At 42.1% G+C, this 47,700-nt stretch carries 37 protein-coding genes and 2 pseudogenes; 26 read left to right on the top strand and 13 right to left on the bottom strand.

Annotation, left to right across the window (positions count from 1 at the left end):
* From MED222_RS10575 to MED222_RS10615, 9 genes are all read left to right on the top strand, one after another.
* On the top strand, window positions 1-266 hold a 266-nt coding region (locus tag MED222_RS10575; protein ID WP_009847139.1), incomplete at its 5' end, for a hypothetical protein.
* A gap of 639 nt (window positions 267-905) precedes the next feature.
* Window positions 906-2,000 carry a TRAP transporter substrate-binding protein gene (locus tag MED222_RS10580; protein ID WP_009847138.1) on the top strand — a complete coding sequence of 365 codons (1,095 nt, stop codon included), beginning with the start codon at window positions 906-908 and terminating at the stop codon, window positions 1,998-2,000.
* 217 nt (window positions 2,001-2,217) lie between these two features.
* Window positions 2,218-2,790, top strand: coding sequence for a TRAP transporter small permease subunit (locus MED222_RS10585; RefSeq protein WP_050395127.1), 573 nt, complete (start codon window positions 2,218-2,220; stop codon window positions 2,788-2,790).
* A gap of 9 nt (window positions 2,791-2,799) precedes the next feature.
* Window positions 2,800-4,083 carry a TRAP transporter large permease gene (locus MED222_RS10590; RefSeq protein ID WP_009847136.1) on the top strand — a complete coding sequence of 428 codons (1,284 nt, stop codon included), beginning with the start codon at window positions 2,800-2,802 and terminating at the stop codon, window positions 4,081-4,083.
* Window positions 4,084-4,187: 104 nt separating this feature from the next.
* On the top strand, window positions 4,188-5,543 hold the full coding sequence (locus MED222_RS10595) for a cache domain-containing protein (RefSeq protein ID WP_009847135.1): 1,356 nt from the start codon (window positions 4,188-4,190) through the stop codon (window positions 5,541-5,543).
* Window positions 5,536-6,174, top strand: a complete 639-nt coding sequence (locus MED222_RS10600; protein ID WP_009847134.1) for a response regulator transcription factor — start codon at window positions 5,536-5,538, stop codon at window positions 6,172-6,174. The genes MED222_RS10595 and MED222_RS10600 overlap by 8 nt, the downstream gene beginning before the upstream one ends.
* 169 nt (window positions 6,175-6,343) lie before the next feature.
* Window positions 6,344-7,942: a BCCT family transporter gene (locus tag MED222_RS10605; RefSeq protein ID WP_009847133.1), complete on the top strand. Its 1,599-nt coding sequence runs from the start codon at window positions 6,344-6,346 to the stop codon at window positions 7,940-7,942.
* 272 nt (window positions 7,943-8,214) lie between these two features.
* Entirely contained in the window at window positions 8,215-9,786 is a 1,572-nt protein-coding gene (locus MED222_RS10610) for a BCCT family transporter (protein ID WP_009847132.1), read from the top strand.
* A gap of 297 nt (window positions 9,787-10,083) precedes the next feature.
* The gene (locus MED222_RS10615; RefSeq protein ID WP_009847131.1) at window positions 10,084-11,967 is read left to right on the top strand and encodes a methyl-accepting chemotaxis protein; all 1,884 of its coding nucleotides are present in this window, start codon (window positions 10,084-10,086) and stop codon (window positions 11,965-11,967) included.
* A 120-nt stretch (window positions 11,968-12,087) separates the two neighbouring features.
* Here the strand turns inward: MED222_RS10615 and MED222_RS10620 are convergent, their stop codons facing one another.
* From MED222_RS10620 to MED222_RS10645, 6 genes are all read right to left on the bottom strand, one after another.
* Complete coding sequence (locus tag MED222_RS10620) at window positions 12,088-12,489, bottom strand: SufE family protein (RefSeq protein WP_009847130.1); 402 nt, start codon at window positions 12,487-12,489, stop codon at window positions 12,088-12,090.
* A 3-nt stretch (window positions 12,490-12,492) separates the two neighbouring features.
* Complete coding sequence (locus MED222_RS10625) at window positions 12,493-13,725, bottom strand: SufS family cysteine desulfurase (RefSeq protein ID WP_009847129.1); 1,233 nt, start codon at window positions 13,723-13,725, stop codon at window positions 12,493-12,495.
* Window positions 13,718-14,974 carry a Fe-S cluster assembly protein SufD gene (gene sufD / locus MED222_RS10630; RefSeq protein WP_232281809.1) on the bottom strand — a complete coding sequence of 419 codons (1,257 nt, stop codon included), beginning with the start codon at window positions 14,972-14,974 and terminating at the stop codon, window positions 13,718-13,720. The genes MED222_RS10625 and sufD overlap by 8 nt, the downstream gene beginning before the upstream one ends.
* The gene (gene sufC, locus MED222_RS10635; RefSeq protein ID WP_009847127.1) at window positions 14,964-15,710 is read right to left on the bottom strand and encodes a Fe-S cluster assembly ATPase SufC; all 747 of its coding nucleotides are present in this window, start codon (window positions 15,708-15,710) and stop codon (window positions 14,964-14,966) included. Before sufC ends, sufD begins: the two co-directional genes overlap by 11 nt.
* A gap of 1 nt (window position 15,711) precedes the next feature.
* Window positions 15,712-17,208, bottom strand: coding sequence for a Fe-S cluster assembly protein SufB (sufB, locus tag MED222_RS10640; RefSeq protein ID WP_032555249.1), 1,497 nt, complete (start codon window positions 17,206-17,208; stop codon window positions 15,712-15,714).
* A gap of 71 nt (window positions 17,209-17,279) precedes the next feature.
* Window positions 17,280-17,648 (bottom strand): iron-sulfur cluster assembly accessory protein, encoded by a 369-nt coding sequence (locus tag MED222_RS10645; protein WP_009847125.1) that lies wholly within the window; start codon window positions 17,646-17,648, stop codon window positions 17,280-17,282.
* A 185-nt stretch (window positions 17,649-17,833) separates the two neighbouring features.
* Between MED222_RS10645 and nrdH the strand changes: the two genes are divergently transcribed.
* The 4 genes from nrdH to nrdF are packed head-to-tail and all read left to right on the top strand — an operon-like array spanning window position 17,834 to window position 21,566.
* A complete protein-coding gene (gene nrdH, locus MED222_RS10650; RefSeq protein ID WP_009847124.1) occupies window positions 17,834-18,055 on the top strand; it encodes a glutaredoxin-like protein NrdH in 222 nt (73 codons plus the stop codon).
* Window positions 18,055-18,453, top strand: a complete 399-nt coding sequence (gene nrdI / locus MED222_RS10655; RefSeq protein ID WP_009847123.1) for a class Ib ribonucleoside-diphosphate reductase assembly flavoprotein NrdI — start codon at window positions 18,055-18,057, stop codon at window positions 18,451-18,453. Before nrdH ends, nrdI begins: the two co-directional genes overlap by 1 nt.
* Complete coding sequence (nrdE, locus tag MED222_RS10660) at window positions 18,446-20,578, top strand: class 1b ribonucleoside-diphosphate reductase subunit alpha (protein ID WP_032555226.1); 2,133 nt, start codon at window positions 18,446-18,448, stop codon at window positions 20,576-20,578. The genes nrdI and nrdE overlap by 8 nt, the downstream gene beginning before the upstream one ends.
* A 16-nt stretch (window positions 20,579-20,594) precedes the next feature.
* Window positions 20,595-21,566, top strand: a complete 972-nt coding sequence (gene nrdF, locus MED222_RS10665) for a class 1b ribonucleoside-diphosphate reductase subunit beta (RefSeq protein WP_032555225.1) — start codon at window positions 20,595-20,597, stop codon at window positions 21,564-21,566.
* Window positions 21,567-21,659: 93 nt separating this feature from the next.
* On the opposite strand, the gene MED222_RS10670 is transcribed toward nrdF, so the two are convergent.
* Both MED222_RS10670 and MED222_RS10675 read right to left on the bottom strand, forming a co-directional pair.
* Window positions 21,660-22,079, bottom strand: a complete 420-nt coding sequence (locus MED222_RS10670; protein WP_017097344.1) for a BLUF domain-containing protein — start codon at window positions 22,077-22,079, stop codon at window positions 21,660-21,662.
* 212 nt (window positions 22,080-22,291) lie between these two features.
* On the bottom strand, window positions 22,292-22,483 hold the full coding sequence (locus MED222_RS10675) for a hypothetical protein (protein WP_009847119.1): 192 nt from the start codon (window positions 22,481-22,483) through the stop codon (window positions 22,292-22,294).
* A 498-nt stretch (window positions 22,484-22,981) separates the two neighbouring features.
* Here MED222_RS10675 and MED222_RS10680 point away from each other — a divergent pair, with 498 nt between their 5' ends.
* The 3 genes from MED222_RS10680 (at window position 22,982) to MED222_RS10690 (ending at window position 24,115) form a co-directional block, all read left to right on the top strand.
* On the top strand, window positions 22,982-23,230 hold the full coding sequence (locus MED222_RS10680) for a TIGR03643 family protein (RefSeq protein ID WP_009847118.1): 249 nt from the start codon (window positions 22,982-22,984) through the stop codon (window positions 23,228-23,230).
* 67 nt (window positions 23,231-23,297) lie between these two features.
* Window positions 23,298-23,693 carry a DUF3465 domain-containing protein gene (locus MED222_RS10685; protein ID WP_029222999.1) on the top strand — a complete coding sequence of 132 codons (396 nt, stop codon included), beginning with the start codon at window positions 23,298-23,300 and terminating at the stop codon, window positions 23,691-23,693.
* A 131-nt stretch (window positions 23,694-23,824) separates the two neighbouring features.
* Window positions 23,825-24,115: a hypothetical protein gene (locus tag MED222_RS10690; protein WP_009847116.1), complete on the top strand. Its 291-nt coding sequence runs from the start codon at window positions 23,825-23,827 to the stop codon at window positions 24,113-24,115.
* A 57-nt stretch (window positions 24,116-24,172) separates the two neighbouring features.
* On the opposite strand, the gene MED222_RS10695 is transcribed toward MED222_RS10690, so the two are convergent.
* Window positions 24,173-25,546: a cytochrome P450 gene (locus MED222_RS10695; RefSeq protein ID WP_009847115.1), complete on the bottom strand. Its 1,374-nt coding sequence runs from the start codon at window positions 25,544-25,546 to the stop codon at window positions 24,173-24,175.
* Window positions 25,547-25,723: 177 nt separating this feature from the next.
* A pseudogene (locus tag MED222_RS21975) lies at window positions 25,724-25,897 on the bottom strand (tyrosine-type recombinase/integrase); the annotation flags it as partial.
* A gap of 226 nt (window positions 25,898-26,123) precedes the next feature.
* On the opposite strand from MED222_RS21975, the gene MED222_RS10700 reads away from it, so the two are divergent.
* The 4 genes from MED222_RS10700 to MED222_RS10715 are packed head-to-tail and all read left to right on the top strand — an operon-like array spanning window position 26,124 to window position 31,110.
* The gene (locus MED222_RS10700) at window positions 26,124-27,158 is read left to right on the top strand and encodes a tyrosine-type recombinase/integrase (protein ID WP_032555224.1); all 1,035 of its coding nucleotides are present in this window, start codon (window positions 26,124-26,126) and stop codon (window positions 27,156-27,158) included.
* 3 nt (window positions 27,159-27,161) lie between these two features.
* Complete coding sequence (locus MED222_RS10705; RefSeq protein WP_009847113.1) at window positions 27,162-28,826, top strand: hypothetical protein; 1,665 nt, start codon at window positions 27,162-27,164, stop codon at window positions 28,824-28,826.
* Complete coding sequence (locus MED222_RS10710) at window positions 28,826-30,769, top strand: tyrosine-type recombinase/integrase (RefSeq protein WP_009847112.1); 1,944 nt, start codon at window positions 28,826-28,828, stop codon at window positions 30,767-30,769. Before MED222_RS10705 ends, MED222_RS10710 begins: the two co-directional genes overlap by 1 nt.
* The gene (locus MED222_RS10715; RefSeq protein ID WP_009847111.1) at window positions 30,766-31,110 is read left to right on the top strand and encodes a hypothetical protein; all 345 of its coding nucleotides are present in this window, start codon (window positions 30,766-30,768) and stop codon (window positions 31,108-31,110) included. The genes MED222_RS10710 and MED222_RS10715 overlap by 4 nt, the downstream gene beginning before the upstream one ends.
* A gap of 275 nt (window positions 31,111-31,385) precedes the next feature.
* On the opposite strand, the gene MED222_RS10720 is transcribed toward MED222_RS10715, so the two are convergent.
* On the bottom strand, window positions 31,386-31,697 hold the full coding sequence (locus MED222_RS10720) for a helix-turn-helix domain-containing protein (RefSeq protein ID WP_009847110.1): 312 nt from the start codon (window positions 31,695-31,697) through the stop codon (window positions 31,386-31,388).
* Window positions 31,698-31,811: 114 nt separating this feature from the next.
* Here MED222_RS10720 and MED222_RS10725 point away from each other — a divergent pair, with 114 nt between their 5' ends.
* The 5 genes from MED222_RS10725 (at window position 31,812) to MED222_RS10745 (ending at window position 42,233) form a co-directional block, all read left to right on the top strand.
* Window positions 31,812-32,324: a hypothetical protein gene (locus MED222_RS10725; RefSeq protein WP_269667542.1), complete on the top strand. Its 513-nt coding sequence runs from the start codon at window positions 31,812-31,814 to the stop codon at window positions 32,322-32,324.
* Window positions 32,318-33,697, top strand: a complete 1,380-nt coding sequence (locus MED222_RS10730; protein WP_009847108.1) for a DEAD/DEAH box helicase — start codon at window positions 32,318-32,320, stop codon at window positions 33,695-33,697. The genes MED222_RS10725 and MED222_RS10730 overlap by 7 nt, the downstream gene beginning before the upstream one ends.
* Before the next feature lie 335 nt (window positions 33,698-34,032).
* Complete coding sequence (locus MED222_RS10735) at window positions 34,033-34,911, top strand: bacteriophage abortive infection AbiH family protein (RefSeq protein WP_009847107.1); 879 nt, start codon at window positions 34,033-34,035, stop codon at window positions 34,909-34,911.
* A gap of 219 nt (window positions 34,912-35,130) precedes the next feature.
* Window positions 35,131-36,006 carry a DUF5677 domain-containing protein gene (locus tag MED222_RS10740; RefSeq protein ID WP_009847106.1) on the top strand — a complete coding sequence of 292 codons (876 nt, stop codon included), beginning with the start codon at window positions 35,131-35,133 and terminating at the stop codon, window positions 36,004-36,006.
* Between the two features lie 86 nt (window positions 36,007-36,092).
* Window positions 36,093-42,233 carry a hypothetical protein gene (locus tag MED222_RS10745; RefSeq protein ID WP_009847105.1) on the top strand — a complete coding sequence of 2,047 codons (6,141 nt, stop codon included), beginning with the start codon at window positions 36,093-36,095 and terminating at the stop codon, window positions 42,231-42,233.
* Window positions 42,234-42,797: 564 nt separating this feature from the next.
* Here the strand turns inward: MED222_RS10745 and ppl are convergent.
* Together ppl and MED222_RS10755 are read right to left on the bottom strand one after the other, a co-directional pair.
* Window positions 42,798-45,491: an anti-phage protein Ppl gene (gene ppl, locus MED222_RS10750; RefSeq protein ID WP_157044856.1), complete on the bottom strand. Its 2,694-nt coding sequence runs from the start codon at window positions 45,489-45,491 to the stop codon at window positions 42,798-42,800.
* A gap of 501 nt (window positions 45,492-45,992) precedes the next feature.
* Window positions 45,993-46,799 (bottom strand): annotated as a pseudogene (locus MED222_RS10755) (integron integrase); the annotation flags it as partial.
* A 298-nt stretch (window positions 46,800-47,097) separates the two neighbouring features.
* Between MED222_RS10755 and MED222_RS10760 the strand changes: the two are divergent.
* The coding region (locus MED222_RS10760; protein ID WP_009847102.1) for a phage integrase N-terminal SAM-like domain-containing protein at window positions 47,098-47,700 on the top strand (603 nt) is incomplete at its 3' end.

Below are 47,700 nucleotides of genomic sequence, written 5' to 3'. Positions count from 1 at the left end.
CTGTAGCAGCAAAACCAGCGGTAGAGAAAGCAGTAGCAGCAACTAAAGAAGTTGCAGTAGCACTGACTCCTAAGCAACAACAAGTTCTAGACATCGTTGTTAGCAATGCTGAAGGCATTAACCCTAAAGGTATCGGCCTAGCAGCTGGTCAAGAAGACGCGAAAGCAGCTTCATGGGCAACAGGCGCATTGAAAAAACTTCTTGAAGAAAACCTAGTAGCGAAAGAGCAACTTGCAGGTAACAAGGTTATCTACAAAGCTATGTAATCCCGCGGGATTACATTCGCTTCGTTAAAGTTTTTAAGCCTCGATTATCGAGGCTTTTTTGTATCTGGCGGATCATGTTAATCCCAAAACCAAAACCAAAACCAAAACCAAAACCCTAAACCCAATCCCAACCCCCTAACCCCCTAAACCCATACTTATATTCAAACCTAGCATTCGAACCTAGCCCAAGAGGCCTTATTTCCAATCGGCTGATCTCTTCCGTTATTCATCTGTCTGTCGCGTGTCCCATGTTTCGAATCAGTAAGCACCAAAGTAGGGCGTCTGATTCTCTGAAATCTTGATTCTCATGGATTTAATTCATTTAGGTGCGTATTCGATGTGTGGCGAGAATAGAGCTTCCTCACGAAATGGAAATCAATTGTTAATGCAGTTTCACTATAACTACTTAGGTATTTATCAATACTAATTACCCTAATGAATCTCCCAGAGCCTTTAAAATCGACATCGCTAAATTATCTCCTACGTAGTTCTACGTAATCCTTTGGTCTAATACGCAGTTTGTGTGAGTCCGTCGTGCGTGCTCTCCCTGATATCTTGTTGCTACATCACGGTGCACTCTTATGTTGAATCATAAAAAATGCTCATAGAAAGAGTGTTAACCCAACAAAGGACGTGAATATGAGTCTCATTTCTAACTCCCTCACACGAGTTTTTAAAAACGTTGCAGTTACTGCAGCGGCTTGTTTAGCTTTGGTCGCTACTGGTGCAACTGCTGCTGATAAGGTTTATCGCTTGAAGCTTGCTGAAACATGGGGACCAAACTTCCCTGTATTCGGTGACGCGACGAAGAACATGGCTGCGATGGCTGAGAAAATGTCGAACGGTCGACTGCAAATCAGAATCGATTCTGCGAACAAACACAAAGCACCGCTTGGCGTTTTTGACATGGTTAAGTCTGGTCAATACGACATGGGGCACTCAGGCTCTTACTACTGGAAAGGTAAAGTTCCAAACACGCTTTACTTCACTTCTATGCCTTTCGGTATGACGCCAGCTGAACAATATGCGTGGTTCTATCACGGTGGTGGTATGGAGTTGATGGAGCAGGTTTACTCTCCACATAATTTGATGTCGTTCCCAGGTGGTAATACGGATATCCAGATGGGCGGTTGGTTTCAAAAAGAGATCAACAGTGTGGAAGACCTACAAGGTCTGAAAATGCGTATCCCTGGCTTTGCTGGTGAGATTCTAGCGGAGCTAGGCGCTAAACCTACCAATATTGCCCCAGGTGAGCTTTACACGTCTCTAGAGCGTCGCACAATCGATGCACTAGAGTGGGTAGGTCCATCACTTGATCTGCGTATGGGCTTCCACAAGATCGCACCTTACTACTACACAGGTTGGCATGAGCCGGGTTCAGAGCTTCAATTCCTAGTAAACAAGCGTACATGGAACAAGCTTCCTGAAGACCTACAAGAAATCTTGCGTGTTGCAATGCGTACAGCGGCTTACGACATGTACACACAAGCAACGCACGAAAGTGGCAAGAACTGGGTTTCAATGAAAACAGAATACCCAGACGTACAAGTTAAAGATTTCCCACCAGAGGTTATGTCTGCACTGAAAGAAGCGAACGATCGCCTACTTGCTAAGCACGCTGAGAAAGATGCATTGGCAAAAGAGATTCAAGCTTCACAAGCAAGCTACCTAGAGCAAGTACGTTCATGGACGGATATTTCACACAGAGCTTATTTAAATAGCCAAGCGAAATAATCGACAGTTTTTGAACTGAAGCTAAATGAACCCAAAGCTATTCTTGTTAGGTAACTAAGAGTGACTAAGCGGCGGGTTCATTTTAACCATAATAATTAAGCAGGATAAACCCTGTAATACGCCCAAGAACCCTTTCTACGTCGTGCCTATTGCTAGCTATAAACTGAATCGTTTTTAGTTTGGGTTAGTTGTGCTGCGCGATGTCTTTTCAAATTCCATGGAGTCGGGAATGCGAAGTCTAATTTATATTGAACGCCTGTTTAATCGTATCGGTGATGCACTGGGATGGCTTTCCAGTATGTTGTTTATTCTACTTATCGCTAACGTTGTGTATGACGTTGTCATGAGATATGCCTTCAATGATGTCTCAATCGCTTTCCAAGAGATGGAATGGCACCTTTTCTCAGCCGTTTTCCTATTAGGTGTCCCTTATGCCATAAAGGCAGGTGGCCACGTTCGAGTAGATGTGTTCTACGAACAATTGAGCTTTAAAGCGCAAGCCATTATTGACCTGCTCGGCACACTGATCTTTCTGATGCCTTTCTGTTTGCTGGTTGCTTGGTTTGGTATTGATGTTGCCAAAGAGAGTTATAACCTCGGCGAAACCTCAGGTGACCCGGGTGGCCTGCCATATCGATGGATCATCAAAGCCATGATTCCACTGTCATTTTTCTTGATGGCACTCAGCGGAGTCGGTTTGATCCTGCACTCGTTGAACAAAATTTTTAATCCCCATCTCATCCATGCAAATAACACGCATGCAAACAATACTCATACAAAGAATAAGTAGAGGCTGAACATGATTGGAATAGTAATGTTTTTCGTAGCCTTGTTTGCACTTTTACTAGGCTTCCCGGTGGCGTTTACCTTTGGTGGTATCGCGCTAATCTTTGGTGTTTGGGCGGAAGGCATCGAAATGTTTGCCTTCATGCCATATCGAATTCAATCAATCATGGAAAATACGGTGCTGATGGCCGTTCCATTGTTTGTTTTTATGGGACTTGTTCTACAAAAGACTAAGCTTGCTGAGCAGTTACTTGAGTCTATGGGACGACTGTTTGGTGGTGTACGAGGTGGTATCGCAATCTCGACAGTTCTCGTAGGTTCACTGCTTGCCGCTTCAACCGGTGTGGTAGGCGCTTCTGTGGTTGCAATGGGGCTTATCTCGTTGCCCGTCATGCTCAAGTACAACTACGACAAAGGCTTAGCCTGCGGCACCATCTGTGCGTCTGGTACGTTAGGGCAAATCATTCCGCCATCCATCGTCTTGATTCTATTGGGGGACGTATTGGGTGTTCCGGTAGGTGACTTGTTCCAAGCCGCGATTTGGCCGGGCGTGATGTTAGTGGGGGCTTATATCGTTTATATCTTAATATACGCGAAGCTTAACCCTGAAGCCGCTCAACCAATTGAGCGTGATGATTCCATCAGCCGTAAACAAGAAGTCATCAACGCATTGAAAGCAATCATACCGCCACTCGCGCTGATTATTGTCGTATTGGGCTCTATCTTTGCGGGTGTTGCTACGCCGACAGAGTCTGCTGCTCTGGGTGGTGCGGGTGCGATGGTACTCGCTTTGCTCTACGGTCAGTTTAGTTGGTCGATGGTGTATGACGCCTCTAAAGAGACGGTCAAAGTAACGGCAATGGTATTTGCTATCTTGTTGGGTGCAACGGCATTCTCAATGGCGTTTACTTATACTGGCGGTGATTATCTGGTTGAAGAGTGGATGCTGCAGTTGCCGGGTGAGAAGTGGGGTTTCTTGATCATTACCATGTTGGTGATTTTGATTCTGGGTTTTTTCATCGACTTCGTAGAAATCTGTTTCATCATTGTGCCGATTATTGCGCCTGTTGCTGAACTGATGGGAATCAACATGACTTGGTTCGCAATTCTTATCGCGATGAACCTTCAAACCTCATTCTTGACGCCACCGTTTGGCTTCAGTTTGTTCTATCTAAAAGGGGTGGCACCAAAAGGTGTGACTACCAAGGATATCTACCGAGGCGTGATGCCTTTCATTTTGATTCAAATCCTCGTACTTGGATCACTTCTCGCTTTCCCATCTTTCTATGGAATGTGAGTGAAGCCTAGAATGTGAATGATATGTTTCAACGACTATCCATAAATTGATAAAGTAAAACGGCTTATTGATGTTCAATAAGCCGTTTTTTGTGAGGAAAAGGAATGCCTCTAAAAGTTAAGCTGATTTTGCTGACGCTACTCCCGTTGCTGATTGTAACGGCGAGCATTAGTTGGATCTCGTTACACCAAACTAAGACGTTGGGTGAGAAAGAGGTCGAAATCTTCCGAGACAGCTTAATTAAGTCGCGTGAAAACGCCCTCAAAGACACTGTTGATCTCGCATTTGATGCCATCGAACATATCTACAACGATCCCGATATCCAAGAAGCACAAGCCAAAAGAGAAGTTCGAACCATATTGTCTAAACTAAGGTATGGCTCTGACGGTTACTTCTTTGCGTATGATCGCCACGGAACCAATTTGGTTCATCCAATCCAGCCAGAGTTGATAGGGCAAAACTTACTTCAACTGCAAGATGAAGATGGCGACTTTCTGATAGAAGCCTTGTTAAGAGAAGCACAAACAGGCGGAGGATTTCACCAATATTTGTGGCAAAAACCTTCGACAGGTGAGGTGGTCTCGAAGCTGAGTTACGCCGCTTGGTTAGAGCGCTGGGACTGGATGATTGGCACCGGCTTGTATATTGAGGATGTGCATCAAGAAGTGGCCTCGATGCAGGCCGCAATTAACAAGAATATTGAAACCACGTTCTTTTCGATTGTGGTGATTCTGAGTGTGACGGTCGCGGTCATCATTGTACTGACGTTGGCCATTAACATGCATGAACATCGGATAGCGGATAACAACTTGAAGGAACTAGCTCATAAGACGGTGATGTTTCAAGAGGACGAAAAGAAGCATCTAGCGCGTGAGTTGCATGATGGTATTAACCAGTTATTAGTGTCGAGTCGCTGTCACTTAGAACTGCTCGGTAATAAGCTACAAAGCGAAGACCTTAAAGCACATTTGAATAAGTCGCAGCATTCACTCATGCGAGCAATCGAAGAGGTGAGGCATATCTCGCATCAACTTCGTCCAAGTTCATTGGATGATATCGGCTTAGAAGCGGCGTTGTCTTCACTGTTATTAGACTTTCAGGCGCACTCGAGCATTGAAGTGGAAACCTTGTTTAATACGCAGCCGGGAAAGTTGAAATCAGAAGCTGCGACGACTTTATATCGAGTGGTGCAAGAGTCACTGAATAATATAGAGAAACACGCACAAGCGACCAAAGTAACGGTTATCGCACAGCAAATTGGCAATGTGTTGCAGTTGCTCATCCAAGACGATGGAGTCGGTTTCAATACCTATAAAGCAATGGAAAAGCGAGGTATTGGGTTACGTAACATGAGAGAACGGGTGGAGTTCATCGGTGGTGACTTTGAATTGATGAGTGAGGTTGGCTTTGGAACGGAAATTACAGTGTTACTGACACTAGAGGGATTAGTGAATGAGTGAAGTTATTCGAGTTGTGATTGCAGATGATCACCAAGTGGTACTGGATGGCTTTATGGCGAGATTAGAACTCGAGCCTGATATTAGCGTGATAGGTACCGCCAGCAATGGATTAGAAGCCGTTGAAATGGTTAAAGACCTGCGCCCTGATGTAGTGTTGATGGATATCAGCATGCCTATCATGAATGGTATTGATGCCACTCACCTGATTAAAGAGGAAGATCCTCAAGCTAAGGTGCTGATGCTGACCATGCATAACAACCGTGAATACATCATGAAGGTGATGCAATCGGGTGCTGTCGGCTATATGTTGAAAGAAATTTCGGCTGAAAAAATGGTGCAGGCAATCAAGACGGTCAATCAAGGCTCAACCTATTTCTGTGAAAAAGTGACTCAGAACTTGTTTACTCAGCCTATTACTCCCACACAATCTGTGAAGAACCCATTGAGTAGGCGTGAGGAAGCTGTGTTGAAATTAGTGGCTAAAGGGGAGAGCAGTAAAGAGATCGCGAAGGGATTAAATATCAGTTACCGAACGGTTGAAACCCATAGACAAAATATCAAGCATAAGCTCGACATTCACTCTACGGCAGAGCTTGCCAAGTATGCTGTTAGCTCTGGGCTTGTTGAGTGATGTTACGCTAAATTACAGTGAATGTGTAATTTAATTACCAAATGTGCCGTTTACACCCGTTTTTTGATGGTTTTTTTAGTATTTTTGCGACGAGTTGTTATTCTTCCTTTCGAAATTTAAGTGCCAAATGCAATGTTGCAAATTGTGCGCTACTAATTAGAGAGGATGCATGGAGCCTGTAAAGGATAGGTATAGTATTGAAAATACTGATTATACCGTAGGACAAGATAATGTTCAGAAATGGGGTTTTGATGTTCATAACCCTGTATTTGGAATCAGCGCTGGGGCGATAATTGCTTTCCTGATTGCGCTTTTGGTTGCAGAACCTGAAACAGCTAAAGCGGCACTTGATGGCGTTAAGTGGAAAGTCATCGGTAACTTCGATGGTTTCTTTATGTGGGCTGCGAACCTTTTCGTATTTTTCTGTTTTGTCCTCATTATCTCCCCGTACGGAAAGATACGTATAGGTGGCGATGATGCTAAAGCAGAGCACTCTAACCTATCTTGGATGTCGATGTTATTCGCCGCAGGAATGGGTATTGGTTTGATGTTCTGGGGTGTGGCAGAGCCAGTAGCTTACTTTACCGGTTGGTATGAAACACCGCTCGGTGTTGAAGCGTATTCTCCTGAAGCGGCTAAGTTGGCACTCAGTGCAACCATCTACAACTGGGGCTTGCACGGTTGGGCAATCTACGCCGTTGTTGCCTTGTCTCTTGCCTTCTTTACTTTCAATAAAGGCTTACCGCTTTCTATTCGCTCAATCTTTTACCCGCTACTCGGTGACAGAACTTGGGGGTGGTTTGGTCATATCGTTGACATTGTCGCAGTACTTGCAACATTGTTTGGCCTTGCAACATCACTTGGCCTAGGTGCACAGCAAGCCGCAAGCGGTATTAACCATGTATTTGGTACCGATGGCGGTATTGGTATGCAGCTTATTGTTATTGCAGTGGTAACACTATTGGCAACAATGTCGGTGATTCGCGGTATTAACGGTGGTGTTAAGGTTCTCAGCAACGTCAACATGGTTGTTGCATTAGGCTTGCTGATCTTCGTAACTATCGCGGGTGGCATGGCGGGTATTAAGGCGATACCAACCGCGCTAATGGGCTACATTGAGAACTTTATTCCTCTTAGCAACCCTCATGGTCGTGATGATGAAACATGGATGCAAGGTTGGACGGTATTTTACTGGGCTTGGTGGATTTCATGGTCACCATTCGTAGGCATGTTCATCGCTCGTATCTCTAAAGGTCGTACAATTCGTGAATTTATCGTTGCAGTCTTATTTATCCCGACGTCTGTCATTATCATTTGGATGGCTATTTTCGGTGGCATTGCGATTGACCAGGTGGCGAATAAAGTGGGTGAGATTGGTATAAATGGTCTGCAAGATATTACACTTTCTCTATTCCATACTTACGATGCGTTACCAATGAGCTCAGTGCTTTCAGTGGTATCGATTGGTTTGATTATGGTGTTCTTCATCACCTCATCAGACTCAGGTTCATTGGTTATTGATAGCATTACTTCTGGCGGTAAAGTCGATGCACCTGTTCCACAGCGTGTATTTTGGGCATTGATGGGCGGTGCGATTGCGGCGGTTCTACTGTGGGTTGGTGGTACTGAATCTATTCAGGCATTACAAGCTGGAACAGTCTCAATGGCACTACCATTTGCCTTCATATTATTGCTTATGTGCCTAAGTTTGTTTCTTGGTTTACGTACAGAGAATCAATTGGTTAAGCAGCAAAGTGCTTTGAGCTAAAAGTATTTTTTCAAATAGAGGCCGACTTAGTCGGCCTTTTTTTCGCCGCAAATATAAGTGATTACCTATATTTTGTTTGAAAATCCATCGAACTGATTCTAGTTTACTGAAAACAATAAGTTAACCTGCTAAACTTCAGACATCCAAGTATTTGAATTATCGTGACAACAGCTTGTACTACTTGGATCGTATGTTCGAGTTTGTGATTCAGTCACAGGAAAGTAAGGGATATGAGGTCAACAGACCTTATAAGTATTCCGTAGAGAGGAATAATGACTAAAGGTATAGATAAATACAGTATCGACAGTACGGATTACACTGTTGGTCAAGATAACGTCCAAAAATGGGGTTTTGACGTTCATAACCCAGTGTTTGGTATCAGTGCGGGACTCATCACTTTGTTCTTGATCGGTGTGCTGCTTACAGATACCGCTTCAGCGAAGTCAGCATTGGATGGTGTTAAATGGCAAATTATCAATTCATTTGATTGGTTGTTCATTTGGTCCGGTAATATTTTCGTTATTTTTTGCTTAGGCTTGATTGTTTCTCCGTTTGGTAAAATCCGCCTTGGTGGTGTTGATGCAACGGCAGATTACTCATTCATGTCTTGGTTATCGATGCTGTTTGCTGCAGGTATGGGTATTGGCTTGATGTTCTGGAGTGTTGCAGAACCTGCGGCTTACTACACAGGTTGGTATGAAACGCCACTTGGCGTAGAGGCAAATACACCAGAAGCTGCAAAACTAGCACTCGGTGCAACCATGTATCACTGGGGGCTTCACCCTTGGGCTATTTATGGTGTTGTGGCGCTTTCACTGGCTTTCTTCTCTTACAACAAGGGATTACCGCTTTCAATTCGTTCTATCTTCTACCCAATTTTAGGTGATAGAGCGTGGGGCTGGGCTGGTCACATCGTTGATATTCTTGCTGTACTTGCAACCCTGTTTGGTTTGGCGACATCGCTTGGCCTTGGTGCGCAACAAGCGGCAAGTGGTATTCAGCATGTATTCGGCATTGAGGCAGGCTTAGGGTTACAAGTCATTGTTATTACCGTAGTAACTTTGCTAGCGGTCGTATCCGTACTTCGTGGTATTGATGGTGGCGTTAAAGTTATCAGTAACATCAACATGTTGGTTGCTTTCCTACTGCTTATCCTAGTGGCTCTAATCGGCTACGCAGTGACTCTAGGTTCAATCCCTACAACATTGATGGCATACATCGAGAACATCATTCCGTTGAGCAACCCTCACGGTCGTGAAGATGAAGCTTGGTTACATGGTTGGACTGTATTCTACTGGGCCTGGTGGATCTCATGGTCTCCATTTGTCGGTATGTTTATCGCGCGTGTTTCTAAAGGTCGTACTGTTCGTGAGTTCATTACAGCGGTACTGATTGTTCCAACGACAGTGACTATCATTTGGATGTCAGTGTTCGGTGGTATGGCAATTGATCAAATCGTGAATAAGGTTGGTACCCTAGGTCAAAATGGCTTAACTGATGTATCACTGGCAATGTTCCAAATGTTTGATGTATTGCCGTTTGGTACTCTGCTTTCAATCATTGCGGTTGTATTGGTTCTCGTATTCTTTATTACATCGTCTGACTCGGGCTCTTTAGTTATCGACAGCATTACTGCTGGTGGTAAAGTTGATACGCCTGTACCTCAACGTGTGTTCTGGGCGTTCCTTGAAGGTGCGATTGCAGTAGCTCTATTGTGGGTTGGCGGTACTGAAGCCGTTCAAGCTCTGCAAGCGGGTGCAATCTCAACCGCGTTGCCATTCACCATCATTCTATTATTGATGTGTGTGAGCCTACTAATGGGTATGCGAACAGAGAAAAGATAGACTAGCTACTATTCGATTTTTCATTTTTTGATGTTGAATACAAAGTAAAACAAAAGGCAGAAGAGGAAACTCTCCTGCCTTTTTTTTATCCATTTTACAGCCTGTAACACTGTATATATCGTAGGAATCGTCGTTGAAATGGCGCCTTGAATTTGGCGAAAAGCCAAGTAATTGGCGAAAGATAAGTTTTTGGTTTTATTGCAAATATAATGTGATGTGAAACTGTGAAATAGCTCGAATCGTTTACTTAAATTGGGTAGTATTCGCTAGATTTTCCACCACTCGTGAAACTTACTAATGAAATTAACACTTAAGCAGAAGTTGATAGGTGCTAGCCTATCTGCTGTTATCGTCATGGCAACAGCCTTGACTTGGTTATCAGCAAACCAATTATTTGAAGAGACTCGTAATGGCGTATACCAACGAGCTGAAAGCGTATCTGAAGCAGCATCTGAAGGTATTAAAAACTGGATTGATATTCGCACGGATATCGCATCAGCGTTTAATGACTTTTCACGAGAGGATGATGTTGTTCCTTTCCTTAAGCAAGCTCGTGTAGCGGGTGGCTTTGACGATATCTTTTTAGGTACTCCAGAAGGCGGAATGTACCGTTCACATCCTGAACGTAATCGTGCAGATTACGACCCTCGTCAACGCCCTTGGTACCAAGAAGCAAACGCAGTCGGTAAGCAAATTATTACGACCGCTTATCAAGATGCGATTACCCAAGCGCTTCTAGTTACGATTGCTGAACCTGTTCGTCATAACGGTAAGCTTATTGGTGTTGTTGGTGCGGATGTACTTATTGATCAGCTAGTCAACGATGTTATCAGCTTAGATGTTGGTGACAACGCTTACGCAATGCTCATTGATGCCTCTGACGGCACATTCCTAGCACACCCAGACTCAGCACTGAGCCTTAAGCCTGTTAGCCAGCTTTCAAACGACATTTCTATGCCTATCATCGAAAACGCAGTGCGTACGGGTAGCATCGAGATCATCAAAGAGCGCGGTGCTGAGAAGCTGCTTTACTTCACTAATGTGCCTAACACGAACTGGATTTTCGCAGTTCAGATGGACAAAGCAACAGAAGAAGCGAATCACTCAATACTTCTTACGCAACTCATTACTACAGCGGTTGTAATTACTCTGATCGTTATCGTGTTGGTTTCTATGTTGGTTAGTTTCCTATTCCGCGACTTAAACCGCGTTTCAGCGGCACTTGAAGAAATTGCTTCAGGCGAGGGCGACTTGACTCAACGTCTTGAGCTTAAAAGTGATGACGAAATTGGTAAACTTGCGGCAAATTTCAACCATTTTGTGGGCAACATGCACACTATGGTACTCAAGCTAAGTGAAGTGTCTACTGCATTGGGTAACCAAGCACGTCAAACAGCTTCTCAAGCTGAAGAGCGTAGTGCTCGCATTCAGATGCAACAAGACGAAATCAATATGGTAGCAACAGCCGTGAACGAAATGGCTGCAGCAACACAAGAGATTGCGGGTAACGCTGATCAAACTGCACAGAATTCATCTGAGGCCGTTGGCGCGTGTGAGCACGGTACGGGTCAAGTTACACAGACTCAAAGCTCAATCCAAAACCTTGCACAAGAAGTTCAAGTTGCAACGAACGTGATTCTTGAGCTAGAAGAGCACGGCAATAGCATCAACGCTATCTTGTCTAACATTCAAGGCATTGCTGAACAAACTAACTTACTTGCACTTAACGCGGCGATTGAAGCTGCCCGTGCTGGCGAACAAGGTCGCGGTTTTGCGGTTGTTGCTGATGAAGTGAGAGTTTTGAGCCAACGTACACACGGTTCAACTCAAGAAATTCAACAAACGATTGAATTACTGCAAGGTACAACGGGCAAAGCGGTAAGTATCATGAACGATAGCCGAACGCTTGCTGAAACCAGTGTTGATGACTCAAACTCAGCGGCCGCTAGCTTAACGCAAATTCATGCTGCTGTTGAACGTATCAGTGATATGGCGACTCAAATCGCTTCTGCTGCAGAAGAGCAAGCGTCAGTAACGTCTGAGATTACTCGTAACACTGAAGGAATCCGTGACGTATCTAACGAGCTAGCAGGTGAAGCGCACCAAGCTGCAGAACAAGCTGCTCAGCTTTCTGAACTGTCTAATGAACTAGAAAATGAAATCAGCCGTTTTAAGCTGTAATTATAGATAGATAGATAGATAGATAGAAGCCCCAACTTAGGTTGGGGCTTTTTTATGTTCGCTTTTTAGAAGAAGCAAAATGTCGTGATCTAATCATGCTGGGCTATTGTTTATTGAAGGTTAAACAGCCCGAGCGTGACACCGAATATGTTTTATTATGGCCTCTAAGCCTTGACTCCGACTGGCGCTAAGCTGAGATTTTAGGTCTAGCTGGCGGAACCAGTCTTTAATATCGAATTCTAGAACGCTCGCGGGTTGTTGGTTGTTATAGGCGATCAACACCAATGCCAGCAAACCTTTAACTAGCGAAGAATCGCTGGTCGCTTGTATCGACATGTTGTTCTGTTGACTGATGGAAAGATCTAGCCATACATTACTTTGGCAGCCTGCGATAAGATGTGTTTTATTCATCTTTGTCACAGGGAAGGGCTCTAATCGGTCCCCCAATTCTATCAAATACATATAACGTTCTTCCCAGTCAGCGCATCGCTCGAAGTTTTTCTGGAGCTTTTCAGGGGACATAAGCTACCTTAACAGTTGGTGGATTCGTTTTAGTGACTGGCACAAGGCGTCTATGTCTTTGGGCCTTGTGTACATGCCAATCGATGCGCGACACAGCGAGTTCTGACCGAGTCGTTTTATAAGGGGCATTGCGCAGAGATGTCCGGTACGAATCGCAATACCATATCTATCTAAGAATGAACCCACATCAAAAGAGTGTTGATTTTTCATATTAAAAGCCAAAACGCCCGTGCGGTTATCATCATCGCCATAGAGCTCTATTGCTGGTATCTGTCTAATACTCTCCACCAAATAATTCATTACATTTTTTTCATAGTCAGAGATCTCTTTGAAGCCGATAGTTTCTATGTAGTCTAGAGCGGCGCCTAAACCTAAAATGCCTGCAATATTCGGAGTGCCCGCTTCGAACTTCCACGGAGCTTGGCCAAACGAGGTTCCCAAAGGCAGTGTCACTTGATCGATCATGGCTCCGCCGCCTTCCCATGGCACCATGTTGTCGAGGTGTGTTTTTTTTGCGTAAAGCACGCCGATGCCTGTCGGGCCATACAGTTTGTGCCCAGAGAAGGCGTAGAAATCACAATCGAGGTCCGTCACATTGACTTCATCGTGCATGACAGCTTGAGCACCGTCGACTAACACGGGGACTTTTGCTTTATGTGCAGCTTTGACTATCGTTTTAATTGGGTTTACGCGGCCTAGAACATTCGATACGTGGCTAATCGCCAGCAGTTTTGTCTTTGTATTCATTAACGACACAAGGTCGTTGAGATTCAAATAGCCATTTTTTGCCATTGGCCAAACACGAATGTTGACATTATAAATTTCAGAAAGCATCTGCCAAGGAACAAGGTTGGCGTGATGCTCCATTTCCGTCACGATGATTTCGTCACCCGCTTTTAACCTAGGGCGCAAATAGCTATTCGCAACGAGATTGATGGCCTCTGTCGTCCCTTTGGTGAACACAATACTTTCTCGGGATTTAGCTGAAATGAACTGAGCAAGTTTTTCTCTTACTTGTTCCATTTCTTCGGTTGCTTTAGAGCTTAGGTAATGGACACCGCGATGAACACTCGCATAATCATGTTGATAAAACTGAGTCATGCGGTCGATAACGATTTGAGGGGTTTGGGCCGTTGCAGCACTGTCTAAATAGACCAAAGGCTTGTCGTAAACTTGAGTTCTTAGAGCTGGGAAGTCATTAAACCAAGGGCTTGTATTTTCGCTCGAATCAATCATTTGGACATCCTTTATTGAGTGACGCATTGATTTTATCTATCGCAGATTGTCTTAGGGCGGGGTGTTTAATTCTCTCGGTAACGCCAATGACAAACGCAGAGGTAATCATGTGCTCGGCTCGTTCTTTTGGGATACCTCTAGAGCGTAAGTAGTTGATTTGGTTTGGGTCGATTTGCCCTGTTGTTGCACCATGGCTGCATTTGACATCATCGGCATAAATCTCTAATTGAGGTTTAGAGTTTACTTGGGCTTCATCGCCTAAAATCAGACTGTGGGTGTCCATTTGCCCGTCTGTTTTTTGCGCGGTAGGGTCAACATAGATCATGCCGTCGAAAACAGACTTAGATTGGTTTCGAGCGATGGTTTTATGATTTTGTTCACTTTGGCAGTGGGGAGAGTTGTGTTTCAAATAGGTGCGAGTATCAAAAACTGCCTCACCTTGAGGTAGGGAAATACTGTCCATAGCGACAAAACCTTGTTCGCCAGTCAGTTCTGAACTTACTTGATGTCGTATCAATTGGCCGGAGTAGAGCAAGCAACAAGAGTAGGCGCTAGCATGCGCATTAATCACCAAATCGTTATGACCGAAGTGATGTTGACTTAAGGCCTCTTCGACAATTTTAGTGTGATGATAGTGAGCACCACAACCAACGTGTTGTGTTAAGCGAGATAATGTTACGCCTCTACCACTACCTTGTGAAACATGGTGTTCGATGACGGTGACTTCCGCATGATCTGCGACTTCAATATGGCTTCTGTAGCTTGATACATCACCTTGTTTTCCGGAATTGATATGCAGAAGATAAATAGGTTTCGATACCTGCGTATTCGCTTCGACCTCGATTAATATGCCACTTGAAGCGGTAGCATCAGTAATATAGGTAAAAGCGTCTGGCTTTATTGAACGAGATAGCTCATCGATTTCAATTGGAGAGATCGCGCAGATGGGAGTCACTCGAACTTTTGGAATCCAGTCGGAGTATCGAGCTAAAAAGAAGCCGTCGACGAAGACTAATCGATAAGCATCAATGTCTAAACTGAATTTGTTGTATGGCGTGTTAGCTGTCGACTGCTGTGGTGCGCTGCTTAGCTCTAGTTCGTTTAATCGGTCAAGAGGCGTGTATTTCCAGTCCTCATGTTGAGGGGACGGTAACTCAACCCCAAGCAATTTAGACCATTGTTTTTTTTGCCACTCATGCGGTCGAACAAGGGTTTCAAATGAATCAAGCAATGAATGTTTATTGTTCATCAATGATCCACCCATAGCCTTTCTCTTCTAATTCTTGAGCTAACGTGTGGTCACCAGATTTTACAATCTTTCCTTGGTACAACACGTGCACGAAATCTGGTTTGATGTAATTGAGGATACGTTGATAGTGCGTGACCAAAATGAAAGCTCGTTGCTCATTCTGCAGCGCGTTTACACCTTCAGAGACGGCTTTAAGGGCATCAATATCTAGACCTGAGTCGGTCTCGTCTAGTATACAAAGATCAGGTGAGAGCACCGCCATTTGTAGAATGTCATTGCGCTTTTTCTCTCCACCAGAGAATCCCTCATTGACAGAGCGTTGGAGTAAATTTGCCGGCATCTTCAACAATTGCGCTTTTTCTTCCAATAGATCTTCAAAGTCAAAACGATCGATTGGTTCTAAGCCTCGATATTCACGAACCTCGTTGAGAGCTGTATTTAGAAAGAGTTTGTTACTGACACCTGGAATTTCGACAGGGTACTGAAAGGCTAAAAATACCCCTTCACCGGCTCTTTCCTCTGGATCTAGCTCTGTAAGATCTTGACCTTTGAAAACAATCTCACCACTGACGACCTCGTAATCATCCTTGCCTGCCAGTGTGGCGGATAGGGTACTTTTTCCCGACCCATTCGGTCCCATAATTGCGTGAACTTCACCAGGTTTAACAGTTAGGTTAATACCTTTTAGGATAGTATTTTCTTCAACGCTGACATGTAAATTTTTAATTTCTAACATTTTATCCCACACTATGCTCGAGGCTGATTGATAGAAGTTTTTGCGCTTCAACAGCGAATTCGAGTGGTAATTCTGAAAATACGTCTTTACAAAAACCATTGACGATCATGGATATGGCGTTGTCTTCACTGATCCCTCTTTGGGTGCAGTAAAACAGTTGATCTTGGCCAATTCGAGAGGTCGTTGCTTCGTGTTCAACGTGAGCAGACGGGTTTTTGACTTCGATATAAGGAAAAGTGTGAGCCCCACATTCGGCGCCGATTAACATTGAATCGCACTGAGTGAAGTTTCTCGCACCTTCTGCGTTGGGGGTGACTTTAACCAGCCCTCGGTAACTGTTCTGGCTTTTGCCTGCTGAAATCCCTTTTGAAATGATGGTAGAGCGAGAGTGTTTTCCTATATGAACCATCTTAGTGCCGGTATCGGCTTGTTGAACGCCATTCGTTAAAGCGACGGAGAAAAACTCACCGACAGAGTAGTCTCCTTTGAGAATCACGCTTGGGTACTTCCACGTTATCGCAGAGCCTGTTTCTGATTGAGTCCAAGACATTTTGCTGTACTCGCCTTCGCAAACCGCACGTTTGGTTACGAAGTTGAGTATGCCGCCTTGTGAATCCTCTGCTCCTGAGAACCAGTTTTGCACAGTGGAATATTTAACTTCAGCACGCTTGTGAATGATGACTTCTACGACGGCGGCGTGAAGCTGATAGGTATCTCTCATCGGGGCAGAGCAACCTTCGATGTAGCTGACGTATGAGTCCTCATCAGCCACTAAAATTGTTCTTTCAAACTGGCCTGTTTTTGCTTGGTTTATTCGAAAGTAGGTAGAGAGTTCTCTTGGGCATCTCACACCTTTAGGGATGTAAACAAAAGTGCCGTCAGAGGCAACAGAGGCATTCAAAGCCGCAAAGAAGTTATCTTCAGGTGGAACAACGGTGCCTAGGTATTGCTGCACGAGTTCAGGGTATTCTTGGATAGCTTCGCTGAATGAACAGAAGATGATCCCGAGTTCTTTCAGTTCGTTTTGATAGGTAGTGGTGACGGAAACTGAATCGAAGATTGCATCGACAGCAATTTCTGAACCTTCTCTAACTGGAATCCCCAGTGTTTCAAAGGCTGTCTCGACTTCTTCGGTTAAAAATTCATTCGAGCCATCATCACTATCTTTGCCACAACTATCTTTGTCGCAACTAGAGCAACTTGGCGCGGAGTAGTAACTGTAATCTTGGTAATTTAGGTCTGGATAATCGGCTTTTAACCAATGCGGTTCCTCCATTGTTCGCCATTTACGGAATGCTTTGAGACGAAACTCCAGCATCCATTCGGGTTCGTTACGTTTTGCGGAGATTGCTCGAACGACTTGTTCGTTGATTCCCTTCGACAAAGTATCTGAAGATAACTCAGTGTAGAAACCTTCACGATAGTGACTGCTGTGCAGTAACTCTGTAACTTCAGGTTGCGTGTCAATTTCAGGTCGCGTTTCAGCGTCTGGTCGCATTTCAATTTTTGTTTGCGTTTCAACGTCAAGTAGCGTTTTAGCTTCAGACTGCGTTTCTAATGCGCACATGGTTAAACTCCAAAACTCTCGCCACATCCACAAAGGTTCTTCACTTTGGGATTATTGTATACAAAATTACTGTTTAAACCCTGACGCACAAAGTCGATCTCTGTGCCATCGATCATAGGTAGGGCTTTGAGTGCAATATAGAAAATGACGTCATGTGATTCGTACTTGATGTCGTCATCGGATGGCGAATCGATCAGCGCCACTTCATATGCAAACCCCGTACAGCCAGAGGACTTAACCGTGAGGTGGAAGTGCTTTTGCCCATGTGATAACTGGGAAATTCTGTTTGCGGCACTTTCACTTAACGTAACGCCTTGCCACTCCATATCATGTATGGATATGTCATTAGAACCGGAACTCGAAATACTCACCTTACTGCTCCATATTTGACTGGTGACAGTAGATGATATTGATTATCATTTGCATATCAACCATGTATTGTCTATGGTCTTTAGGTCGGGGGTCAATATGTTGACAAAACATAAATCCCAAATACTATATGTGCCATTATTCATTAATAATGATTATCATTAAGATTTAATTGAGGTTGTATAATATGGATGTCATCGTTTATTCCAAGCCACAGTGTGTGCAATGCACAGCAACGGTTAAGGCGTTACAGAGCAAAGGTATTGAGCATACAGTTGTTGATTTAACGTGCGACGAAATCGCAATGGAAAGAGTTCAATCAATGGGTTATCGACAAGCTCCCGTGGTTGTCGCCAATGACCGCCATTGGTCCGGTTTTAGACCTGACATGATCAGCGCGTTAGGTTAATGATTGTTTACTATTCTAGCGCCTCAGGGAATACGAAGCGGTTTGTTGAACAGCTAGGATTACCTGCGATCAGGCTTCCTACTGAGGCCAATGAAAGGACGCTAGAGATTGAGCAACCATTCGTACTCATATGCCCGACTTATGCTGATGGTGAGGGGCGAGGAGCTGTGCCTAACTCCGTTATAAGTCTTTTGAATAACCCGAATAATCGAGCATTGATTAAAGGTGTGATTGCATCGGGAAATCGAAACTTTGGAGCTCTTTTTGCTCGCGGAGGTGCCATTGTCGCTGAAAAATGCAATGTGCCGCTGTTGTATCGTTTCGAACTATCTGGAACCCAGAGCGATATTGATATCGTGACAAATGGGTTAGAACAATTTTGGAAACATCATGGATAACCACTTTGAGAACGAGTCCCTTGACTACCATGCTTTAAACGCAATGTTGAATCTACTTGATGAACAAGGGACGATTCAGTTTGAGGCAGACAAGCAAGCGGCTCGACAGTTTTTCTTACAACACGTTAATCAAAATACCGTTTTCTTTCATAATTTAGACGAGAAGATCGACTATTTGCTTAGAGAGGGATATTACGAGGCTCAAGTTATTGAGCAATATGATCGCAGTTTTCTTCATCAAATCTGGGCAAACGCCTATCAAGCCAAATTTCGATTCCGAACGTTCTTAGGTGCTTATAAGTTTTTTACTTCCTATGCACTGAAAACTCGTGATGGTAAGCGATATTTAGAAAGGTTCGAAGACCGAGTGGTTATGACTGCGCTGTTACTGGCTCGTGGTGACTGTGAATTTGCTCTGGCACTAATGGAAGAAATCATTCATCAACGCTTTCAACCGGCTACGCCCACTTTTATTAACTCCGGTAAAAAGAGCCGTGGTGAATTGATCTCCTGCTTTTTGTTGAGAATCGAAGACAATATGGAGAGCATCGGTCGTGCGATTAACTCATCGTTGCAACTCTCACGTCGTGGCGGTGGTGTTGCTTTACTTCTGACGAATTTAAGAGAGCAAGGTGCGCCCATTAAGGGGATCTTAAATCAAAGTTCAGGTGTCGTCCCTGTGATGAAATTGCTTGAAGACAGTTTCTCGTATGCAAACCAATTGGGGTCTAGGCAAGGCGCGGGTGCTGTCTATCTCAATGTTCACCATCCAGACATCATGCAATTTCTTGATACAAAAAGAGAAAATGCCGATGAAAAAATCAGAATTAAGACCTTGAGCCTTGGTGTTGTCATTCCCGATATTACTCTGGAATTAGCCAAGCAAAATAAAGATATGTACTTGTTTTCTCCTCATGATGTTGAGCGAGTGTATGGCGTACCTTTCTCTGAAATTAGCGTGACGGAGAAGTACCATGAAATGGTGGACGACCCGAGGATCCGCAAAGGGAAAATGAGTGCAAGAGGGCTTTTCCAAACGCTTGCCGAGATCCAGTTTGAGTCGGGCTATCCATACATTATGTTCGAAGATACGGTTAATCAGGCTAACCCCATTCAGGGGCGTGTAAATATGTCTAACTTGTGTTCGGAAATATTACAGGTCAACGAGGCGTCAAATTATGATGACGACTTGAACTATAGTCATATCGGGCGAGATATTTCGTGCAATTTAGGCTCGATCAACATTGCCAAAGCCTTGGATGGAGGTCGACTATCTCAAACCGTTGACACCGCAATTCGAGCATTAAATGCAGTGTCAGAAATGAGCGCAATCAACAGTGTTCCTTCGATAAGAAAGGGCAACGATGAAAGTCATGCTATTGGTTTAGGTCAGATGAATCTGCATGGTTTTTTGGCTAGAGAACGCATTCACTATGATTCACCTGAGGCCATTGATTTCACCAGCAGTTATTTTGCCTGTGTCTTATATCACTGTCTCGCGGCTTCCAATAAGTTGGCACAAGAGAAAAAGAGTACGTTCAAAGGGTTCGAAGATTCTAGTTACAGTGATGGGTCTTTCTTCGACAAATATTTGCAGCAGGATTTCTCGCCAAAATTGGACGTGGTCCAAGATCTCTTTAGCCGTTTAGATATACGAATACCCACCGTGTCTGAGTGGAGCGAATTGAAACAACTCGTCATGAGCTCAGGGCTATACAACCGATACTTACAGGCCATTCCTCCTACAGGCTCAATTAGCTATATCAACGACTCTACCGCTTCTATTCATCCCGTTACCGCTAAAGTGGAGATAAGAAAAGAGGGTAAAATTGGGCGAGTTTACTTCCCTGCGCCGTATTTGAATAACTCCAATTTAGAGTACTTCCGTGATGCCTTTTCCATAGGCCCTAAGGCAATAATCGATGTCTATGCAGCGGCCACCGAACATGTTGATCAAGGCCTTTCATTAACTTTGTTTTTTGACGATGAGGTAACGACGAGAGATATCAACAAAGCTCAGATCTACGCATGGACAAAGAAAATTAAAACGCTTTACTACATCCGAATGCGACAGAAAGCATTAGAAGGTACTCAAGTCGAAGGGTGCGTGTCGTGCTCACTGTAATAAAGGGATAAACGCAATGAAAAAGATGGAATCCGGACCTGTTCAAGCGATTAACTGGAATCGTATGATTGATGGTAAAGATCTAGAGATTTGGAATCGCCTGACGGTTAATTTTTGGCTGCCTGAAAAGGTACCTTTATCCAATGATATTCAAACATGGAAGCAATTAACTGAAGAAGAGCAAACGCTAACGATTAGAGTTTTTACCGGTTTAACGTTACTCGACACGATTCAGAATACGGTGGGTGCGCCAGCCTTGATGGAAGATGCGAGAACGCCTCATGAAGAAGCGGTATTAACCAACATCGCTTTTATGGAGGCAGTTCATGCTCGTAGTTATTCTTCTGTCTTCTCAACCTTGTGTACTACGCCGCAAATTGATGAAGCGTTTCGCTGGGCTGAAGAGAACCCTCTGTTACAGAAAAAAGCACAGATTATCCTCGACGATTATTTGGCTGAAGGCGACCCGTTAAAGAAAAAAGTGGCCAGTGTTTTTCTAGAGAGTTTCTTATTCTATTCTGGGTTTTATCTACCAATGCATTGGTCTAGTCGGGCAAAACTGACCAATACAGCGGATTTGATCCGTCTGATTATTCGTGATGAGGCGATTCATGGTTACTACATTGGATACAAATTTCAACTCGCTTACCAATCTCTTAGTGAGGAAGAACAGGCGAGAGTTAAGGATGAAGCTTATTCATTAATGTTTTCTCTTTATGAAATCGAAACACAATATACCGAATCGCTTTATGATCCTGTTGGCTTAACTGAAGATGTGAAGCATTTTTTACATTACAATGCCAACAAAGCGTTGATGAATCTCGGGTTTGAAGCATTGTTCCCAGATGAACTCTGTCAGGTAAACCCTGCTATCATGGCTGCATTGTCACCGAATGCTGACGAAAATCATGACTTCTTTTCTGGTTCTGGATCTTCTTATGTCATAGGTAAAGCTGTCGCGACCGAAGACGATGACTGGGATTTTTGAACGAATAACCCGAGTATGAACTCGGGCTTGAAAGAGGATGACTTACCCTTGAATCGACATCATCGTTCTAAGGCTTGCCGTTTGAAAATTAGGTCACTCAGACGGCAGATTTTGCTTTAACTCTAAAAGCATTTTATAAGCACTTTCGCCAGACATTTCGTATGGGTTAAATTGATCCGAAGTCGAAAATTGTAAGTTCAACAGTTCAGTCAAATTAGACTGCGGAATGTCTCCCATCGACCAATCTCCAAACTCTCGACAATCAACTTCCTTAAAATACAGTATGGTCACTCTCTCGTGCCGCTTATCGTTTAGGATGTGATTGTAGGTATGGTTTACCGCCTCCCTAGAACCTTCAATGCATTGAAGAAAGTACTTTTGATTATGACTGAGAAGCCCTGTTAGATGGCTCTGCCGATTGTGGTCTCGTGAGATAGTGAGTATTTCATCCAGTGCTTTGGAATCACAACATTCGGAAAGTGTGCTGACATAAATTAACCGAGTTAGGAACATAGGCATCATTTCGAATTTTTGTTCAAAGGGTATTAATAAATATAAGCCAAGCTCATGGAATTGCGAGTTATTGGCTTAATTGTCACTCGGGGGCTTTCGGAAGAGAAGAGGATGGTGATGAAGTCGCAAAGGACAGCTAGCAAGATGCGCTAAAATGAGCCGAATGTTGTTCATTCAATCATTCTAGCGACCTACTTGCATCGAGTCTCTCGTTAGTCGTTAAGAACCGAAATCGATTCGACGTTGGAAGATGCATCGAATCGAACATTGACCAATACGCTTTCACGTTCAAAAGTCACATCATCAAAATCAGTGGCTGCGATCTTAAATCCATTCCTTGCGAATAAACTGGTCACTGTTGTTCGTTGTTTCTGTTCCATGGCGCTTGTCAGTAGTTCGTTCATTGTGATCTCCATTAAGTAACCGTGTGCATAGTGTAAGCGTACAGGGTCTACGTTATGAGTTCAATTGCTTAATTAATAAGCTGTGTTGATGAGTTCAATTGAATGATTTTGGTATTCCAAAATGTGATAAATAAGAGGGTGGATGGCCGTATTACCTATGATAAGTATGGTGTAATGTGACCACCGTTCAGTAGACTTTTGGGTAGGGGTTTATTTAAAAAAATTCAATGTAATAAGTGGTTACAAATCGAACTAGTGTGGTTTGTGGTTTTACGTTTTTTCGAAATTACTTTGTATTGGTTCAGGTTATTGCGATGTCGCATCTTCGGCATCCTGTTTTAATCTTTAGCCATAAACGGACTTGATGACTTGATGGATTAGTAATTCTGCCGTTGCTTTTTGGATGTTGGGGTTTTTCAATTTAAGCGATAAGTCTTTGATCTAATGAGCAAGAAGGAACGTATTTCTGTTCATTTAATTGAAGATGAGTAGGCAAAGATGTTATCTAAAGAGACTGAATCAAGAATTATTGAAATGGCGTGGGAAGACAGAACGCCGTTTGAAGCAATAGAACTGCAATTTGGTTTAAATGAATCAGAGGTGATTCGCTTGATGCGCAGTCGTTTGAAGCTTGGCAGTTTCAAGTTGTGGCGTACTCGCGTTTCTGGTCGCTCTACCAAGCACGTAAAACTTCGTAGCTCAGATGTATCTAGAGGTTATTGCCCTACTCAGTATAAGCATCGTTAAATTGATACTTACGTAGATTTGTAGCCTCAATGGATATCCCTGTATGGAAAAGAAAGGAATAAAAGGAATGAAAAAGTTTATTACTCTATTTTTGGTATTGCTCTGCTTTGGTGTCAGCCATGTTCAGGCCAATGATGCGCGACTTAAGCAAGCTTACCAAAATCACCAAAGTGATGTTCAAGTACGTGGTTCGGGTTTAGTTTCACGATTGCTTCCAGACGATAATAAAGGCTCTCGACATCAGAAGTTTATCTTAAGACTCGACAGCGGACAAACTTTGCTGGTGGCACATAATATTGATTTAGCTCCTCGTATTCAGGGATTGAGAAAGGGCGATAGAGTTGAATTTTATGGGGAGTATGAATGGAACAAGAAAGGTGGCGTGATGCACTGGACCCACAAAGACCCTCGGAATCACCATGCTCATGGCTGGCTGAAGCATAATGGGAAAATATACGAATAGACGACACTTGGCATGGCATATCTGCCATTGAAGAGCATCGTAGAAGGGTGTTAGAGATAGGTAGTGAAAGGGTGCCTATCACTGGGTTTTGTTGTAACTTGGTTTTTAGTGATTTAATAATTTGAGGCTTTATGATTGAAGTGAATTATTTAGTTCAAGTCGTGAGTATTCCTGATGATCTCATTGAAGCATCACAGAAAGCGGGTTCAGACTTGTATATGACCTACAAGCTTTATCAGCTGCTTGTACAGTCTAATCTTTTGTGGCGAGTTTGGTATATCGATGAATTTGGCAAAGTTTGGCTTGAAGTCAATTTGGTTAATGATGTGGGTGACCCAGAATTTCATACGATAGCTTTAGATCAAGGTACTTATCTGAAAATAGACACGGAATGCTATGAAGTGTTGGATGAGTTGAAATAGACGAAAAGAGCCGATAGTTCGGCTCTATCATTGGCTCTCGATAGGTCTATTTGTAAGCTAGCTTCGCTTGGTTATTTTTACATTAAACCCAACGGGAGACATCGTGAACGCAAACTGTTCAACCACAGTTTCAGGGGCTTGTTGTGGCTCAATGCTGAATTCTTTAAACAATGTATGAAAGGCGAGTTTAATTTCCATCATGGCCAATGAGCGTCCAGGGCATAGCCTTGCTCCTCCACCAAACGGCTGAAGGTTAGAGAAGGAAGCGCCATCTTTTTCTACCCAACGATTCGGATTAAACGTTGTTGGATCTTCAAATAAATCAGGGTCAAAACCATTCGCGTGTAGCATTACAAAAACAGGCGTGCCTTTATTTACTTCGATGTCACCAATCTGAGTGTCTCGTGTGGGTTCCAAATAAAGTTGTGGTGCTACCGGCTTTAATCGCATGGCTTCATACATCACCGCTGTCATATAAGGTGTTCGAGGAAGCGGCCATTCTAAGACCTTTCTCTTCCCTAGGGCGTCAAGTTCATCTTGTAAGGCCAACTCACTACTGCGATTGCCGCTGACTAAGAATGCCATCCATGCCAGTGTATTCGCTGTGGTATCTTCACCTGCTAATAGAAGGGTAATAGCATTTGCAACAATATCTTGGTCAGTTAATGAGGAATCTTGTTCTTGTTCCAATAACATGATTTGCAGCATGTTCTCTGGTGAGTCTTTAAGGGCTGGTTCGTGAACCAGACGAGCGCGTTGTTTTTCAATACACCCATAAACGAAATGCCCAATGTCTTCCAAGCTGGCATCAAATTGCTTGTCTTTTTTCGTTTTGAAAAAACGCCATAATGGAATTGTAGACTTACAACGTTGGTTTATTACCGGAAAAACGTCTTGTAAGCTTCGACCTAACGGCGTAGTCGTTTGTTCTATCGAGTTAAAGTCTTCCCCGAACGCTAGCAGAGAAGTCACATCAACCGTGTATTTTTTAAATTCTGCTACGAGTTCGACCACTTCTCCTGATTCCGCTAGCATTTCAAAGTGTTTGCCTAGGCGCTCTGTAATCACGCTTAACTGAGGGTGAAAATGTTTAAGGTGGCTCGGTTGAAACATAGGTTCTGTTAATTTTCGTTGATGCTTCCAACGTTCCTCTTCAGCAGAGAATACGCCATTAAGACCGGCTTCATCAAAGACACTCTCGATATTCTTTAGGCGGCGAAACTCATTCGGTCTCGATTTCAACGCTGATTTGATTTGAGCGGCATCAGACAATACAAGTACATCTTTCATGCCTAGTTTTAAACGAAAATGAGCACCGTACTCTTTAATCCAACACAACATTTGCTGATGAACATTGGACTTTTTTAAATAGCTCACATGTCCTAAAACACCAGAAGTGGGTGGCATTGGTAGTTGCTCAATTCGCTTCATTTGCATTTCCTTATGTATATCATTGATGGCGCGTAACAATACGGAAGTTACGGCTAGAGCGATAAGTAAAAGTCACCATCTAATTTAGCAAGTTTCATGGTTTGTTAAGTAAAGGTATGTAAGTGAGTGGTTAGCCGCTAAGTTTACGAAACCTCGGAACCCGAGATTCCCCGACAATTACTTAACGAATATTTTTGACAGTGGACTAATTACGCCGTTGGCTCCTCTATCTATGATGTGGGTATATATTTGTGTTGTTTTTAGATCGGTATGTCCAAGCTGTTCTTGAACTGTTCTAATATCAGCACCACTTTGAAGAAGGTGCGTAGCAAATGAATGCCTTAAAGTGTGTAACATCATCATCATTTTGTTACATGCCAAATAGTGTACTACTATGCAATAGTGTCCATTAAAAGTTCTATGTACCGTGCAATTAATCGAAACCGATAACCATTTTGTTGTCTCTGGCCAATCCTACGAGAGTATTCCTGTATTAGTCGATAGGGAGTGCGAGATTGTGACTCCTGTTCTTCGGTTTATAGTGTACCTGGTTATACAAGATGGAAGAGTCGGGAGTATGCGCACAATTAAGAGTTATGCGGCCTCATTACTTGACTACTTTAGCTTTCTTGAAGCTAATAATATTGCATGGAATGAGTCCTACCGGAATGACACCGAACATTTTAGTTTAAGTCCAATTGCCCTCTATCGGAACTGGTCCGTTAAGCAAGTAGACGAGAACGGAAGAAGAACTATGTCAGATTCAACTATAAACTTAAGATTGTCAGTGCTGAAAAGGTTTTATGAATATTGTCACGATACAGCTCTTATTAAACATGAACCATGGGAAGTTCTATTTAAAGTTCGTCCAGAAAAAACACCTCGATTCTTTAAACATACCAGAGGCCAAAAGATTGTCAGTTCTAATGATTTAGTGCTAAAAACATTTAAAAAACAACCTAAATTAATTTCTCTTGAACAGTGTAAAAAACTAATCTCAGTAATCGATAATTTAACAATCAAACTTATTACTAAACTTATTTTGTCGTCTGGTCTTCGCAAGGATGAGGTTATTTCTTTTACATCTGAGCATATATTTAAACCTGACTTATCAAATCTTAATCGACGTGTTCCAATCAATTTGGAGCCTCAGGTAAATGGGCAACGAACCAAAGGTAGTAAACCAAGACGTATTTATATTTCAGTTGTTCTCATGAGCGAGCTGTGGGATTACCTGAACATCGGAGAGCGAGTGATCAGGGGGAAGATACACAAAACTAAACATGGGCATAATTCCGCATTTGTCTTCCTGAATAGGTTCGGTGATCCCTATAGTGAGAAGAGCCTTAATAATGCATATACCAGGCTTTATACAGGACCTTTCAAAAAAATAAACTTCAAAGTTTCTCCTCATATGCTGCGGCATACATACGCTACTATTGAACTCTACTCAGAGTCGCAAAGGGTCGGCACTACAAAGGCATTGGCATGGGTTCAAAAACGGTTGGGGCACTCTTCTATATCAACCACCAGTATTTATCTACACTGTATAGAAGCACTTCAGGATTTTGAATTGTCAAGGTATCAAGCCGAGTTGGATGCAATGGAGTAATGAATGGTACGAAGAAAGAACTACAAAATACGCGAAACTGAAGTACTTCTTCCTATAAAGGTTTATAGTTATAGAGACAGTTCATTGGTATTCGAAACAAACAAAGGGAAGGTAGATTTTAACAGATGGAATTACTTCGATAGACCTCCTTCAGACAGATGTGAAAATCATTTATGGGCTAACCGTGAACGGCTTGTTCTCGATCTTTACAATGCTTTAACTCAGCTCCGATTTGAAATGTCACCGAATACTATTGAAGCTCTTGCCTCTGAAACGTGCAAGCAGTTATTTCAGTACTTAGACTATAAAGCCAATCAAAAAACGTACATAATTAGTGTAGATAGTTTTAACCGTGACGTCATAGACGACCTTCTTATCTGGTTACGAAATAAGCCCGCTAGAACTGATACTGGTAAACTCTCCAAACCTTCTGCACGAAAACATTACAACGGTGTCAAAACTATCCTCTCATATTTTATTAGGCAAAACAGAATTAGTCCTGAAGCCTTTCCGTATGCTCCATTTATTAATGTTAATCGATCAAGTCAAGGTGCATCTGCTTATTCAAAATCTGAGATGAGTAAAATAATGCGCTACCTTTGGAAACAGCGAGATTTGATACGCCGGTGCGAGTTTAAAGGATCTCAAAGGCAGGAGCTCGCAGTCTATGCTCTTATAATTGCCGCTAAAACCGGAAGGAACACTTCGACAATCCTTAACCTGAAGTCAGATTGCATCAGTGAGCACCCTTTGGCACCTGATACACACGTCATTCTTACTGGGTTTAAAAAACGGGGAATGAATACCAGTGTTCAGGCAATGAGAGGTAGCATCAATATGATAGATACATTCTCAGCTAATAAAGATATTGGGTCATTGGTTTTGGAAGTGGTTAATCTCACGAAAGAAACGCAGCGAGAAGAGCAATCTGGTTCTTTGTTTGTATATACCAATGAGAAAAACCAATTAACATCGTTGTCAGAGAGTATGTTTTGGAAGTGTGTCCAAGCGCTTTATAAAAAAGCAAACCTTTCTAGTGATAATGGTCAACCGTTAAGGTTTCAGATAAAGCGTATGCGAAAAACCTTCGCAGAACGTGTGTGGCAACTTACAGGTGGAGATCCGGTAAAGACAGCAAAGACACTCGGTAACACAGCCCCAATTCTTGATAGGCACTATTTGGACGTGACTCCTCAAATGGTAAAGCAACATAAGTTATTCGGACATGTTTTAACTGAATCATTGTTGCATAAGGAGGGGGATTTAGAACTTAAATTAGCTCGAAAACTAGATGTGTCTGAAGATAAAGTTAAACAATTATTAATTGGTAACTTCAATACTAAAGTGGCCCGTTGTTCTGACCCTAAAAATGGTAAGTTTGCCAAAGGGGGCGTTGCTTGCTCTCGTTTCATGAAGTGTTTCATCTGCCCAAATCAGGTTGTTTTGGAATCAGACCTGTATCGTTTATTTTCGTTCTATTGGTTGGTGCTTGATGAGAATGAGTACATTGGCCGAAGAAAATGGAAAGCCCTATATAATAATATAATCCGAATTATAGATACTGATATCTGTAAACAATTCGATGAGTCGTTTGTCAACGCAGCAAAAGAAAGAGCTAGAAAGTCACCTCATCCAGCATGGTGCTCTCGAACTCTATTGGAGGTCTAATGTTCGTTAAAAATCCAGTTTATCAGTCTAAGGATAAAGCACATGAACTAAATTCGGAAATTTCCTATGATAGCTCTGGAGCAGTGCTCTCTCGATATAGAGATGATGTCTGGGATTTTACTCCTGATATCAAAAACAAAAATGTCAGTCGTTCTCGTGCAATAATTGACTTTAACGTCAAGTTATCAAATGGATCTAAACTAACAGACGTTGAAAATTCCAACTATCTAAGTGAACTAAAGGAATATTTATATACTCGGTACTTTGTTAATCATCCGAAATCAGGTAAGAGTTTGAAACCTCAAAGTCTCATCGGGAAATTCTATTCCTATCAAACTTTAATTAATTTTTTATTGAATTTATCTTTACCTTCCGTGGCAGAGTTTAGGCCTGTTCATACAAAACAATATATTGACTTTATAAAGGAGAGGAATCCCATAATAAAAAGTAATACTCTTCTACAATACTTGACAGTTTTAGAAGATACTTATCATTTTAGAAATAATCTTACCAACGGACTGAATCAACATCCGTGGCCGGATTCATCAGTGGTTTTCTTATCGGGAGATAGGCATAACAATGGCCTCTATTTTGAAAGGCAAACGCCTTGTATTCCTGATTATTTATGCTCTGAACTGCTGCAAAAATCGGTGAAGTTTATTGAGCTAAACAGCAGTAGACTTATAAAAGTAAACCAACTATTAGAAGAGCTATTAGACGAACCTTTTAATGAGGCTATAAGTAGGGGGGGGCAATGCAAAGAAATCACATCAGAAAGGAAAGATGTAATTGCATTATATGCGGCCCGGCGTGGCCGAAATTATATTAAAACAAGAAATAATGTTATTAAAGATTATGGTTTTGATTCAATTAAACAATTAACGGCAATGACTCATCAAGCTAGAACTTGTTGTTATGTGATCATAGCATTGCTAACTGGAATGCGAAACTCCGAGATTTCATCTTTAAAAAGTGGCTGCTTTAGTCCGTCATTAGGCTGGGACGATGAAGAGTATTTATGGCTACACGGCTATACTTTCAAATTAGAAGATGCACCTAAACCCGTCAAGTGGATGGCACCTGCCATTGTCTCTTTAGCCATTAACTATCTTGAGTCAATCGTGCCGATATTTAACAAAGCCATAGATCGTTGTATTCCTTACCTAACTGAAAAACAAAAATTAGAACAAAAGGAAATCAAAGGGCATTTGTTCATCTGCAAGGACCTTAAATCAAGTACCTACAACTGTGTTTCAAATTCCCACTGGAATCGAGAATTAACTGAGTTAGCAGATATGTTTGAGCTTAGTGTCAGGGAACCAGTTAAAGGTTTGTTGTTATTGCCGGGTGATATATATCCGCTCAAAAGCCACATGTTTCGAAGGACGTTCGCAGTGCTTGCGGCGCGGAGTGCTTTAGGCGATATTCGTTATCTCCGGGAGCATTTCAAGCATATTTCTATTGATATGAGCCTTCATTATGCGAATAACGATGACTATGACGATACTCTCTTCGATGAAATACAAAGTGAACGGAATTCGTTACAAAGAGCGCTTGTTCATGATTGGATAGCTACTGACCAACCTTTGGCAGGGGGACGAGGAGAAGCAATTGTTGCTTTTAAGCAACGAGGTGTGGTGAAAAGTGCCGATAACAATAAGCAATTACTGAATCAAATTAGCGATTCAGTGTATGTGCGTGGCACTGGTCATAGTTGGTGCCTAGCATCAGGCGATGGATGCGGTGGAGAGGGTCTTTATGATGCACTTTTATGTGCAGACTGTAAGAATGCGGTGATTGATCGTTCATTGCTTAAAGTGTGGGAGTCAATTGAGTTACAACACCAAGAGCTATTTACACTATTTGACAGCGGCGTTGGTACTATAGAGCATGCAAAAAGGTTGATTGATGTATCTCAACGCATTCGAGAAAAGCTTTCATGACAACAACTAATCAGAGACTACATACTATTGTTGAAGAACAAATTCAACTAACGCCTAGTTCTAAATTGGTAATTTCAAAAATCGCCAAAATAGCTGGCGTCAGCAATGCTACTATTCACAATCGACATCCCGATGTACTTGCAAAAATCTCGGCACACAATGCAAATTTCTTACGAGCTTCTACAAGAGCAAAGAATATTCAGCTTACTAAGCTCAAGCTTGAGAAGAAAGTTCTCTTGGAAAAGATAAGCGAACTGGAAATTCAAAATCGAAAACTTGTCTCTTTAAACGCTGTTTATGAATTACAACTATTCAAGTATAAAGCAGAAGAATCTAATTAACTCGAATGTGGTCTGCACCTGCAAGACGGGACGATGCACCAAGCGAATTTCTCATATCCAACGTTATCCGCATTCCCCAAAGTCAAGCGATTACTCTAAGTAACTTTTGTCCAAAAATGAGTCAATTTGGCGTTTGATAGTATTTGTGTGATTGATAGCATCGGTAATTCCACCTTTTCGATTTCAGCGAATAATAGGTAGTAATAAAAGATACCAAATAGCAACAATCTAGGAAGGCCTCAGACCAAATCTAAGTGTGGCCGCGCCCCTAGACTTCACGTTTTGCTTTTGAGCAATGACAAGATAAGTTCCTTTTTTTCCTTTTCCGTCATTTGAGCAACAAGGCACGCTATTTCCGCAGAGCTTTCATCTTCACAGAAAAAGAAACTTAAAGGCACGCCTAATTCATCAGCCAATAGCTTTAAGGTTCTGACATCTGGCGTATGTTTGCCCTTTTCATATTGATTCATTCTAGGGCTAGCTGAGCTTTCATCCATACCTATGCACACTCCCAACGATTTTTGCGAGAGTTTTGCTTTTTTACGAGCTTCTTTGAGCCGTACTGGAATTGGGTTTTCGAATGGCACTTGAGTTTCATATCTCTGATCTCATGATAACTAAGATTTTCTTAGTTTTACCTATTTCTGTATACTAAGCAATTCTTAGTATTTGAGTGGTGTAAGCGGTACATGAAGCGTTTTTTGAAAATCAGTGATGAAATGCACAAGCTATTGATTGAAATGGAGATGGATGGTTTTTTGGTTGTAGAACTAAGAGATGCATTGGTTTCTATTGATGATTCCTACGTTGATCTAGATGATGCTCGTCGTAAGATTTACCGACAAATCTTACGCTTTATGAAGAACAATTGGCTTAGAAGTGAAGGCTCAGGACAAAAGAAACGCTATTTTCAAACCGATCTATTCAAAGGTCTTCAGGCCGATACGATGTTAGAAAATAGTACCGTTTCCATTTCTGCTTCGTCTGATTACTCGGTATTAAGAGATGAGCGCAACCAGTACAAAGGTGAGTTAGAAATAGTCTTTGGGGAAATTAGTGAGTATCAATCGACCTGTAATCGCTTTCCTGAACTGGAGCCAAAGCTATCGCCACTTCTTGAGCAAGCGCGAGAAAATTCTGCGCAACTCTTAGGAAGAGTGAATGCACTAACGAACGTTCTTAAAACACTTTTTGAGAACAGTTCATCATGCTAAGGCAGTGGCAGGCAGAATGCGCAGAAAAGGCATTACAGAAATACAGTTCAAATCAACAGCACTTCTTCTGCCAAGCAACACCAGGGGCCGGAAAAACAGTACTGGCTGCGACGGTTGCTTCAAGATTGCTGCAAGAAGATATGGTCGATATTGTTCTGTGCTTCGCTCCGTCTTTAACGGTATCTAATGGAATTAAAAAAACCTTTTCACAGATTCTTAATTGTACCTTTAATGGTGGCTTAGGCTCTATTGGACAGTCTCTTACCTATCAGGCAATTCAATTTCTGAATGATGAATTTTGGCAGACATTGCGTAATCACCGAGTATTTGTGGTCTTTGATGAGATTCATCATTGCTCTGGTACTGAGATTGAAAATGCGAATGTTTGGGGACAACAAGTCCTAACTAAGATTCAAGGGCTAGCAACGTATACCCTTGCGCTTTCAGGGACACCATGGCGTTCGGACTCTTTACCGATTGTTTTGGGTGAGTACCGCGACCCTGATGGAAAGTTGCTAGTTGATTATCAATATACGCTCAAGCAAGCAATTGCTGACAAGGTTTGCAGGGCACCAAAGATTGTTTTGGTCGATAACGAACACCTGACAGTGGCCAATGACGAAAAGATAGAATCGTTTTCCTCGATATTGGAAATGATTAAGCAGACTAAGACCTCTTATCAAAGCGTCATTCATAATCAGGATGCAATGGAGTACCTGCTTGGGTTAGGTTGCAAGAAGCTTGCAGAAATCCGAACCCACACCCCAAATGCCGGAGGATTAGTGGTTGCGGCCTCAGTTCAGCATGCGCAAGTAATTAAAAAGGTCCTTTCTGAAAAGTTCGCTCAATCGGTCTCAATAGTGACCTACCGGCATGAAGAACCTTTAGCTGTGATTGAACGGTACAGACACAGTTATACTCAGTGGATTGTTAGCGTTGGAATGATTAGTGAAGGGACTGATATTCCGCGCCTTCAAGTGTGTTGCCATATGAGTTCAGTTAAAACCGAATTGTATTTTAGACAGGTACTTGGACGAATCCTTCGAGTGAATTCCACTGACGAGCAGCAGGCATGGTTATTCACTTTTGCCGAGCAAAGTTTAATAGAGTATGCCGAGAGGATTGAAGATGACATCCCTAAGTCGTGCATTTATGTAAAGTGGGACAACTTTGCTGAAATCGAATCAGACAATAAACGTAACCTTTTGGGCAAAAAGGGGTTAATCGAAGAGCGAGAAACCGTAGATTCAAAGTTGGCATGGAGAAGAAAGACGAGCAGCATTCAAAATATTGATGGAGCACTCGGTGCATTTGAAGAACTAAGGCTTGGGGCGTTTAGGCAGCGGGTGATATCGGCGTTTTTAGTTTCGTGAGGCCCAAACACGCTAATGCCCCATTATGAGTTAACGTAATTACTCAGCGGCTACGGAAGCAGTAGATTTGTCTTATTTTCTTTATATCAGACTTTAAGTCGTTATGCTTGAAAACCCTAAGCTGAGCAGTTTCTAACCCTACCAGTTAGGCAGATAGACTTGCTTCTTGGGGCTGGAATTTTATCAGGAGCATTGAGAACCTTGGAAAGTTAGATTAAGGCAAACTAACTTTTCCCACACTACTGGAGTTTTGTAGGTTAATCATATGAATATACGGGCATTGCTTGCTATAATATGCAACTTATAACTTTGAAGGTCCATTTATAGGGGGTAGTGTGACAACTTTAGTCATAATCGGAAATGGGTTTGATATTCAAAATAGGTTACCTACGAGCTATTGGCATTTCCACCAACGTTATCATAGTCGATTAGATGAGCATTTTGCGTTTTTTCCTGAGTTCTTTGACGATCAAGACTGGTCTCTCTTTGAAGATAACTTAGGCACCTTCAATGATGATGAATTTAACGAACAAGCTGCATGGCAACCTAGTATGGAAGACATGGCTGAGTCATCAAGTCATTTGTTTGGCTACGAAGATGAGATAGCTCAAAAAGTCGATGAATTGGTGGATGATGTAACAACTTCATTTATCACTTGGGTGAGAGCAGTCGACGTAACCTCAGCCTCCCAACTCTTTAGCTTCCCAGATGGAGCTAAGTTCATCAACTTCAACTATACATCTACTCTTCAGGATGTATATACAATTCCGGATGAAGATGTTCTGCATATTCATGGTAAAGCCAGGCGGAACGTCATTTTCGGACATGGAATAGGGAATGGCAATCAATCTACCACTATGCCATTGAACGAGAATGCACCTTGGTTTGATGAATCACAAAGAACATTGGCTTCAGTAACAGATAAGTTTCACAAGCCAGTTCCTGAGATACTTGAACTAAATCGTGCTCAGCTAGAGGGCTATGGATATATCGAAAAAATTATTGTGATAGGGCACTCGGTTAATGATATCGATCTTCCATACTTCAGGTGTATCTTGAACGCCTATCCTGATGCCAATTGGGAGAACTGGAATCATGGTGATGGTATATCGGAGACCCATGATAAATTGATAGCTCTAGGGGTTCCTCCACATCAGTTGAGTTCATCATCTTCTAGTGACCTTGGAACTATTTATCCGAATCTGCCGACTTAGGGCTCCAACTCTAACGCGAATTTGTCCGTGGGCTTCATCGACCTGAAGTTTTACTTGTGGCACTTTTCTCAAAAAGTGCCAGCTAGTTCCGATCTGCCCCATTCCTTCTTACCCTATTGTTGACTCTCATTTAGCAAACCTGTCATTTGACCAACTTTTACTAGTGCATCTATGTAATTATTGCATTGAGAGAACATAACCAAACAGGATCAACTTAGCTTGGACGAAATAGAAAAAATCATCAGTCGATACGACGAAGTGTATGTTGGAGAAAGTTTTAGAACGTTAGAAGACATAAATAGATTTACGGGTACTTTCGTAAAGGATGTGGCCGAGATTTATGATTGCATTACAAGGGTTCGAAACATTGAACGTAATCCTACGGGCTTCAACTTAGAAGATGCTCCTATTTTGGGATTACTAACTAGGATCTGGAAGCTACTCAAGGAAGTTGTATTCTACTACGAACAGGATAATGCAGAAATTATAAGTATTTTAGAAAGGCCGTTAATCGAAGCAGCAGTAACTGCCGAATACTTGTTATTAAGTGAACCGGAAGTAATTGAGGACTACAGAAAGTGCTCTTACAAAGACAGGTTGAGAATACTTCGTGAGTTAAAAGAAGGCTCTCGATTTTTTGAGACCAAGGCGGGAAAACGCCTTCTTAAGTCAGTTCAAGAAAAAATGGACTTGGAAGGTTTCACGGAAGAGGACTTCAAGGTACAGAAGACAAATCGATGGAAGCTTCAAGGTAAGAGTTTTTTCGACATATTTAAGGAAATTTCATACGAGGATCTTTATAAATACACTTACGGGATGATGTCTGAGTCTATTCACGGTTCTTGGAACGAGTCTATGGACTGGTGTCTTCAAAAGAATGAGGACGAAACATTCTCTGTATACCCTTTTTATCATCCTGCCGACATAAGATATATCTGTCCCACACTCAAGTTTTGCAATGAGTCATACAGGCTATGGTTGAAACGGATCGATTGTGAAGACGAGAATATGACTAATATTCTCGACTGGATTGAAAGAGTTAACAATAGAATATTCATGATATTTGACCAGAAGTATGACGGCTCAAATTGCTAGCTTCTAAGCTAAAGAGTTCTACCCCTCAGGCTGCTTAAGGCGTTTCTCTCAATGTGTAACACTGTTTTTAAGGAATCATTTTTATCGTGTCTAGTATTAATTCAGGTGATGGTGAACGTACTGCAATGCTGGGGTATGTTCCGCAGTATGAAATAGCAGCAGGCTTAATATATGAAGCTTTGCTTGATGGAAGTCTTGAATGGTTTAGAGTCGCCGATCCTGATGCTGGAAGCTTGGATGACATACTGATTGCGACTACTGGTAAGCTTGATGCGTATCAGGTGAAGTGGGCGGAATACACTGGAACAATTAGCTATGCAGATTTTGTAAGGGATAGTTCGACAAAGCTTGGAGATGAGAAGCTGAGCCTTTTCAGGCAACTTTCAGAGGGGTGGAAGCACTTAAGTACAAATAATAAAGATAGAATTGTAAAAGTTAATTTGCTTCATAAATCAGTACCTAGTTCAAGCTCTAACGCTCAAATCCCTTTAGGCGACACGGTTCCTCAACATGCTCACTTTCAATCTTTCTTAAAAGAATGTTGGTTAGATAGACGATGGTGTGAAACTGGCTTAGACACTGTATCTGTGTGCTGGCATAAGGCACTGTTGGATCTACAGGAACGGTCAAAACTTAGTGATGACCAATTTTTGAATTTCATTCGCAACTGTGAGCTTGAATTCAACTATAAGCGACCAGCAGATATCCCTATTACTAATCAGGGACAAGTAAGAAAGCAAGAAGATATTGAAAAGATATATAACCTTTTGACGAAAATGGCGGGAGGTGAACGTCGAATTATTGAGCTCTCCAAAGATGATATGTTAGATAGGTTGGCTTGGAGTCATAGGTTTAAGCATAAGTTTATTCATGAATTTCCTATCGATCGAACTTATCAAGAAATTGAAGAAACTGTTGGTTCTATATCTGATGTTTTATTACAAACCACACAGGGCTATATCGCATTGCTTGGAGGCCCTGGCTCAGGAAAGTCAACAACGCTTACTCATACTTTAAAGTATAAAGCAGGATATAAACTAGTTAGATATTACGCATATGTGCCCGATAGCACCTACCAAGGGCGTGGTGAAGCGACTACTTTTCTTCATGACATCACTTTATCGCTAAGAAATCACGGCTTTCGTGGTGAAAGCTCTGGGCAGCCAGGCTCAAGAGAAGAGTACCTATCATTGTTAGGAGAGCAGCTTCAACAAGCCCATGATAAATGGAAAAATGATGGCGTAACCACCATCGTCATGGTTGATGGGTTAGATCATATTCAGCGAGAGCAAAACCCATTACAGAGTTTGTTGTCAGATTTGCCTCCCCCGAACACCGTACCTGATGGAGTGATATTTGTTCTAGGTAGTCAAACGCTAGAGCTGAACGATCTCTCTGATACGATAAAGGAGCATGTTAGCCATGAAAGTCGAACCATTGCTATATCTCCTCTTACTCGGACAAATGTCTATGCAGCCATAAACGAATGGCCAGGCTGTTCCGAACTAACAGGTGATAATAAGAAGAAAATTTTTGAAAAGTCATTGGGGCACCCACTATCTTTGGTTTATTTACTGCAGTTTATTACTGGCGGGTCGGGTAAGAGTTATGATGAAGCTATTGATAATTTCCCTCTTTACCAAGGGCATATTGAGCAAAGCTATTCAGTTTATTGGCGACAAATAGAGAGTAATCAGAAGCTTGTTGACTTGCTTGCGTTATTGTCAAGATTGAGAGTGCCAATAAATACTCACGTACTTGAGAAATGGTCTGATCATTCAACTATTCGCGCTTTTATTTCAAGTGCAGCCCACTATTTTAAGAAGGATAGTGATGTAAATTGGCGCTTTTTTCATAACAGTTTTCGACAGTTTATTTTAGATAAAACGAGCCGAAACCTATTTGGTAATTTAGATGATTCAAAGAATATCGAATATCACAAGGTATTAGCTAAACACTGTATTCAATCGTCTGAGGATAATGACCCAATGCGATGGGAGGCGGTTTACCATCTTTTTAATGCTCGGCAGATGGAAGCTGTAATTGATATAGGGACTCAAGGTTACTTTAGAGACCAGTTCTTTAATCTTCGGAATACTTCGAGTTTAACAGATGATATTGACGCTGTTCTATTGTCAGCTAAGGAGCTAAATGATCCGCTTGCCGTAGTAAGATGTCTCTTCATTGAAAGTGAGCTTAGAGAGCGAAGAGACGCCCTTAATGAGGTTGATGTACTTGAACTCTTATTTTCATCGGAGGGGGTAAGTTCAGCGCTTAGCTACATATTCGATGGTGAGCTGCTAAGGGCAAGTGATTCAGAAGCACTCAAATTTTCTAAAGTTTTAGCTGAGAACAAATTCTTTAATGAAGCTAAAAGGGTCTTTGAATCTGCTGAGCCGCTAAGTTACTTGTCAGGTGGAGACGCTATTGATCCGCATCATGTTGGAGCTGAAGATTTGAAACGATGGGCTGATGTGGCTCATTATTTCATGCCGCTAGGCGACCTTGTCTCAACTATACACCAAACGAAGTGTGAAGTTGATGGTGTGGGATCATGGAGTGAAAATGATGAAGACCTACATGCTCGCTTAATGAGACGGTTGGTCAATGGAATCTATGAAACAAAAGACGAAGAAAAAATAACTGAGCTTTTCTATTTCTTGTCAGAAAAAAAGAAGCACTTTGATCGTCTTATAGATTTATGTGTCTCCATATGCATTAGCCAATATCCATTGGCTTTGATAGACACCGCATTCGAGGCTGTAATTGATTGGTCTGAAAATAATGACTTGGATTTTTCAGAAAAGTTGTTGGTTGCTGAACTGGATTACAGATCTAATGGAAGTGTAGAAAAAGCTAAAGAATGGTTTGAATATTCTGAACAGCCAAAACTTTATAAATATGGTGTTCATGGCCAATGGAAGAACCTAAGTCTATTCGCAGATAGAATTCGTCTTAACAGACTACGAGCTGCCCTGGGACAAGATGTTGATCCTGTTAAGGTGGTTCCAAGTGAAAGCGAAAAAAAGTATACAGGAAACGTCTTATTTGAACGTGCTTTAGTCAGGTTTTCAAGCATTTGGGGACGGGGTTGGGCTGGAGAGAAGCTGCTACCAAGTTTTATTGTTCAGGAGATAAAGCCATCATTTGAATTGTTACGAAAGCCTTATGATCAAACAAGGGATTGGATTGGGTGGTATGAGTTCGAATCAGCCGCTGTTGATTACTTTAACTTCGCAATAAGCGCTGCTGCTCAACATGGACATGATTGTATTTTAGCTTTAGCCGATGCGTTTAGAAAAGATTGGGACAAACGGTATTGGCCGACTGGCTGGCGCAGAGAAATTGCCTTCACTTTGTATAAGGAAGGATATGGCAGGGATGGTTTAGTTGACGTACTGGATCAAATCGAAAAAGAGATCCTCAATTTTGACGACATTCACTCCAAAATATCTGAGTACTATGAACTTTCTATAATGTGGTCAAAGATAGGTAAACCAGATCGAGCTTCTAGCCTGTTACCAAAAATCTTCAAGTGTTCTTTTGGAATTTATCATAGGAAAGACAGGCAATTTTCCCATTGGGTATCGTGGTTAGGTAAGTTGATCAGTCAATATCCCGACTTAGCCTACGGTGAAATATGTCGATTTTCTTTGGCGTTAGTAGATTTGGAACAGTCGGGAAATGGTCGTGGTACGCAGGAAGCAGGACTTGATCTCATCACTATGACCACACGTTGGAATCCGGGATATGGTTTAAAGCTCCTGAGGTGGTTATTCGATCATAAAGGGCTTGATTATGCTCCGGGTCTAACAGGGTTGCTGTCTGGAATGCTTGATGGCTCTAGTCCACCATTGAAAGAAATATCTGTGATGGCGAGAAAGCTGCTGATCCCGTTCGAAGAGTACAACCCTTCTGATCTGCCTAAAAAATTAGTGTCTCGGTGCTGTCAATCTTCTGATGATGGTATGACGTATGAGATAGAAGAGCTTATTGCATCTATCAATACACATTTATTACCTTCAAATCGTTACTCGTGGTTAGAAGGGGTAGCGCTTGGCGTTAGGGATGCGGGGTTAGACAATAGTTTTTATGCATCAATGGCGATTTCTACACCCCAAGAAAAGCATGTTACCCATGAGCCTTCTCTGACAATAAATACCGGGGAAAAACTTACATATGAAGAGGCTCAGTTGAAAGTAAATTCTTCTGAAAGCCTTTTTCAACTTCTTCGATCTGTGGAATCCGTTGATTATTTCCACTGGATGAACTTAATTCAACCTTTTTTAAAAGGTATGAGTGTCCCTCAATTAGAGGAACTCTATAAGCTATTAAAGCCAGTTAAGCCTGATAATAATGTTGTTTCTTGTATTGCTTGCGCATTGTCTTCACATGGTGAAGTGGATAAAGCGAACAGTTTATTAGAAGGTTTATTCGAGAACTCGGATGCTAAAGGTTGGGACTTGCATTGGGATGGGGGAACTAGGCTGTCGATATTTAGAGCTCTTGTTGAAATTGATGCTAAACAGTGGCGACCTAAAGCGCTCGCTTGTTTAGTTGATGATTATATTGGTGAATATAGGTATCCAAGCAGTTTAATTTGGAACTTACAAGAAATTGTCGATATCCTCTTTGAGGATAAAGATGTCTTGCCCATTTGGAAAGAAATCAAAGAACATGCATACCAGCTAGATGCCTTTGAACACAGTGCTGAGAAGCCAATGGCACTGTTAGATGACATTGGTGAGAAGAACGGTGCTAGTTTACTCATTGAGTTTGCTTTCGATATGCTTGATGTTGCTATTCCTGAATTAGGGGTTATGGCTCATCAGGCAATCGTTGATTTGGCTGAAATTAAAACAAATTGGCCAGAGATTCTTAGGCAAGTAGCTAATAGAATAGACAAAATTGGATTGACGCAGGTAAAAGTAGTGTCTTTGTTAAGTAGCTTGGCAAAGAATTTCAAAGGGTTTGTTCTTCAATTTGAGCGAGAAATATCTTCGCTCTGTGCGTCGGAAGACTTTAGTGTGAGGATGATTGCCTTGGATTTGTCTAATAGGCTAGAAATCGAAGGTAGGCTACCTCCACATGAACGATCAAAGTTACCTTTGATATACGAATTGGACTTACCAGAAATAAGTAATAAAAAGGAAGCCATTCCTTTTTCAGCTATCCGTCCTGGGGAAACGCTTCCTGATGTTGATGACCCGATAGAGTTGCTTAGGCCTTTGATAACTGAAGCAAAGCTTGTGGCTGATATGTCAAACGTACCGTTTGAGAATTTAGCCTACAGAGTTTGTGAGTTTATGAAAACTTTGATTCCAGAGAATGAATGGAATAAGCAGGCTGAGGAAGTTTATAGAAACTGGTTGGAAGGCGTTGGACTCAAGCTGACCTATCACAGGCTGAGACCAAAAGTGGCAAAGCTAGCACTCTCTTATGTGGTATGCGAGTTATTGGATGCAGGGCGAATACCTCTTCAAGGAATTGGTCTTCTGCGAAATTTTTTCAAACGTAGTGATGAATTGTTGTTGGAGCTAGAGCCCGCTATTAGGCCTGAGCGTATTGTTGTACCGAAAGCAAAAGATATATCTCATAATCACGATGAATGGTTGGGAGATATTGAACAAGGTATTACACAATTTGTTGATCGTATAGACACTGAAAAACAGATTATTGGTGAACTTACAACCTGGAGCTGGTTAGATTGGGATATACCGTCGGAGGTTCGTATGTCTACAGTCTGTCATCCTGAATGGAATTACGATGCAGAAGTTTCCTCACCTTCTGCTTTATTCCCAAGTATGATGTATTGGTCTGCAAGCGATTACCCAAAAATAACTCTTACTGATGAACCATCGTTGGTGATTTATGGCACAGGTGCTTACATTGATCATGGTGGTCTTGAATGGTTAGCGTTAAATCCATCTATTGGTTTTTATCTAGGTTGGTCTATTTCTGATGAAGGGTTGTTTCGCTGGATTAATGAGAAAGGTGATGTAATGGTTGAAAGCATCTATTGGAAAGACGGTCCTGTTTCTAGACAACCACCTAAAATGGATGATATTTGTTCAAATGGATGGCTTGTCATCGCCTCACATTCGGCAACTGAAAAAATTCGGGAAGTTATTGGCGAAGCGACAAAAGTAAATGCAGTTATACGTAGTTATGGTAGAGGTACATATGATCCTATAATTAACTCCATCCAACAGAGAGTTAATTGGTAGTTACATTGGTACCTTTATGCATTGTTGCATATATATACTAGGGTAGCGATTATCCCTAGCTAAATTATATAGACATAAGTGATTTTGTTATATAAAACGATGAAATCTTTATTTTTAGTATACTTTTCCTAATCTGATCGAAACGTTTTAGAGCAATACAGCTAACTTGCTTTTGTCCAGCGATGTTTCGACATCGGGCGATGCAGGACAAAGATCACTTAGCATTAGTGTACCTGGGGCCCTTAACTCAAAGCTGCCTCACAGTGAGTTAGATTAAATATTCTACAGAATTTATGCGTGTACATTTTTTGTACCTAACTAATCCGGCTCAATAATCACAGCTAATCACCTTTGAAGCACGAATAAGTAGGAAGTTGTATATTGCCAGAATTATAAAATAACTTTAGGCAATTTATGAAGTTCACACCCTAAAACAATACGTTACAGGATTTGATTTAGACGTGATTAGATTCACTCCTCCACTTCATCCTACATGTATTGGCTACTAGATTTAAACGATTGGAATTAAAAAGCTCACAAAGTGAGCTTTTCCGTTGGCTTTAGCTAGCCTATGATGCGTTTAAATCGAGTTCTAAAGGCTTTTTCACCACCTTCCATTTGGAAACATATAAACGACTTAACCGCCTCTTCTTGCAACCCTCCAGAAATGTAAGGCTCTAACCTTTGAGCTTGCTGTTGCATCCCTACCACTAGCTCCGCGTCGCCGTTCACCACAATAGGTGCAGAGTGAGTGACGACAACCAATTGTCTGCGTTTCTTATTATTTGAAATCGCAGGGATCACAGAGCTCGCAAGCATAGCGCAATCTAGGTCATCTTCAGGCTGATCGAGGATAAGCGGATCCTCGCCATATGACATTAAAAAGGACAACATCGAGGCAGACTTTTGGCCAGGTGAAGCCCTTTCTAATTGACGAAATTGTTTCATTGAGTCTTGGAACTCAATCTGAAGCCCATCGTCAGGAAACCAACAATGTAATTCATCCAACCTTTCATCCTGCAGCTGCCCCAGCCGAGCTCTTAGTGAGCCATGGATTGAGGCATATTCATCACTCTGTTCCTTTTTGACACATGCAATATGGAAACGCTTTAGTTTTTCCAACTCAGCGTATCGCTTCTCCGCGCTTTGAGGATTGAATTTGTTCAAGTTTTCCATCGCGAACAATAAGCTATTCGGAGTGCCTCCATCAAAAATGTGGCTTTCGAATCTTTCAATTCCTGAGGCTGCCTGATAACCCTTAACTAACCGTTCACTCGAACATGCCAGAGGAAGCACTTTGATTCTTAGTTCCGTTAGACCAAGCTCCTCAATGAACTGGTTACGGACTTTGGTTAGATTCTCCCTGTGCGTGACGAGTTTCCCGTACAACTCAGCTTTTTTTTCTTGAAGCAACGCAAGGGCATCTTTCAACCCTTGCTCGTTACTTAGAGTAAGCTGCAATTCCGCTTGCGAGTCCATAAGAGCACTCAGCTCTTCGGGATCAATTTTCGCGTCTTCTAATTCCGAAACCTTAGAGCTTAAATCAGCAGAATTAGCCTCAATTCGCCCCTTGAGCGTCTGATAATAGGCTTGCTCAGTGGACTTAACCAACTTAGCCTTCGCCCCCTCGATTAATGCGAGTACTGCGGCATTCAGGGTGTCATGAATCTCATTAACCTCGAGCTGCCACTTACCTAAGTCGGACTCTGGATCGTCAATATCTCCTGCAGTGCTCTCGGTACAAATGCCCTCAAGCCCCTCGATTAAATCATCGACTTTCTGCTTGCTGTCTCCCGCCTTACCTAACTCTTCTTTATCGCTTGTAAGCAGCTGTTGGAGCGACTCTAATCCCGCCTCTTTTAACGTTTGAAGCTTACGATCAACATCTTGTAAATTACCTTTAGTGGTGATGAGGTTGCTGATAGTTCGCAGGGCTTCACGCTCTTCAAAACAGAGCTGTTTATACTTCGTTTCAAGGTCCAGTTTTTCTTGTTCCCACGTGGCATAATTTACCGTATCACTCTCATCGATCACGCTCAGAAATGAATTCGGCTTAGTCGCCATTTCATACAGCATTTTTTGCGAGTAAATCGAAACTGGAAAGCGTGATGTATTGAAGGTGTCTTCCTCCTCCCATTGCTCACTTTCCTTTTTGAAGTGCTGAAAGGATGTCTTTGTCGGTGACCAAGCTAGCCTGTATTGATCTTGACCCTTATGGTATTCAAGCTCGACGAATGAGTCAGGTGTCATCGCACCGTTCTGACTCACCTCTTTGAATGCATTAATATTGCTTTGCTGTATCTGAGGAAGGTGTTCATCACGACGGAGACTTAACCGCATCGCCTCTATTAACGTTGACTTACCCGAACCACGACTACCCACAATGGAGGTATACCAAGGGCTTAGTTCGATATTGATGGGGCTACCACTGATGTTTTGGCACATCTTGGTTTTTAAGGTTAGTTTAGTGATTCGTTTCGATGGGATCGCTGGTGGCTGTTTAGGTCCACGCTTTATGCAATGCTTTGGATCAGACAGTGCTACCTTTAACCCTTCAAAGGAAGGTTCTATCATCTTAACCCAGGTGTAGCCCTGTCCCATTTCATCAATAGAATGCGCGTCAGACCCTTTTAACCAAGCAAGATCCTCGATGAGCATCTTCTGATAGTTTTCAAGATCATCCATATCGCCGATTAGCTCTATTGCATCTGGTTTTACATCAAAAACAGCACTTACTGAGCCTTGATTAGAATTCTGGAATACGCCTTTATCCTTGTCTACATGTGCAAGAATGGCCAAAGTTGGAGAAGGAAATGCATGGATAGCCTCAACAATCCCGCGCGTACCTCGTGCCAGCTCTACTGAATGATTCTTGGCTTGAACGGGAGGAAGCCCGCAACTGCCCACCAGCTCACTAATGGTTGAGGACGTAGCGTCATCATGCAAGATAGCAAGAACATGCACGTTCCCTGCAGCTGTAAGCTCCACTGCAGGCATAACAACAATGTCCCGATACCCGTTACTCACACCTGATTCGTGCTCAACTTTAAGTGCTTCCAGTTCAGCTCGCATCGCATCTAGGCCATCACCCGTATTGTGGTCACTCAATACGACACAATCCACCTCATTGGACATTTGACCAAGGAGCCATTCACGGCTAGTACAGGTAAGCGACTTCTCAGACCTAGGAAAGTCATCTGACGCAGGAGAATGACAATGGAAATCAACCTTAAACCATTTACTACCAACAATTTGCAACTCGTGCTCCCAATGCAATAAGCAACTCTATTATTATGTGTGCCGTATGATATGCGAGGTTAATTTTGCTTTCAATGTGCTAGAACAAACTTATGCCTGCATATTATTGGATATGTCGTAGTTATATAGCGAACATGTGAATTGTTACTCTATCTATTCCAAATCAGGTCACTCAGTTTAGCGCCTTTCCATGATTGTGCTGTTTCTAATAATTACGTTGTCGAAGCTCACTTTTGTCCATACACCCGCTAGTTAGTCACATAATTAATGTATTTTAAATATTAGAAATGAGCTAATCACGTGGCCAAATTCACCGTACCACTACAGAATCGCTTATTAATACTAGCGCGAGAGAATATTTTGTTCGTCTTTGGTTATTTTCACTTGATACAATGGGAGGTAGTTTATGGGCTGACATGGCATTTGAGTTTTTTATTGTCCCAAATCATTATCTTACTTACTATTAGTTGCTGCGACGTAACAATCTATATGGTTACCTTTACTATGGCAGGAGATGTTTTTCTCAATGTCGGCTTTTTGGCTAGCGACCTTAATGTGTTTTTGTAGCGCTGTTGGATGAATATGATGCCTGCGTAATTCACCTGTTCGTAAATCGGGTGCCAGACGAGCAGAAGGAAAAAGAAATTGCCAATTTAAGCTTCTTTCTGCACTCGGGTATTTTTTAGCTAGAGAGTCGGGCAGGTATACGCCAGAAAAAGCTTTATCATGTATATCTTGCTGATAGTATTCTGCGGATTTCTGTTGTTGTAACTTGATTGAGGGGAAAAGCTCGGGGGCTATTGTCACTATACGGTTCTTTCCTCCTTTTCCTTGCCACACTCGCACTGATTTGTAGTCATAGTCGATGTCTTGCATTCGTAAGCGTAGACACTCCATCAACCGTAGGCCTGACCCATACATTAATTGGTAAGGTAATTTGAAGTTAGGTGAGCAGTGGTTAAAGAACCTGCCAATTTCTTCTGGAGTCATAACCGTTGGCAACTTTCGGGATTTGTCTGAACGGCGAAACTGCATATCAAGTTCAATGGGTTCCTGAACGATTTCTTTGTATAGAAAGACTATCGCATTGAGGGCTAGGCTCTGCGTTTTCTGTGCTGACTTCCTATCAACAACTAAGTGCGTCAGGAAGTCTTCTACATGCCTTGAAGTCAAACTTCTGGGATGCTTTTTATCATGATAAAGAATGTACTGGTGAATCCAATAAATGTACGCCTGTGTAGTACGAAGAGCATAGTGTCTCCCCAACATATACTCTTGTATATAGGCTAGAAATGGTGATTTTTTCATTTTAATTTTAACTGGTTATATATACATGAATTGCAGTTTGGCACATCAATTCATGCTATATAGAAAAAGTCTGTGTTTTGGGATGCAGGCAGATGCTCGTAGTGCTTAAGTTGCTGTTAGTTTTCATAAAAACGGGGTATGGTTAACTTCATCAAGATACTAGATAGAAAAATTCTATATTTAAATGCAGAATTTTTCTGTCTAAGAGCTGTTGAACTAAGCCGCTTCGCGGAGGGCTTTCCTCTCACTTACCTGATAGACCAAACTTATGATGTATCCATAGATTAAGGAATACATCATGACCTTATTAAGACAACAACTTATCGATGAAATGGCGGTTCGCCGTTTTTCTCCGAAAACCCATGCAAGCTATTTACGTTGGGTTAAAGAGCTATCTACTACTTACGATCTGTCTCCCGATTTACTCACTGATCAACAGATTAGTGCGTATTTACGTACGCTCACCACAGAGCGGAGCTTAAGTAGTAGTACTTGTGCTCAAGCTTTGAATGCCATCTTGTTCTTTTATCGTGCCGTTTTGAATAGAGAATTTGAAGAGCGACTGGTTCCCCCGATTAAACGCGCCAGTAAAATACCGGAGCTGCTTAATCGCGAGGAAGTAAGAAGTATCATTAGTCATTGTCGAAGTCTTAAATATCAGACCGCACTTGAAATGTGTTATGGATGTGGCCTACGTGTCAGTGAGGTCGTAGGCTTGTACGTGAAAGACATTGATGGTGCGGCGAAACGACTGCACATTCATTGTGGTAAAGGTAAAAAAGATCGCTTTGTTCCACTGGGTGATAGCCAACTGAATCATCTTCGAAATTACTGGTGTCATTATCATCCCACCGTAGTGCTGTTTCCCAGCCTAGAGCCCGAAAAGCCATTGGGTATTAGC

Source organism: Vibrio sp. MED222, from assembly GCF_000153005.1.
Taxonomy (GTDB): Bacteria; Pseudomonadota; Gammaproteobacteria; order Enterobacterales; family Vibrionaceae; genus Vibrio; species Vibrio tasmaniensis_A.
This window is presented reverse-complemented; position numbering and strand designations above follow the sequence as displayed.

Bases quoted from the DNA above. Each gene is read 5' to 3' on its own strand.
- MED222_RS10580 (WP_009847138.1), top strand. From the start codon at position 906: ATGAGTCTCATTTCTAACTCCCTCACACGAGTTTTTAAAAACGTTGCA.
- MED222_RS10585 (WP_050395127.1), top strand. From the start codon at position 2,218: ATGGAGTCGGGAATGCGAAGTCTAATTTATATTGAACGCCTGTTTAAT.
- MED222_RS10590 (WP_009847136.1), top strand. From the start codon at position 2,800: ATGATTGGAATAGTAATGTTTTTCGTAGCCTTGTTTGCACTTTTACTA.
- MED222_RS10595 (WP_009847135.1), top strand. From the start codon at position 4,188: ATGCCTCTAAAAGTTAAGCTGATTTTGCTGACGCTACTCCCGTTGCTG.
- MED222_RS10600 (WP_009847134.1), top strand. From the start codon at position 5,536: ATGAGTGAAGTTATTCGAGTTGTGATTGCAGATGATCACCAAGTGGTA.
- MED222_RS10605 (WP_009847133.1), top strand. From the start codon at position 6,344: ATGGAGCCTGTAAAGGATAGGTATAGTATTGAAAATACTGATTATACC.
- MED222_RS10610 (WP_009847132.1), top strand. From the start codon at position 8,215: ATGACTAAAGGTATAGATAAATACAGTATCGACAGTACGGATTACACT.
- MED222_RS10615 (WP_009847131.1), top strand. From the start codon at position 10,084: ATGAAATTAACACTTAAGCAGAAGTTGATAGGTGCTAGCCTATCTGCT.
- MED222_RS10620 (WP_009847130.1), bottom strand. From the start codon at position 12,489: ATGTCCCCTGAAAAGCTCCAGAAAAACTTCGAGCGATGCGCTGACTGG.
- MED222_RS10625 (WP_009847129.1), bottom strand. From the start codon at position 13,725: ATGATTGATTCGAGCGAAAATACAAGCCCTTGGTTTAATGACTTCCCA.
- sufD (WP_232281809.1), bottom strand. From the start codon at position 14,974: ATGAACAATAAACATTCATTGCTTGATTCATTTGAAACCCTTGTTCGA.
- sufC (WP_009847127.1), bottom strand. From the start codon at position 15,710: ATGTTAGAAATTAAAAATTTACATGTCAGCGTTGAAGAAAATACTATC.
- sufB (WP_032555249.1), bottom strand. From the start codon at position 17,208: ATGCGACCAGACGCTGAAACGCGACCTGAAATTGACACGCAACCTGAA.
- nrdH (WP_009847124.1), top strand. From the start codon at position 17,834: ATGGATGTCATCGTTTATTCCAAGCCACAGTGTGTGCAATGCACAGCA.
- nrdI (WP_009847123.1), top strand. From the start codon at position 18,055: ATGATTGTTTACTATTCTAGCGCCTCAGGGAATACGAAGCGGTTTGTT.
- nrdE (WP_032555226.1), top strand. From the start codon at position 18,446: ATGGATAACCACTTTGAGAACGAGTCCCTTGACTACCATGCTTTAAAC.
- nrdF (WP_032555225.1), top strand. From the start codon at position 20,595: ATGAAAAAGATGGAATCCGGACCTGTTCAAGCGATTAACTGGAATCGT.
- MED222_RS10670 (WP_017097344.1), bottom strand. From the start codon at position 22,079: ATGTTCCTAACTCGGTTAATTTATGTCAGCACACTTTCCGAATGTTGT.
- MED222_RS10675 (WP_009847119.1), bottom strand. From the start codon at position 22,483: ATGAACGAACTACTGACAAGCGCCATGGAACAGAAACAACGAACAACA.
- MED222_RS10680 (WP_009847118.1), top strand. From the start codon at position 22,982: ATGTTATCTAAAGAGACTGAATCAAGAATTATTGAAATGGCGTGGGAA.
- MED222_RS10685 (WP_029222999.1), top strand. From the start codon at position 23,298: ATGAAAAAGTTTATTACTCTATTTTTGGTATTGCTCTGCTTTGGTGTC.
- MED222_RS10690 (WP_009847116.1), top strand. From the start codon at position 23,825: ATGATTGAAGTGAATTATTTAGTTCAAGTCGTGAGTATTCCTGATGAT.
- MED222_RS10695 (WP_009847115.1), bottom strand. From the start codon at position 25,546: ATGAAGCGAATTGAGCAACTACCAATGCCACCCACTTCTGGTGTTTTA.
- MED222_RS10700 (WP_032555224.1), top strand. From the start codon at position 26,124: ATGCGCACAATTAAGAGTTATGCGGCCTCATTACTTGACTACTTTAGC.
- MED222_RS10705 (WP_009847113.1), top strand. From the start codon at position 27,162: ATGGTACGAAGAAAGAACTACAAAATACGCGAAACTGAAGTACTTCTT.
- MED222_RS10710 (WP_009847112.1), top strand. From the start codon at position 28,826: ATGTTCGTTAAAAATCCAGTTTATCAGTCTAAGGATAAAGCACATGAA.
- MED222_RS10715 (WP_009847111.1), top strand. From the start codon at position 30,766: ATGACAACAACTAATCAGAGACTACATACTATTGTTGAAGAACAAATT.
- MED222_RS10730 (WP_009847108.1), top strand. From the start codon at position 32,318: ATGCTAAGGCAGTGGCAGGCAGAATGCGCAGAAAAGGCATTACAGAAA.